This is a genomic window from Mycolicibacterium llatzerense (assembly GCF_000878195.1).
GTDB classification, from domain to species: domain Bacteria; phylum Actinomycetota; class Actinomycetes; order Mycobacteriales; family Mycobacteriaceae; genus Mycobacterium; species Mycobacterium llatzerense.
Genome location: NZ_JXST01000043.1, coordinates 1 through 52,621 on the forward strand (window position 1 = coordinate 1; position 52,621 = coordinate 52,621).

48 protein-coding genes and 1 tRNA gene are annotated in these 52,621 nt (G+C 66.2%); 22 read left to right on the forward strand and 27 right to left on the reverse strand.

The genetic code is table 11. From position 1 onward, the window contains the following. The first annotated feature begins 246 nt into the window (after positions 1 to 246). The 6 genes from TL10_RS24045 (at position 247) to TL10_RS24070 (ending at position 8,315) form a co-directional block, all read left to right on the forward strand. Positions 247 to 762 (forward strand): 2-oxo-4-hydroxy-4-carboxy-5-ureidoimidazoline decarboxylase, encoded by a 516-nt coding sequence (locus tag TL10_RS24045; RefSeq protein WP_043397343.1) that lies wholly within the window; start codon positions 247 to 249, stop codon positions 760 to 762. Positions 763 to 824: 62 nt separating this feature from the next. After that, on the forward strand, positions 825 to 4,709 hold the full coding sequence (locus TL10_RS24050; RefSeq protein WP_043987660.1) for a Pls/PosA family non-ribosomal peptide synthetase: 3,885 nt from the start codon (positions 825 to 827) through the stop codon (positions 4,707 to 4,709). Then, positions 4,706 to 6,040: a M1 family metallopeptidase gene (locus tag TL10_RS24055; protein ID WP_043397337.1), complete on the forward strand. Its 1,335-nt coding sequence runs from the start codon at positions 4,706 to 4,708 to the stop codon at positions 6,038 to 6,040. The genes TL10_RS24050 and TL10_RS24055 overlap by 4 nt, the downstream gene beginning before the upstream one ends. Then, on the forward strand, positions 6,007 to 7,245 hold the full coding sequence (locus tag TL10_RS24060) for a polysaccharide biosynthesis protein (RefSeq protein ID WP_043397469.1): 1,239 nt from the start codon (positions 6,007 to 6,009) through the stop codon (positions 7,243 to 7,245). Before TL10_RS24055 ends, TL10_RS24060 begins: the two co-directional genes overlap by 34 nt. A gap of 21 nt (positions 7,246 to 7,266) precedes the next feature. Further along, positions 7,267 to 7,959, forward strand: coding sequence for a polyprenyl-phospho-N-acetylgalactosaminyl synthase PpgS (locus TL10_RS24065; protein ID WP_043397334.1), 693 nt, complete (start codon positions 7,267 to 7,269; stop codon positions 7,957 to 7,959). Beyond that, on the forward strand, positions 7,956 to 8,315 hold the full coding sequence (locus tag TL10_RS24070) for a DUF2304 domain-containing protein (protein ID WP_043397331.1): 360 nt from the start codon (positions 7,956 to 7,958) through the stop codon (positions 8,313 to 8,315). The genes TL10_RS24065 and TL10_RS24070 overlap by 4 nt, the downstream gene beginning before the upstream one ends. Here TL10_RS24070 and TL10_RS24075 read toward each other — a convergent pair. From TL10_RS24075 to TL10_RS24085, 3 genes are read right to left on the reverse strand one after another with little or no spacing between them, the layout of a single operon-like run. After that, positions 8,306 to 8,902 (reverse strand): TetR/AcrR family transcriptional regulator, encoded by a 597-nt coding sequence (locus TL10_RS24075; protein WP_043397329.1) that lies wholly within the window; start codon positions 8,900 to 8,902, stop codon positions 8,306 to 8,308. The two genes, TL10_RS24070 and TL10_RS24075, sit on opposite strands and share 10 nt — an antisense overlap. Position 8,903: 1 nt before the next feature. Further along, positions 8,904 to 10,688 carry an N-acyl-D-amino-acid deacylase family protein gene (locus TL10_RS24080; RefSeq protein WP_043397328.1) on the reverse strand — a complete coding sequence of 595 codons (1,785 nt, stop codon included), beginning with the start codon at positions 10,686 to 10,688 and terminating at the stop codon, positions 8,904 to 8,906. A 57-nt stretch (positions 10,689 to 10,745) separates the two neighbouring features. After that, positions 10,746 to 11,678, reverse strand: a complete 933-nt coding sequence (locus tag TL10_RS24085; protein ID WP_192830297.1) for an NAD-dependent epimerase/dehydratase family protein — start codon at positions 11,676 to 11,678, stop codon at positions 10,746 to 10,748. Here TL10_RS24085 and TL10_RS24090 point away from each other — a divergent pair. The 3 genes from TL10_RS24090 to TL10_RS24100 all read left to right on the forward strand — a co-directional run bounded on the left by TL10_RS24090 (position 11,644) and on the right by TL10_RS24100 (position 14,354). Beyond that, a complete protein-coding gene (locus tag TL10_RS24090; protein WP_082068070.1) occupies positions 11,644 to 13,476 on the forward strand; it encodes a hypothetical protein in 1,833 nt (610 codons plus the stop codon). The genes TL10_RS24085 and TL10_RS24090 overlap by 35 nt on opposite strands. 113 nt (positions 13,477 to 13,589) lie before the next feature. Further along, positions 13,590 to 13,931 (forward strand): hypothetical protein, encoded by a 342-nt coding sequence (locus TL10_RS24095; RefSeq protein WP_043987663.1) that lies wholly within the window; start codon positions 13,590 to 13,592, stop codon positions 13,929 to 13,931. Between the two features lie 51 nt (positions 13,932 to 13,982). After that, positions 13,983 to 14,354 carry a hypothetical protein gene (locus TL10_RS24100; RefSeq protein WP_043987664.1) on the forward strand — a complete coding sequence of 124 codons (372 nt, stop codon included), beginning with the start codon at positions 13,983 to 13,985 and terminating at the stop codon, positions 14,352 to 14,354. Between the two features lie 10 nt (positions 14,355 to 14,364). Here TL10_RS24100 and TL10_RS24105 read toward each other — a convergent pair. Continuing rightward, a tRNA-Thr gene (locus TL10_RS24105) sits at positions 14,365 to 14,440 on the reverse strand. Between the two features lie 57 nt (positions 14,441 to 14,497). Beyond that, a complete protein-coding gene (locus TL10_RS24110) occupies positions 14,498 to 15,730 on the reverse strand; it encodes a DNA polymerase III subunit delta' (protein ID WP_043987665.1) in 1,233 nt (410 codons plus the stop codon). Between the two features lie 83 nt (positions 15,731 to 15,813). On the opposite strand from TL10_RS24110, the gene TL10_RS24115 reads away from it, so the two are divergent. After that, entirely contained in the window at positions 15,814 to 17,409 is a 1,596-nt protein-coding gene (locus TL10_RS24115) for an adenylate/guanylate cyclase domain-containing protein (protein WP_043397311.1), read from the forward strand. A gap of 3 nt (positions 17,410 to 17,412) precedes the next feature. Here TL10_RS24115 and topA read toward each other — a convergent pair whose 3' ends face one another. The 3 genes from topA to TL10_RS24130 form a co-directional block, all read right to left on the reverse strand. After that, positions 17,413 to 20,238 (reverse strand): type I DNA topoisomerase, encoded by a 2,826-nt coding sequence (topA, locus tag TL10_RS24120; protein WP_043987666.1) that lies wholly within the window; start codon positions 20,236 to 20,238, stop codon positions 17,413 to 17,415. Positions 20,239 to 20,383: 145 nt separating this feature from the next. Further along, complete coding sequence (locus TL10_RS24125; RefSeq protein ID WP_043987667.1) at positions 20,384 to 20,977, reverse strand: hypothetical protein; 594 nt, start codon at positions 20,975 to 20,977, stop codon at positions 20,384 to 20,386. A gap of 128 nt (positions 20,978 to 21,105) precedes the next feature. Next, positions 21,106 to 21,309: a cold-shock protein gene (locus TL10_RS24130; protein WP_043397302.1), complete on the reverse strand. Its 204-nt coding sequence runs from the start codon at positions 21,307 to 21,309 to the stop codon at positions 21,106 to 21,108. Positions 21,310 to 21,533: 224 nt separating this feature from the next. Between TL10_RS24130 and TL10_RS24135 the strand changes: the two genes are divergently transcribed. Then, positions 21,534 to 23,897, forward strand: a complete 2,364-nt coding sequence (locus TL10_RS24135) for a DNA 3'-5' helicase SftH (protein ID WP_043987668.1) — start codon at positions 21,534 to 21,536, stop codon at positions 23,895 to 23,897. 55 nt (positions 23,898 to 23,952) lie between these two features. After that, on the forward strand, positions 23,953 to 24,996 hold the full coding sequence (locus tag TL10_RS24140) for a PAS domain-containing protein (protein WP_043987669.1): 1,044 nt from the start codon (positions 23,953 to 23,955) through the stop codon (positions 24,994 to 24,996). Between the two features lie 27 nt (positions 24,997 to 25,023). Here the strand turns inward: TL10_RS24140 and soxR are convergent, their stop codons facing one another. From soxR to TL10_RS24160, 4 genes are all read right to left on the reverse strand, one after another. Further along, complete coding sequence (gene soxR / locus TL10_RS24145) at positions 25,024 to 25,497, reverse strand: redox-sensitive transcriptional activator SoxR (RefSeq protein WP_081936734.1); 474 nt, start codon at positions 25,495 to 25,497, stop codon at positions 25,024 to 25,026. Between the two features lie 119 nt (positions 25,498 to 25,616). After that, positions 25,617 to 26,003: an Rv3654c family TadE-like protein gene (locus TL10_RS24150; protein ID WP_276525133.1), complete on the reverse strand. Its 387-nt coding sequence runs from the start codon at positions 26,001 to 26,003 to the stop codon at positions 25,617 to 25,619. Further along, complete coding sequence (locus TL10_RS24155) at positions 25,951 to 26,292, reverse strand: TadE family type IV pilus minor pilin (RefSeq protein ID WP_043987671.1); 342 nt, start codon at positions 26,290 to 26,292, stop codon at positions 25,951 to 25,953. The genes TL10_RS24150 and TL10_RS24155 overlap by 53 nt, the downstream gene beginning before the upstream one ends. Then, the gene (locus TL10_RS24160) at positions 26,270 to 26,452 is read right to left on the reverse strand and encodes a DUF4244 domain-containing protein (RefSeq protein ID WP_043987672.1); all 183 of its coding nucleotides are present in this window, start codon (positions 26,450 to 26,452) and stop codon (positions 26,270 to 26,272) included. The genes TL10_RS24155 and TL10_RS24160 overlap by 23 nt, the downstream gene beginning before the upstream one ends. Before the next feature lie 99 nt (positions 26,453 to 26,551). Here TL10_RS24160 and TL10_RS30735 point away from each other — a divergent pair, with 99 nt between their 5' ends. From TL10_RS30735 to TL10_RS24175, 3 genes are all read left to right on the forward strand, one after another. Then, positions 26,552 to 27,943, forward strand: a complete 1,392-nt coding sequence (locus tag TL10_RS30735; RefSeq protein ID WP_131630800.1) for a tyrosine-type recombinase/integrase — start codon at positions 26,552 to 26,554, stop codon at positions 27,941 to 27,943. Further along, complete coding sequence (locus TL10_RS30740; RefSeq protein ID WP_043987673.1) at positions 27,943 to 29,676, forward strand: hypothetical protein; 1,734 nt, start codon at positions 27,943 to 27,945, stop codon at positions 29,674 to 29,676. The genes TL10_RS30735 and TL10_RS30740 overlap by 1 nt, the downstream gene beginning before the upstream one ends. A 64-nt stretch (positions 29,677 to 29,740) precedes the next feature. After that, entirely contained in the window at positions 29,741 to 31,084 is a 1,344-nt protein-coding gene (locus TL10_RS24175) for an IS256 family transposase (RefSeq protein WP_074328301.1), read from the forward strand. 24 nt (positions 31,085 to 31,108) lie between these two features. On the opposite strand, the gene TL10_RS24180 is transcribed toward TL10_RS24175, so the two are convergent. Beyond that, entirely contained in the window at positions 31,109 to 31,594 is a 486-nt protein-coding gene (locus tag TL10_RS24180; RefSeq protein WP_043370462.1) for a DUF6933 domain-containing protein, read from the reverse strand. An 81-nt stretch (positions 31,595 to 31,675) separates the two neighbouring features. On the opposite strand from TL10_RS24180, the gene TL10_RS24185 reads away from it, so the two are divergent. The 5 genes from TL10_RS24185 to TL10_RS32125 all read left to right on the forward strand — a co-directional run bounded on the left by TL10_RS24185 (position 31,676) and on the right by TL10_RS32125 (position 35,879). Beyond that, the gene (locus TL10_RS24185; RefSeq protein WP_043370464.1) at positions 31,676 to 32,260 is read left to right on the forward strand and encodes a hypothetical protein; all 585 of its coding nucleotides are present in this window, start codon (positions 31,676 to 31,678) and stop codon (positions 32,258 to 32,260) included. Positions 32,261 to 32,482: 222 nt separating this feature from the next. Continuing rightward, complete coding sequence (locus TL10_RS24190; protein WP_043987675.1) at positions 32,483 to 34,666, forward strand: site-specific integrase; 2,184 nt, start codon at positions 32,483 to 32,485, stop codon at positions 34,664 to 34,666. Further along, complete coding sequence (locus tag TL10_RS24195) at positions 34,666 to 35,109, forward strand: hypothetical protein (RefSeq protein ID WP_043987676.1); 444 nt, start codon at positions 34,666 to 34,668, stop codon at positions 35,107 to 35,109. The genes TL10_RS24190 and TL10_RS24195 overlap by 1 nt, the downstream gene beginning before the upstream one ends. Positions 35,110 to 35,313: 204 nt before the next feature. After that, positions 35,314 to 35,736, forward strand: a complete 423-nt coding sequence (locus TL10_RS24200; RefSeq protein WP_423136075.1) for a DUF305 domain-containing protein — start codon at positions 35,314 to 35,316, stop codon at positions 35,734 to 35,736. Then, positions 35,622 to 35,879 carry a DUF305 domain-containing protein gene (locus TL10_RS32125; protein ID WP_423136074.1) on the forward strand — a complete coding sequence of 86 codons (258 nt, stop codon included), beginning with the start codon at positions 35,622 to 35,624 and terminating at the stop codon, positions 35,877 to 35,879. The genes TL10_RS24200 and TL10_RS32125 overlap by 115 nt, the downstream gene beginning before the upstream one ends. A gap of 36 nt (positions 35,880 to 35,915) precedes the next feature. On the opposite strand, the gene TL10_RS24205 is transcribed toward TL10_RS32125, so the two are convergent. From TL10_RS24205 to TL10_RS24230, 6 genes are all read right to left on the reverse strand, one after another. Next, positions 35,916 to 36,944: a cytochrome c oxidase assembly protein gene (locus TL10_RS24205; protein ID WP_082068065.1), complete on the reverse strand. Its 1,029-nt coding sequence runs from the start codon at positions 36,942 to 36,944 to the stop codon at positions 35,916 to 35,918. A 55-nt stretch (positions 36,945 to 36,999) separates the two neighbouring features. Next, positions 37,000 to 37,236, reverse strand: coding sequence for a hypothetical protein (locus TL10_RS32130; protein ID WP_043987677.1), 237 nt, complete (start codon positions 37,234 to 37,236; stop codon positions 37,000 to 37,002). A 158-nt stretch (positions 37,237 to 37,394) separates the two neighbouring features. Further along, on the reverse strand, positions 37,395 to 38,453 hold the full coding sequence (locus tag TL10_RS24215) for a cation diffusion facilitator family transporter (RefSeq protein ID WP_043987678.1): 1,059 nt from the start codon (positions 38,451 to 38,453) through the stop codon (positions 37,395 to 37,397). A 194-nt stretch (positions 38,454 to 38,647) separates the two neighbouring features. Further along, positions 38,648 to 38,971 (reverse strand): TFIIB-type zinc ribbon-containing protein, encoded by a 324-nt coding sequence (locus TL10_RS24220; protein WP_082068066.1) that lies wholly within the window; start codon positions 38,969 to 38,971, stop codon positions 38,648 to 38,650. Between the two features lie 588 nt (positions 38,972 to 39,559). Further along, positions 39,560 to 41,785, reverse strand: a complete 2,226-nt coding sequence (locus TL10_RS24225) for a heavy metal translocating P-type ATPase (RefSeq protein ID WP_082068067.1) — start codon at positions 41,783 to 41,785, stop codon at positions 39,560 to 39,562. Continuing rightward, entirely contained in the window at positions 41,778 to 42,155 is a 378-nt protein-coding gene (locus TL10_RS24230; RefSeq protein WP_043987679.1) for an ArsR/SmtB family transcription factor, read from the reverse strand. Before TL10_RS24230 ends, TL10_RS24225 begins: the two co-directional genes overlap by 8 nt. A 46-nt stretch (positions 42,156 to 42,201) precedes the next feature. Between TL10_RS24230 and TL10_RS24235 the strand changes: the two genes are divergently transcribed. Both TL10_RS24235 and TL10_RS24240 read left to right on the forward strand, forming a co-directional pair. Then, on the forward strand, positions 42,202 to 42,864 hold the full coding sequence (locus tag TL10_RS24235) for a DsbA family protein (RefSeq protein WP_043987680.1): 663 nt from the start codon (positions 42,202 to 42,204) through the stop codon (positions 42,862 to 42,864). A gap of 75 nt (positions 42,865 to 42,939) precedes the next feature. Beyond that, complete coding sequence (locus TL10_RS24240) at positions 42,940 to 43,566, forward strand: methyltransferase family protein (RefSeq protein WP_043987681.1); 627 nt, start codon at positions 42,940 to 42,942, stop codon at positions 43,564 to 43,566. 413 nt (positions 43,567 to 43,979) lie between these two features. On the opposite strand, the gene TL10_RS24245 is transcribed toward TL10_RS24240, so the two are convergent. The 8 genes from TL10_RS24245 to TL10_RS24280 all read right to left on the reverse strand — a co-directional run bounded on the left by TL10_RS24245 (position 43,980) and on the right by TL10_RS24280 (position 52,368). Then, positions 43,980 to 46,160 (reverse strand): hypothetical protein, encoded by a 2,181-nt coding sequence (locus TL10_RS24245; RefSeq protein WP_043987682.1) that lies wholly within the window; start codon positions 46,158 to 46,160, stop codon positions 43,980 to 43,982. 181 nt (positions 46,161 to 46,341) lie between these two features. Next, positions 46,342 to 47,058, reverse strand: a complete 717-nt coding sequence (locus TL10_RS24250; RefSeq protein ID WP_234711531.1) for a primase 1D-like protein — start codon at positions 47,056 to 47,058, stop codon at positions 46,342 to 46,344. Positions 47,059 to 47,222: 164 nt separating this feature from the next. Further along, complete coding sequence (locus TL10_RS24255) at positions 47,223 to 47,813, reverse strand: ComF family protein (RefSeq protein ID WP_043987684.1); 591 nt, start codon at positions 47,811 to 47,813, stop codon at positions 47,223 to 47,225. 164 nt (positions 47,814 to 47,977) lie between these two features. Continuing rightward, positions 47,978 to 48,853, reverse strand: a complete 876-nt coding sequence (locus TL10_RS24260; RefSeq protein WP_043987685.1) for a DNA processing protein DprA — start codon at positions 48,851 to 48,853, stop codon at positions 47,978 to 47,980. 66 nt (positions 48,854 to 48,919) lie between these two features. Continuing rightward, complete coding sequence (locus TL10_RS24265) at positions 48,920 to 50,335, reverse strand: SIR2 family protein (RefSeq protein ID WP_234711532.1); 1,416 nt, start codon at positions 50,333 to 50,335, stop codon at positions 48,920 to 48,922. A 347-nt stretch (positions 50,336 to 50,682) separates the two neighbouring features. Further along, on the reverse strand, positions 50,683 to 51,021 hold the full coding sequence (locus TL10_RS24270) for a hypothetical protein (RefSeq protein ID WP_131630801.1): 339 nt from the start codon (positions 51,019 to 51,021) through the stop codon (positions 50,683 to 50,685). A 10-nt stretch (positions 51,022 to 51,031) separates the two neighbouring features. After that, positions 51,032 to 51,973 carry a M56 family metallopeptidase gene (locus TL10_RS24275; RefSeq protein ID WP_043987687.1) on the reverse strand — a complete coding sequence of 314 codons (942 nt, stop codon included), beginning with the start codon at positions 51,971 to 51,973 and terminating at the stop codon, positions 51,032 to 51,034. After that, positions 51,970 to 52,368 carry a BlaI/MecI/CopY family transcriptional regulator gene (locus tag TL10_RS24280; RefSeq protein ID WP_043987688.1) on the reverse strand — a complete coding sequence of 133 codons (399 nt, stop codon included), beginning with the start codon at positions 52,366 to 52,368 and terminating at the stop codon, positions 51,970 to 51,972. Before TL10_RS24280 ends, TL10_RS24275 begins: the two co-directional genes overlap by 4 nt. Positions 52,369 to 52,621: the final 253 nt, after the last annotated feature.

A 52,621-nucleotide genomic window follows, 5' to 3' on the forward strand; every position in this document is an offset into this window, starting at 1 on the left:
CGCTTCATCGGGAAACCAGCTCCGAAACTCCTGGAACGTGCGCGGATAGTCGACCCCGCCGACCGGCCCACCCTCTGCAGTACCCATGCTGACCAGCATAGGTCCAATTAAGCAGATAAGCAGTACACATGTTCGATGTTACGCCATACTTGTGATGCACGCCAGACCACCGATACACGAATTTGCCCCGCTGTAACACAAGGAAATCTGCACGTACCCTGCACATTCGATGATGTCCATGTGTTGATGCATCAGGGCATTGGTCTCGACGCGTTCAACGCCATGCCAAAGCAGCGGGCGGTGCACGCACTGTACGAATGCTGCTACAGCGTGCCCCTGGCCGGCAGCCTGGCCGACGGACGCGCGTACGACGACCACGACCATCTGTACCGGCGGGCCGACGATCTGCTGTTCGCGTTGGGTGACACCTCGGTGGACGCGATCCTTCAGGCCTATCCGCAGCTGGGTCGTCGACCGGGCAGCGCCCGCTCGCAGTTCGAGCAGTGCGCCGTCTGCGACCGTGACCCCGGACTGATGGCGACGCTGCAGACCAACGCATCGACCTACCGGGACCACTTCGGGTTCGATTTCGTGATGTTCGTCGGCGCCATGAGCGCTGACGAAGTACTGACCCACATGGCCGACCGGATGCACAACGACCACGAGACCGAGCGCAAGGTGGTCCGTAACGAGCTGGCCCGGATCAATCGGACCCGGCTGGAGCGCATGCTGGGACCCGAGGGCGGCTACAACAACTGGTAACGAAGCTGCCACGGCAAGCCCGCCGCCAGGAACCGTTCGCCAAGCCTTAGTAGTTTGTACCCGTGCATCAGGAGATCCCCCCGCAGTACGTGCGTTCAGCGAACGCACCGCAGGCCCGGACACTCATCGACATCCTCTACGCCACGGCCGCTCAATATCCCGATGCGCCGGCCATCGACGACGGCACCGTCCAGCTCACCTACGCCGAGCTGATCGCCGACGTCGAGGAAAGCGTGGCCTGGCTGGCCGCACGGGGCATCGGCCGCGGTGATCGCATCGGCATCCGCATGCCGTCGGGCAGCTACGCGCTGTACGTGTCGATTCTGGCGACGCTGGCCACCGGCGCCGCGTACGTCCCGGTCGACGCCGACGATCCCGAGGAGCGCGCCGCGCTGGTCTTCGGCGAGGCCGGCGTCGTCGGCATCATCACCGAGGCCGGCCTGGTCCGCGGGCCCGGTTCGACGCGGGGCTGGCTGGCAGGCCAGCCGCTGACCCGCGATGACGCCTGGATCATCTTCACCTCCGGTTCCACCGGGACCCCGAAAGGCGTTGCGGTGACCCACCGTAACGCCGCGGCGTTCGTCGACGCCGAGGCCGAGATCTTCCTGCGGGACAATCCGCTGGGCCCGGGCGACCGGGTGCTGGCCGGACTGTCGGTGGCATTCGACGCATCCTGCGAGGAGATGTGGCTGGCCTGGCGCTACGGCGCCTGCCTCGTCCCGGCGCCGCGCTCGCTGGTGCGCAGCGGCATGGACCTGGGTCCCTGGCTGGTGTCCCGTGACATCACCGTCGTCTCGACGGTCCCGACGCTCGCCTCGCTGTGGCCGGCCGAGGCCCTCGAAGCCGTACGCCTGCTGATCTTCGGCGGTGAAGCCTGCCCGCCGGAGCTCGCCGAACGCCTCGCCGTCGAGGGCCGCGAGGTGTGGAACACCTATGGACCCACCGAAGCCACCGTCGTCGCGTGCCTCGCGCCGCTCGGCAGCGGACCGGTCAGCATCGGCCTGCCCCTGCCCGGCTGGGACCTGGCCGTTGTCGACAAGGACGGCCTGCAGGTCGGCTACGGCGACGTCGGCGAACTGGTGATCGGCGGCGTCGGCCTGGCCCGCTATCTCGACCCCGAGAAGGACGCCGAGAAGTACGCCCCGATGGAGACACTCGGCTGGGGCCGCGCCTACCGCAGCGGTGACCTGGTCCGGCTCGAGCCGGACGGCCTCTACTTCCAGGGCCGCGCCGACGATCAGGTCAAGGTCGGTGGCCGGCGCATCGAACTCGGCGAGGTCGACGCCGCACTGGTCAACCTGCCCGGCGTCAGCGGCGGCGCCGCCGCGGTCCGCAAGACGGCCACCGGCACTCCCCTGCTGGTCGGTTACATCGCCAGCGCCGACCCCGAATTCGATATCACCAAGGCTCGCAAGGCACTTGCTCAGTCGTTGCCGGCCGCGCTGGTGCCAAGGCTCGTCCTGGTCGACGAATTGCCCACGCGCACATCGGGAAAGGTCGACCGCAACGCGCTGCCCTGGCCCGTCGACTCGGCGGGCGACGACAGCCCCGACCTCGACGGCACCATGGGCTGGCTCGCCGGGCTGTGGCGTGACGTGCTGGCGTCCCCCATCGACGGCCCCGGCGCCGACTTCTTCGCCCTCGGCGGCGGCTCGTTGTCCGCGGCGCAGCTGGTCTCGCTGCTGCGCGAGAAGTACCCGCAGGTCACCGTCGCCGACCTCTACGACCACCCGCGGCTGGGCTCACTGGCCGGCTACCTGGACGAACTCGACCCGCCGCCGGCGGTCGAAACCCGAAGCGTCACGCCGGTTCCGCTGACGACCCAGCTGATCCAGTCGCTCGTCGCGATCCCGCTCGCGACCCTGGCGGGCATGCAATGGGTCGTGTGGCTGGCGCTGCTGAACAACATCGCCGCCGCCCTGCACCTGCTGCCCTGGGCCCACACCGTGAACTGGTGGGTGATCCTGGTCGGGTTCCTGGTGTTCGTCACCCCGATCGGCCGGATGGGTATCGCGGTGTTCAGCGCGCGGGCCCTGTTGTCCGGTCTGGAACCGGGCACCTACAAGCGCGGCGGCTCCGAACACCTGCGGGTCTGGCTCGCCGAACGCCTCGGCGAGGCCAGTGGCGCCGAAAACCAGGCCGGCGCACCATGGTTGGTCTACTACGCCCGCGCCTTGGGCAACCAGGTCGGCAACGGCGTCGACCTGCACTCCGCCCCGCCGGTCACCGGCATGCTCTCCCTCGGGGACCACTGCTCGGTCGAACCGGAAGTCGACCTCAGCGGGCACTGGATCGACGGCGACCTGTTCCACGTCGGCCCGATCAGCATCGGCAACGACGCCACCATCGGCGCCCGTACGACACTGCTGCCGGGTGCGGTGGTCGGCAAGAACGCCGACGTCGCACCGGGTTCCGGCGTAATCGGCAAGGTCAAGGCCGGGCAGTACTGGAAGGGCTCACCGGCGGTGAAGTCCGGCAAGGCGCACCACCCGTGGCCCGACGAACGGCCGGGCCGCGCCCCGCAGTGGATCGCGATGTACGGGCTGACGTCGGTCCTGTTGGGTGGGTTGCCGATCCTGGCCCTCGCCGCGGGACTGGCGGTGCTGATTCTGCCGGTGCGCCACACCCATTCGCTGCCGGAGGCGGTCCTGCCGGTCGCGTTGTGGACGCCTGTCGCCGCAGTGGTCGCCATGGCGGTGTACGCGGCACTGACGGTGATCGGGGTACGCCTGCTGGCCCTCCGACTGACCGAGGGCTACCACCCGGTGCGCAGCCGCGTGGGCTGGCAACTGTGGGCCACCGAGCGGTTGATGGACGCCGCCCGCAACTATCTGTTTCCCATCTACGCGAGCCTGCTGACGCCGTGGTGGCTGCGGATCCTCGGCGCGAAAGTCGGCAAGGACACCGAGATTTCAACGGCCCTGCTGACGCCCAAGTTCACCGAGGTGCTCGACGGCGCCTTCCTGGCCGACGACACCATGGTGGCGTCGTACGAACTCGGCGGCGGCTGGATCCACGTGGCCAAGGCCACCGTCGGCCGGCGCGCATTCCTGGGCAACTCCGGTATCACGCAGCCTGGCCGCCGCGTCCCCGACGATGGACTCGTCGCCGTGCTGTCGGCAACGCCGCACAAGGCCAAGGCCGGGTCCTCGTGGCTGGGCAGCCCACCGATCCGGTTGCGCCGCCAGCCAACTGAAGCGGACAAGCTGCGCACCTTCCACCCGTCCCTGCGGCTGAAGATCATGCGATCGACGGTCGAGACCCTGCGCATCATCCCGGTGATGGTGACGTTCGGCATCGGCGTGGCGGTCCTCGGCGTCCTGCAGGCGCTGGCCGGCGAATTCGGTTGGCTGTGGGCGTCATTGGGCGCCGGACTGGTGCTGCTGAACGCGGGTGCGGTCGCCGGGGCCATCGCCGTGGTGGCGAAATGGTTGATGGTCGGGCGCATTCGGAAGGTCGAGCACCCACTGTGGTCACCGTTCGTGTGGTGGAACGAGGTATCCGACACGTTCGTCGAAACGGTCGCGGCGCCGTGGTTCGCCCGCGCCGCCAGCGGCACCCCCGTGATGAACCTGTGGCTGCGAGCCCTCGGTGCGGCGATCGGCCGGGGAGTATGGTGCGAAACCTATTGGCTACCAGAGGCCGACCTGGTGACGCTGGGCCGGGGCGCGACGGTGAACCGGGGCTGCGTCGTGCAGACCCACCTGTTCCACGACCGCATCATGCAGCTGGACACCGTGGTGCTGGAGCCGGGCGCGACGCTCGGTACCCACTGCGTGGCACTGCCCGCGGCCAGTATCGGTGCCGGCGCGACGGTCGGCCCCGCCTCACTGGTGATGCGCGGCGACGCGGTGCCGGCGTCGACTCGCTGGCAGGGCAATCCGATCGCCCCGTGGGTGGGCAAGAAGCGCAAGTCCGGCGGCCGAAATAAGGCGCAGGCCGCATGACCCGGACGAACAAGAAGGACCGCAAAGGCGTTGCGCCGGTTATTGATCCGTACCTGCCGAACAACGGCAACTTCGGCTTCCGGGTATCCCGCTACGAACTCAGCCTCGAATACCGGGTGGAGAGCAACCGGCTGACCGGCATCGCCACCATCACCGCGGTCACCCTGGCGTCGCTGCACTGGTTCACCCTGGATCTGTCCGACGCATTGTCGGTGGCCAAGGTCGAGGTGAACGGCCGTCGCCCCGCCAAATACCGCACCGTCAACGGCAAGCTGCACATCACGTTGCCCAGCGCGTTGCCCGCCGGGGCCGCGATGACGATCACGGTGCGCTACGGCGGCAACCCGCGCCCCATCAAATCCATCTGGGGCACAGTCGGTTTCGAGGAGCTGACGGAGGGCGCCCTGGTCGCCGGGCAGCCCAACGGTGCCGCGTCCTGGTTCCCATGTGACGACCACCCGAGCAGCAAGGCCAGCTACCGCATCGCGGTCAGCACCGACAGCCCATACCGGGTCATCGCCAACGGCGAGCTGGTGAGCCGCAAAACCCGTGCGGCACAGACCATGTGGGTGTACGAACTGGCCGAGCCGACGTCGACCTACCTGATCACCCTGCAGATCGGCCGGTACGAGTCGCTGCGGCTGTCGAAGTCTCCGGTGCCGATGTCCGCGGCCCTGCCGCAGCGGCTGATCCGCAATTTCGAATACGACTTCGGCCGGCAGCCGCAGATGATGCAGCTGTTCACCCGGTTGTTCGGGCCGTACCCATTGTCGAGCGGGTACAGCGTCGTGGTCACCGACGACGAGCTGGAAATTCCGCTTGAAGCGCAAGGTGTTTCGATTTTCGGCGCCAACCACTGCGACGGCCGCCGCAGCGCCGAGCGGCTGATCGCGCACGAGATGGCCCACCAGTGGTTCGGCAACTCGGTGACGGTGCGGCGGTGGCGGGACATCTGGCTACATGAGGGATTCGCCTGTTACGCCGAGTGGCTGTGGGCCGAGGAGTCGGGCTGGCGGACCGCCGACCAACTGGCCGCGCACAACCTGCAGAAGCTGCGGGGCTTGCCGCAGAATCTGCTGCTGGCCGACCCCGGACCCGAGGACATGTTCGACGACCGCGTCTACAAGCGCGGCGCCCTCACCCTGCACGCCCTTCGGCGCACCATCGGCGATGCGAATTTCTTTGCACTACTGCGGGATTGGACGACCCGCTACCGGCACTCGACCGCGGTGACCGACGACTTCACCGGCCTGGCCGCGAACTACACCGACCAGTCCCTGCGCGGACTGTGGAACGCGTGGCTCTACACGGTGGAACTGCCGGCACTGTGAATCCCAGCAGTGTGGCACGGGTCGCAGTCGCGACGGTGCTCAGCGCGCTGTGCGGCTACGCGATCCTGTACCTCGCCGCGCGCGACCTGGCCCCCGCTGGATTCTCGGTGTTCAGCGTCTTCTGGGGTGCGTTCGGCTTGTTCACCGGAGCGGCCAACGGCCTGCTGCAGGAAGCCACCCGCGAAGTCCGCATCGCACACACCGCCGAGCCCCAGCCGGGGCCGCACCTGCAGCCCATCCGGGTGGCCGCGCTGGTGGCCGTCGCCGCGGGGCTGCTGATCGCCGGCACCGCCCCACTGTGGGCCGGCCACGTTTTCGTCGAATCCACCCCGCTGAGCGTGGCGCTGCTGAGCGTCGGCCTGGCGGGCTTCTGCCTGCACGCCACCCTGCTGGGCGTCCTTGCCGGGGCGGACGGCTGGACCCAGTACGGCACGCTGATGGTGACCGACGCGGGCATCCGGGTCGCCGTCGCCGTCGCCGCGTTCGTCCTCGGCTGGGGGCTGGACGGTTACCTGTGGGCCACCGTCGCCGGCTCGATGTCCTGGCTGATCCTGCTGCTGGCCTCCCGCGTGGCCCGGTCCGCGGCCGCAATCCACACCCCCGGCACGCCCCGGACCTTCCTGACCGGGTCGGCGCATTCGATCGCCGCCGCCGGCGCCAGCGCCGTCCTGGTGATGGGCTTCCCGGTGCTGCTGCAGGCCACGTCCCGGGACCTGGGCGCCACCGGCGGCGTCATCATCCTGGCGGTGACGCTGACCCGCGCCCCGCTGCTGGTGCCGCTGACCGCGATGCAGGGCAACCTGATCGCGCATTTCGTCGACAACCGGCGACTGCGAGCCCTGCTCACCCCGGCCCTGGTGCTCGCCGGGCTGGGTGCACTGGCGGTGCTGGCCGCCGGGCTGGTCGGGCCGTGGCTGCTGCGCACGCTGTTCGGTCCCGAGTACGCCGCGAGCGGTGCGCTGCTGGCCTGGCTGACGGCCGGGGCCGTCGCCATCGCCTTCCTGACCCTGACCGGGGCCGCGACAGTCGCCGCCGCGCTGCACCGGGCCTACGCGGTGGGTTGGGTGAGTGCCACGGTGGCCGCGGCACTGTTGTTGTTGCTGCCTTTGGACCTGCAGACCCGCACCATTGTCGCGTTGATGTGCGGGCCGCTGGTCGGCATCGTCGTCCACCTGGCCGCGCTTGGCGCGATCAGGCGCCGCTGAGCGTGTATTTTCGGCATCAACATGTCCTTGTATCGCGACGTCTGGATCGTCATCCCCGCCTACAACGAGGCGAGCGTCATTGCCGACGTCGTCGCTGATGTGCGGGCCGTCTTCCCCAATGTCGTCTGCGTCGACGACGGCGGCCGTGACGACACCGGCGACCGGGCCTTCGCCGCCGGCGCCCACGTGGTGCGGCACCCGGTGAACCTCGGTCAGGGAGCGGCCATCCAGACCGGCGTCGAGTACGCCCGATCCCGGCCCGGGGCAGAGGTTTTCGCCACGTTCGACGCCGACGGCCAGCACCGGGTCAAGGATGTCGTGCGGATGATCGAGCGGCTGCGGACCGAGGAGCTGGACATCGTGATCGGCACCCGGTTCGCCGACCAACCGCCCGAACGCATGCCGATCCTCAAGCGGCTGCTGTTGCCGATCGTCGCCAAGCTCAGCCGGTCCAGTCGCAAGCTGCACCTGACCGACGCCCACAACGGCTTGCGGGTGTTCAACAAGACGGTGGCCGACGGGCTGAACCTGACCATGAACGGCATGAGCCACGCCAGCGAGTTCGTCTCCCTCATCGTGGAGAACCGCTGGCGGGTCGCCGAACAGTCGGTGCAAATCCTGTACACCGACTATTCGATGTCGAAGGGTCAGCCGCTGGTCAACGGCGTCAACATCGTCGTCGACGGGCTGCTCCGCGGAAGGTTGCGCCGATGATCTGGACCAAGGCATTGCTGATCGGCGCGGTGGTCCTGCTGCTGGCCTACCTGTTCAGTTCGCGGCGCAACGCACAGTCGCGGGCGTGGGTGAAGGTCGGCTACGTGCTGTTCGTGGTCGGCGCCATCTACGCGATCCTGCGCCCCAACGACACCACGGTGGTGGCGCACTGGCTCGGCATCGGCCGCGGCGCCGACCTGCTGTTGTACGCGCTGGTCATCGCGTTTCTGTTCACGACGATCAGCGCATACATGCGGTTCAAGGACCTCGAACTGCGTTACGCCCAACTGGCCCGGGCGGTGGCGCTGGAAGGTGCGCGCGTCCCCGAGCCCGATCCGCCGACCCGTCAGGTCTGAACGCCCAGAGTCCCCAACATGGTGGCCAGCAGCTGGATGCGGCCGTCTTCGAGTTCGGGCTGCGGTAGCACGGCACGGATCAGCGCCGCACCGTCGAAGGTGTTGACCATCACGGCGACGATCAGCATCAGCAGTTCCGGCGGCAACTGATCCGCGCCGGGCATCTCCTGCGCGGTCTCGTAGATGTTGCGGCCGTACTCGACGAGGGCGCCCTGCAGCGTCGCCCGCAGCTTCTCGTCGGTGCGCGCCGCGACCATCAGCTCGTACATCACCGCGTTGGTGGCGTTGCCGCTGATGTCCCGCAGCGCGATCAACGCGCCTTCCAGAGCCGGCCGGTCCGAAGGGATTTCGGCGACCTGCTTGCTGAACTGCTCGAGCTGTCTACGCATGACCTCGAGCGCCGTCGCGGCCATGAAGTCGCCCATGGTGGCGAAGTGTTTGAACAGCGCACCGTCGGAGACCTCGGCCCGACGCGCGATCACCGCCGCCGAGGCGCGGGCGTAGCCGACCTCGACGATGGTCTCGATCGCGGCGTCGAGGAGCCGAGCCCGCGTCTCTTCCCTGCGTTGCTGTTGCGTTCTGGCCATGTCAGACCGGCTGCGCCACCGGCAGTTTCGCCCCGCGCGCCGGCAGGTAGTGGCCGGACTTCACGGTCTGGCCGTAGCCGTCGCGGAACTCACCGTCGCGGAACACCACCTGGCCACCCACACCGGTCGCCACGACGGCGGCGTCGCTGCGGTTGACCATGCGGCTCAGGCCGCCGTAGAACTCGACCGAATCCTCGTGGTACGCCTCGAGTTCGGCGTTGAGCCCAGCCGGGTCGATCACCACGAAGTCGGCGCGCTCGCCCTGCCGCAGGGTGCCGGCCTCCAGGCCGAACCAGTCGGCGACCTCACCGGTCAGCCGGTGCACGGCATGCTCGGTGGTCATGAACGGACGGCCACTCTTGTCGGCGTCCTGCACCCGGCGCAGCATCCGCAGCGCGTAGTTGTAGAACGCCATATTGCGAAGGTGCGCACCGGCATCCGAGAAGCCCATGTGGACCGACGGCTCCGTGGCCAGCTTGTCGAGCTGCTTGGGGCGGTGGTTGGCCACGATGGTGGTCCAGCGGGTGTTGCGCTCACCGTGCTCCACCAGGACGTCGAGGAAGGCGTCGAGCGGGTGACTGCCGCGCTCGTCGGCGATCTGCCCAAAGCTCTTGCCGATCAACGACTTATCGGGGCACTCGACGATGGTCGAGTCGTGGAAGTCACGGTGCCACAGGGTCGGGCCCAGCACCTTCTTGTCGAACGACTTACGGAACCGGCGCCGGTACTCCGGGTCGGCCATCAGCTTGTTGCGCTCCAGCTGATCCTTCAGGTGCAGCGCTGCGGTACCCGCACCGAACTCCTCGAAAACCGGGAGATCGATTCCGTCCGAATACAATTCGAACGGCACCGGCAGATGCTGGAAGCGCACCTTCGAGTTCAGGACCTTGTTGGCCAGGCGGGTCACCGGGCCCAGCAGGTACACGGCGCCGGGCGAGGACTTGGCATCGGCGGCCACCAGCAGGCTCATCCGCACGCCGGCACGACGGCCGAACCAGCCGCTGCTCTCGAGGAAGAAGTTCAGTGCCTCTTGCAGTTTGGCGACGTTGGGCGCGCTCTGCAGGATGCGGCCGCGCTTGCGCAGCACCTTGATCAGGCGGCGGCGTTCCCGCCAGGTGGCGAAGGTCGACGGCAGCGCACGGGACCGGAAGCGGTCACCGTCGAGCTTGTCGATCGCGGCGTCCATGCCGGACATGCCGAGCATGCCCGCGTCCAGGGCCGCCTCGAGCCGCGACGCCATGGTCTCCAGCTCGGCGTTGGTCGGGGTGACGTTCGGGGTCGTCGCGCGGTCCAGGCCCAGCACCGAGGTGCGCAGGTCCGAGTGGCCCAGCAGCGAGCTGACGTTGGGGCCGAGCGGCAGGGCTTCGAGCGCCTGCACGTACTCGGCGGGTCCGGACCATGAACGGCTCTGCTCGAGCGCGCCGACGACGAACTTGCGCGGCACCGCCTCGACGCGGCTGAACAGATCGGCGGCGTCGTCGTTCTCGGCGTAGACGGTCGAGAGCGAACACATGCCCAACAGCACCGTCGTCACGCCGTGCCGGACCGACTCACGCAGGCCCGGGTCGAGCAGTACCTCGGCGTCGTAGTGCGTGTGGACATCGATGAAGCCCGGCGTCACCCACTTGCCCTTGGCATCGATGACGTCGGGGCAGCCCGTCTCATCGAGCGGCTGCGCCGACACCGTCGCGACGACGCCGTCGCGGATACCCAGATTGCGCAGTTGCGGCGTGCGGCCGGTGCCGTCGAACCACAGGCCGTCTTTGACGATCACGTCGTAGGTCATGACCTGAGGTTAGGGCAGAAAGTGAGTACTTACAATCTTTTTCTGCATATTGGCAGGTCAGGGGCGGAAAAAGTCCACCGTCCGGGCCACGCCCTCGGCCAGCGTCACCTCGGGGCTCCAACCCAACACGGCGCCGGCCCGGCTGATGTCCAGGCAGGATTTGCGCAGGTCGCCGAGGCGCGGCGGGTGGAACTCGGGCGCGTCGGGCACGCCGACGGCCGCGGCGATCGCGGTGTGCAGCTGCGCCACCGACGTCTCCACCCCGGTCCCGACGTTGAACCGCTGCCCGCCCCCGGCCTCCCCGCCGGCGCGGACGAAGGCGTCGACCACGTCGTCGACGAAGACATAGTCACGGGTGTCGCTGCCGTCACCGAAAATCTTGGTGGGCCGCCCGGCCAGCAGGGCCTGACTGAAGATCGCCACCACACCGGCTTCACCGTGCGGGTCCTGGCGCGGGCCGTAGACGTTGGCCGGCGCGATGTGCGAGCAGTCCAGCCCGTACAGATTGCGGAACATATTGAGGTAGACCTCGCCGCACACCTTGCTGGCGGCGTACGGGGACGACGGATCCACCGGCATGTCCTCGTTGGTCGGGTAGCCCGGCGGGACGCCGTAGATGGACCCGCCCGACGAGGTGTGGACCACCTTGCGCACGCCGTTGCTGCGAGCCGCCTCAGCCAGCCGCACGGTGCCGACGACGTTGACCCCGGCATCGAACGGCGCGTCGGTCACCGACCGCGCGACGGAGATCTGCGCGGCCAGATGGAAGATCACCTCAGGCTTGACCTCGGCGACGATGCCGTTCAGATCGGCGTCGACGATGTCGGCTTTGACGAACTCGAACTGCGCGTTGCCCTCGGCATCCGCGAGGTTGTCGACCTTGCCGCTGCTCAGGTCGTCGAGCCCGACAACATCGTGCCCTTCGGACAGGAGCCGGTCGACGAGCGTCGAACCGATGAACCCAGCAGCACCAGTGACAAGTGTTCGCACGGGGGCAACCATACCGACGGCCGCTGCCAGGCGGCCCGTACAGTCGACAAGAGTGAACTGGGTCGCCCGAACCACCGCCGCACTGGTGGTGCTGCAGCTGATACTGCGGGCGGTTCTCGCATTCGGCGGCTATTTCTACTGGGACGACCTGATCCTGATCGGCCAGGCCGGCACCCATTCCCTGCTGTCGCCCGACTTCCTGTTCAACGACCACGACGGGCACGTCATGCCTGCCGGGTTCCTGTTGGCCGGAGCGCTGACGCGCCTGGCACCGCTGAATTGGTTCTGGCCGGCGCTGAGCCTGGTGCTGCTGCAACTGGTCGCCTCGGTGGCGCTCGTGCGCGCCCTGCGGGCGATCCTCGGCTGGCGTCCGGTGCTGCTGGTGCCGCTGGCGTTCGCGCTGTTCACGCCCCTGGGCGTGCCGGCCTTCGCCTGGTGGTCGGCCGGGCTCAACGCGCTGCCGATGGCGGCGGCCATGGCCTGGGTCTGCGCCGACGCCATCCTGTTGGTGCGCACCGGCAATCCGCGGTACGTCTGGACCGGCTGCGTCGCCTATCTCGGCGGGCTGCTGTTCTTCGAGAAGTCCGCGGTGATCCCGTTCACCGCATTCGCGGTGTGCTGGCTATTGATGCACGTGACCGGGACCCGTGTCTCCGTGTGGCGCACGGGTCTGAGGCTGTGGCTGGGGTTGCTCACCATCACGATCGGGTGGGTCGGGGTCTACCTGCTGGTGGTCAATCAGAAGCGCTGGACCTTGGACCTGCCGATGACGTGGGAGCTGCTGGCGCGGTCCGTCACGCACGGCCTGGTGCCTACGCTGGCCGGCGGGCCGTGGGACTGGCAGCGCTGGGCTCCCGCGTCACCGTGGGCGACGCCCGGCGCGGTCGTGATGGCGTTGGGTTGGCTGGTGCTGGCCGTCGTGGTTGCGGTGTCGCTGCTGCGAAAGCGGCGACTGGGACCCGTCTGGCTGTCGGCGGTGGGATACGTGGTGGCGTGCCAGGTGCCGATCTATCTGATGCGGTCGTCGAAGTTCACCGCCCTCGAGCTGGCGCAGACGTTGCGCTACCTCTCCGATCTGGTGGTGGTGCTGGCGCTGCTGGCCGCGGTCGCGTTCTGTGCGTCGAACCGCAGTACCCGGTTCGACGACTCCGTCCGCCGTCGTGTCGTGGTTGCTTGTGCGGCAACGCTATTCGTGGCCAGCAGCCTGTACTCGTGGGCGACCTTCCTGCCCAGCTGGCGCGACAACCCGACCCGCGCCTATCTCGTCAACGCCGAGGCATCCTTGGCCGCCGCACCCCGCGGCGTGCCGCTGCTCGATCAGGAAGTCGACCCGCTGGTGCTGCAACGCGTGGCGTTTCCAGAGAACCTGGCCAGTCACATGTTCGCGCTCCTGCGCGACCGGCCTGAATTCGCCTCCAGCACAACGTCTTTGCAGATGCTCACCGCGACCGGCCAACTGGTGCCGGCCAAGGTGACCTGGACCCGCACCATCGTCCCCGGCCCGGCACCGAACTGCGGCTACCTGGTGCAGACCGACGCACCGGTGACCATGCCGCTCGACGGACCGCTGCTGCCGGCCGACTGGACCGCCGAGCTCAACTACCTGGCCAACAGCGACGGGTCGCTGACCATGTCCCTGCCCGAGGGGCGCGAGGCACGGGTGCCGGTGCACCCCGGACTGAACCGGGTGTTCGTCCGGCTGCCCGGCGCCGGGGCTGCGATTCAGGTGAAGGCCAACACGTCGGCGCTGTCGGTGTGCGTCGCGTCCGGGCCGGTGGGCTTCCTGGCGCCGCGCTAGGCGTCTGCCCGAAAAGTTTTGCGAAAAAACTGTCCCCTTCCGGGACGGTGCCCACTCCTACCTGTGTCAGCAAGTCCAACTGGGCCTGCGACCACCGGAAAAGGAGAACGCCCATGACCATCACCGGCACCGCAAACGGCAAGCGCATCGCACTGGCTGCCCTCTTCGGCACCGCCGCGCTTTACATCGCCCCGTTGGCCCTGAGCACGCCGATGGCCAGCGCAGAGTCCCTGGCGACCCGCTGCGGAAAAGGCGGTGGCACCTTCGCCATTGGCACCCGGTCGAACGGGTCGATCATCGAGAGCTGCACGACGGTCGACAAAGAGGGCGTCAAAACACAGTGCACCGAGGTAGATCACAAACCTCAGGGCTGCATCACCGTGCCGAGGACGGCAGTGAAGGGCACCCACATCCCGACCGGTGACCTCGCCCCGGTTCAGGTCGATCGCTCCTGACGTCTCCCGCCCAGCCCGCCATCCACAGCCACCCGAAACGAAAGTCGATCCATGAACACCACCATCCGACCGAACTCCAAGATCAAGTCAGCGGCATTCGCCGGCCTGCTGAGCGCTGCCGCGCTCTATGCCGTACCGGTGATCCTGACCGCACCCAGCGCCAACGCCACCGTCGGCAGCGATTGCATGGGTTCGAACCAGACCTACGAAACCAAGGTCGGCAACGGACACCTGTACGAGGCTTGCACCACGACCGACAAGAACGGTGACAAGACCAAATGCTCGTACGTCGACGGAAAAGCTCAGGGCTGCATCGCAGTCCCGTTGCGTAAGCCGAAGTTCAACCTGGACCCGAGCGCTGTCACACCCGTTGACGTAACCCCGTCCGCGGGGCCGCACACGCTCCCCGACCAACGTCGGTAGCGAAAAATTGTGGAGCCACCCAGGGGAATCGAACCCCTGACCTATTCATTACGAGTGAATTGCTCTACCGACTGAGCTAGGGTGGCGTGCCCCACCGAGGCGGGGCGGGACGAGTCTACGGGACGCCCCGCACGCCGCCAAAGTCAGTTCCGTTGTCCAGCCCGCAAGGCCTGTCCCATGGTCGCCACCATGGCGTCGACGGCGAACTTCGGCTTGACGTTGGTGGCCAGCGCCTCGCGGCAGGCCAGCACCGCCTCGACGCAGCGCAACAGCTGGTCGGCAGGCACGTGGGCGGCCATCGCCGCCGCCTTGTCGCTCATGTCCGGATGGTTGGCCGCCGCCACGCCCGAGGCCCCGGACGAGATCACCAGTGCATCGCGGAAGTACGTGGCCAGGTCCATCAGCGCCCGGTCCAGGGCATCGCGCGACGCCCGGGTCTGCCGTGACTTCTGCCGCTTCTCCAGGTCCTTCAGCGCACCCGCGGCGCCCCTCAGCGCGCCCGCCGCACCCTTGCCGGTGCCACCGGCACCCAGCGCCGTCCTGAGCTCCTCGGTCTCGGTCTCGTTGCGGCCTGCCGTCAGCGCCACCGCCTCGGCCTCGGCAGAGGCGACGAGCTCCTCGACGGCCGCGTATGCCCGCGTCGGCGTCGCCGCGTCCCGGGCCAGGCCCAGAGCGCGTTCCCGGCGCGACCGGGCCTGCTCATCGGTGGCGAGCCGGCGGGCCCGGCCGACGTGGCCGCCACTGACCGACGCCGCCCAGCGCGCGTCGGACTCGGGCAGTCCGTCGTTGTCCATCAGCACCTGGGCGATGGCGTCGACCCGCGGCGTCGTCAACGCGACGTGCCGGCACCGCGACCGCAGCGTCACCGCGATGTCCTCGGGGTCCACCGACGGTGCGCACAGCAGGAACACCGTCGACGGCGGCGGTTCCTCGACGACCTTCAGCAGCGCGTTGGCCGCGCCTTCGGTGAGCCGGTCGGCATCTTCGACCACGACGATCTGCCAGCGTCCGGTGCCCGGCCGCCGGGATGCGGTCTGCACGATGGCGCGCATCTCGTCGACACCGATGGACAGCCCCTCGGGAATCACGCGGCGCACATCGGCGTGGGTGCCCGCCATGGTCGTCGTACAGGCCCGGCAGGCCCCGCAGCCCGGACCGCCCTCGGCGGCCTCCGCGGTGCACTGCAGCGCCGCAGCAAAGCACACAGCGGCGATGGACCGGCCCGAACCGGGCGGCCCGGTGATCAACCAGGCATGCGTCATGCTGCCGGTTGTGACGCCGCTGTGAGCCGAATCACCCCGGGCCGCTCGCGCTGCGGCCACCAACTCGGCTTCCACGGCATCCTGGCCGACCAAACGCGAGAAAACTCCGCTCATCGGGCCCCACAGTAACCGTCGCCGGCGACACGAACCTGCGCGCAGCGGCGATATCCGTCGCCCCGGCCGGATACGGTTAGCGGGTGGCCACCGATGTGAAGGACATCGGGCGAATCAGGGGGTTCGTCCGGTGGGTGGCGCGCACGCCGTGGCCTGTGTTCACGCTGAGCCTGCTGCAGGCCGACATCATCGGCGCGCTGTTCGTTCTGGGCTTCCTGCGGTTCGGTCTCCCGGCCGAAGACCGCATCCAGCTACAGGACCTGCCGGCGGTGAACCTGGCGGTGTTCCTCACCGTCCTGTTCGTCTCGTTCGTGGTGGCCGCGTGGCTGAGTCTGCGGCTGTTGATCCCGGTGATCCGCTGGCAAAGGCGGGACACCCTGCACGGCGACGCCACCGACGCGGCCTTCACCGAACTGGCCCGGACCCGGGCCCTCAAGATGCCGTACTACCGAACCCTGATCAGCGTCGGGAACTGGTTCCTGGGTTCGGTGGTGTTCATCATCGCGAGCTGGCCGGTGGCCAGCCGCTCGGCACCGTTCGTCGCGGTCGCCAGCGCGCTCGGCGCCACCGCCACCGCGATCATCGGTTATCTGCAGTCCGAGCGGGTGCTGCGGCCCGTCGCGGTCGCCGCGCTGCGCGACGGCGTGCCCGAGAACTTCAAGGCGCCCGGCGTCATCCAGCGCCAGGTGCTGACCTGGGTGCTGTCCACCGGCGTGCCGCTGCTGGCCATCATCGTGGCCCGGCTCGCCGGGCAGTACACGCCCTTCATCGCCCAGAACGAGCAGCTCAACACTCCGATCTTGCTGCTGGCGATCACCGCCCTGGCCGTCGGCCTGGCCGGCAACGTGCTGGTCGCCATGTCGATCGCCGACCCGCTGCGCCAGCTGCGGTGGGCCCTGGGCGAGGTGCAGCGCGGTAACTACAACGCGCACATGCAGATTTACGACGCGAGCGAGCTGGGACTGCTGCAGGCCGGGTTCAACGACATGGTGCGCGACCTGTCCGAGCGGCAACGGCTGCGCGATCTGTTCGGCCGCTACGTCGGCGAGGACGTCGCCCGCCGGGCCCTGGAGCGCGGCACCGAGCTGGGCGGCCAGGAACGTGATGTCGCGGTGCTGTTCATCGACCTGATCGGGTCGACGCAGCTGGCGTCCACCCGGCCCGCGGCCGAGGTCGTGTCGATCCTCAACGAGTTCTTCCGGATCATCGTGGACACCGTGAACCGGCACGGCGGGTTCGTGAACAAGTTCCAGGGTGACGCGGCGCTGGCCATCTTCGGCGCCCCCATCGAGCACCCGGACGCCTCGGGCGCGGCGCTGGCCGCTTCCCGCGAGCTGCACGACGAACTGGTGACGGTGCTGGGCACCACGGAATTCGGCATCGGCGTCTCCGCGGGCCGGGCCATCGCCGGCCACATCGGCGCACTGGCCCGCTTCGAGTACACCGTGATCGGCGACCCCGTGAACGAGGCCGCCCGCCTGACCGAGCTCGCGAAGCTCGAAGAGGGCCACGTGCTGGCCTCTGCGATCGCCGTCAGCGGCGCGCTGGACGCCGAGGCACTGTGCTGGGACGTCGGTGAGACCGTCGAGCTGCGTGGCCGGTCCGCGCCCACCCAGCTGGCGCGGCCGCTGTCGCTGGCCTCGCCGAGGCCGACTCCGGAAACCGAAGCCGCGAGTTAGGCCTCAGGCCTTCTTCGCGGCGGCTTTCTTCGCCGGCGCCTTCTTGGCGGCGGTCTTCTTGGCCGCCGTCTTCTTCGCCGGGGTCTTCTTGGCGGCCTTCTTCACCGGGCCACGAGCACGCCGGTCGGACAGCAGCTCCGAGGCCCGCTCGTCGGTGATCGACATGACGTCGTCGCCCTTGCGCAGGCTGGCGTTGGTCTCACCGTCGGTGACGTACGGACCGAAACGACCGTCCTTGATCACCATCGGCTTGTTCGACACCGGGTCGGTACCCAGCTCGCGCAGCGGCGGCGTCGCCGCACCTTGGCGCCCACGACGTTTCGGCTCGGCGTAGATCTTCAGCGCCTCTTCGAGCGTGACGGTGAACATCTGCTCTTCGGTGGCCAGCGAACGAGAGTCGGTGCCGCGCTTGAGGTACGGGCCGTAGCGGCCGTTCTGCGCGGTGATCTCCTCTTTGTTCTCCGGGTCGACGCCGACGACGCGCGGCAACGACAGCAGCTTCAGCGCGTCGTCGAGCGTCACCGTCTCCAAATCCATTGAGCGCAAAAGAGATCCGGTGCGCGGCTTGGGGCCGACGGGCTTCTTGGTCTTCTTCGCGCCGGCGCCGGCGTCCGGCTCCTCCGGCGGTGCGGGCAGCACCTCGGTGACGTACGGCCCGTAACGGCCGTCCTTGGCGACGATCTCGTGCCCGCTCTCCGGGTCGACACCCAGCACCCGGCCCTCTTGCGGTGTGGCGAAAAGCTTTTCGGCCAGCTCGAGGGTGAGCTCGTCGGGCGTCAGGTCGTCGTTGAGGTTGGCGCGCTGCGGTTTCAGCTCACCGGGGTTCTCCTCATCGGCGACCATCCGCTCCAGGTACGGCCCGTTGCGGCCGACCCGGACGTTGATGGCGCGGCCTTCGGCATCGTCAAACAGCTTGATGGAGTTGACTTCTCGCGCGTCGATGCCTTCGAGGTTGTTGCCGACCAGCTTCTTCAGGCCGCCCTCACGGGCCACCGAACCCTCGACGCCGTGCTCGCCGCCGAAGTAGAAGTTCGACAGCCAGTTGGTGCGCTGTTCGGTCCCGGCGGCGATGCCGTCGAGCTCGTCCTCCATCGCGGCGGTGAAGTCGTAGTCGACCAGACGCCCGAAGTGCTGTTCCAGCAGCCCGATGACGGCGAACGCCACCCAGGCCGGCACCAGGGCGCTGCCCTTCTTGTAGATGTAGCCGCGGTCCTGGATGGTCTTGATGATCGACGAGTACGTCGACGGACGACCGATGCCCAGATCTTCCAGCGCCTTGATCAGCGAGGCCTCGGTGTACCGGGCCGGCGGGTTGGTGGTGTGCCCGTCCGCGGTGAGCTCGGCGGCATCCACCCGCTGGCCCTGCGTCAGGTTCGGCAGGCGGCTCTCGGCGTCGTCGGCCTCGCCGCCGGCCTGCTCGTCGAGGCTCTCGACGTAGGCCTTCAGGAAGCCGGCGAAGGTGATGGTGCGGCCGGAGGCGCTGAACACGACCTGCTCGCCCGTGCGGGCGGTGCCGGAGATGCGCAGCGACAGCGTCGTGCCGCGGGCATCGGCCATCTGGGAGGCGACGGTGCGCTGCCAGATCAGCTCGTAGAGCCGGAACTCGTCGGTGTCCAGGGCGCCGTGCAGCTGGCCAGGGGTCTGGAAGACGTCACCGGCGGGGCGGATGGCCTCGTGTGCCTCTTGCGCGTTCTTGACCTTGCGGGTGTACTGCCGCGGAGTCGGGTGGACGTACTCCTGGCCGTAGAGCTGCCCGGCCTGGGTACGCGCGGCGTTGATCGCCGACTCCGACAGCGTCGTGGAGTCGGTACGCATGTACGTGATGTAGCCGTTCTCGTACAGCCGCTGCGCGATGCTCATGGTGCGCTCGGAGGAGAACCGCAGCTTGCGGCCGGCCTCCTGCTGCAGCGTCGAGGTCATGAACGGCGCGTACGGCTTGCGCGTGTACGGCTTCTGCTCCACCGAGCTGACGGTCAGCGACTCGCCGCGCAGACCGGCGGCCAGGGCACCCGCGCCGGCCTCGTCGAGCACCAGCACCTCGTCGGGCTTCTTGACCGCACCGAGGGAGTCGAAATCGCGGCCGCTGGCGACCCGTCGGCCGTCGACGGAGTTGAGCTTGGCGGTGAACTTGGGCGGTGACGCGGTCGCGTCGGACACGCTGGCGTCCAGCTCGGCGGTGACGTCCCAGTAGCCGGCGCTGCGGAACGCCATGCGTTCGCGCTCGCGCTGCACGATGATCCGGGTCGCGACGGACTGCACGCGGCCGGCCGACAGCTTCGGCGCGACCTTCTTCCACAGCACCGGACTGACCTCGTAGCCGTAGAGACGGTCGAGGATGCGGCGGGTCTCCTGCGCGTCGACCAGGGCGATGTCCAGGTCACGCGGGTTCTCGGCGGCCGCCAGGATCGCGGGCTCGGTGATCTCGTGGAACACCATGCGCCGGACCGGCACCTTGGGTTTCAGCGTCTCCAGCAGGTGCCACGCGATGGCTTCACCCTCGCGGTCACCGTCCGTCGCGAGGTAGAGCTCGTCGACGCCCTTTAGCAGGTCCTTGAGCTCGGTGACCGTGGCCTTCTTGTCCGGGCTCACGATGTACAGCGGCTCGAAGTTGTCGTCGACGTTCACGCCGAGGCGGGCCCAGGCCTCACCTTTATATTTGGCCGGCACGTCCGCGGCGTTCCGCGGGAGGTCACGTATATGTCCGCGCGACGATTCAACGACATAGTTGGCGCCGAGGTAACCGGCAATTTTGCGCGCCTTGGTAGGCGACTCGACTATGACGAGTCGCCGGACCCGGCTGCCGCTACCGGCACCATCGAGGTCAGCCACCGTATCTATCCGCTCCACTTCTTGGTCTGCGTTACGACACCGAATGAATGCCTAACGGTCATCCGGTCCCAAGGCAAGTCACAATTTGACACTCCGCGCGAGCCTACGCAAACCGGTTGCGGCCAAAATATACGGCGTGCACCCACTAAGTCCGGGGCCATTGGAGAAACGCCTCGGTGAACCCGGGTGGCTCCCCCACGTTCTCTACCAGGCGTAACAGCCTCCGCCGGCCGCTGATCCGCAGGGCCGGATGATGGCCTCGGGTCCCGATCAAGGTTGGCGCAATACCGACTCGCATAAGTGCCGACGCCAACGCCGAATGAGTATCTGGTGCGTGGGGATCCAAACCCAACAAGTAGCCGTTCGGTTCCGCCATGCCCGCGGCCAGCACCCAGGCGCGCAGCTCCCGGGGGCCCGGCAACCACCCTTCGGGGACGGTTTTGACGGCTCCGCGAGTCCAGTCCTCCGCCATGGGCGCCAGCCTGGCGTCAGCTTCGGTGCGCACCAACGGGGTCTTCTCGTCGGTGTGGGTGATCTCCGGCTTCAAGCCCGTTTCGGCGATCATCTCGGCCAGCGCCTCGGCCCGCCACAACGCGTCGACGACGACGGACAAGCGGACTTTTCGGCCGTCCGCCGCATCGCCGGCCTGGACCAGCTGTCCCGGCGCAGCGAGCAACCCGGTCAGGTCGGCCACCTCGGGCGGCACCGACTCGGCCGAGAAGAAGGACAGCTGGCTCACCCTGCCGACAGTAGGCCAGCCCACAAAGAAAGGTGTGGAGGCAAAGCCGCGCGGCGATCAGGCCACGCTATGCGAAACGCCCCCACTTCGTCACAGACGATGCGGGGGCGTTTGTCAGTCTCTTGGCCTCAGATGGGGCGGACGTTGAGAGCCTGCGGGCCCTTGGCGCCCTGCTCGACCTCGAAGTCGACCTTCTGATTCTCTTCCAGGGTGCGGAACCCGTTGGACTGAATCTGCTTGTAGTGGACGAAGACGTCGCCGCCGCCGCCTTCCTGCTCAATGAAGCCGTAACCCTTCTCCGGGTTGAACCACTTCACAGTCCCCTGTGGCATTTGTCGTTCATTTCCTTCTGTTACTGCGGGTGCGATCCACCGAGTCTTCCGATGTACCGGGAGCGCAACGACGTTCGCGGGTGTTGACACACGAATACAGCAGCTGCGACCGAGTTCAGTCAACCATGTCGGGCGCTGTCGCAACAGTCGCACGACGATGTGTGGTGAACAATTCATCTTGGCCCGCTGCAACGGGCGGCAGCCATGGCCGAGAAGGGATCACAGTGACACACGCGGAGTCCGATGACGCTGCAGCGCAGCCGAACTTCGGGCGTGAACTGTTGTCCTCCGCACTCGACGGCACCCCGGCCGACGAGCAGCCGCTGCGGCACGTCGCCGACCTGGCCCCACGACAGGCTCGCCGAATGCCCTGGCCCACTTGGGTCGGCGACGACGTGGTGCGCGCTTTCACCGATCGCGGTGTGGCGCAGCCGTGGTCGCATCAGGTATCCGCGGCCGAGTTGGCGCACGCCGGCCGGCACGTGGTGATCGCGACGGGCACCGCATCCGGCAAATCCCTGGCCTACCAACTGCCGATCCTGCACGCGATGCAAACCGATGTGCACGCCCGCGCCCTGTACCTGTCCCCGACCAAGGCACTGGGCCACGACCAGCTCCGTGCCGCCCAGTCGCTGTGCGCCTCGATTCCCGGTCTCGGCAACGTCGCCCCGTCCGCCTACGACGGTGACAGCTCAACCGAGGCAAGGCAATTCGCCCGGGAACGGTCCCGCTGGATCTTCTCCAATCCCGACATGGTGCACCTGTCCCTGCTGCGCAACCATTCCCGCTGGGCCGTGTTCCTGCGTCAGCTGAAGTTCGTGGTGATCGACGAATGCCATTACTACCGGGGCATTTTCGGCTCGAACGTGGCGATGGTGCTGCGCCGGCTGCTGCGCCTGTGCGACCGCTACGGGTCGGCACCCACGGTGGTGTTCGCCAGCGCCACCACCGCAGCCCCGGCGCAGACGGCGTCCGAGTTGCTCGGCCAGACGGTCACCGCGATCACCGAGGACGGGTCGCCGCACGGCGGCCGCACGGTGGCGCTGTGGGAGCCCGCGCTGCTCACCGATCTGGTCGGTGAGAACGGCGCCCCGGTCCGGCGGTCCGCCGGTACCGAGGCCTCACGGGTGATGGCCGACCTGATCGCCGAAGGCGCCCGCACCCTGACCTTCGTCCGATCGCGCATCGGCGCCGAGCTGACGGCGCTCGGCGCGCGGGCCCGGCTCGAGAACATCGCTCCCGACCTGGCCCCGCTGGTGGCGTCCTACCGTGCCGGGTACCTGGCCGAGGACCGTCGGGCCCTGGAACATGCCCTGACGGAAGGGGAATTGCGCGGCCTGGCCACCACGAACGCACTGGAGCTCGGCGTCGACATCGCCGGACTGGACGCGGTGGTGCTGGCCGGGTTCCCCGGCACGGTGGCCTCGTTCTGGCAGCAGGCCGGCCGAGCCGGGCGGCGCGGCCAGAGCGCGCTGATCGTGCTGATCGCCCGCGACGACCCGCTCGACACCTACCTGGTGCACCATCCCGCCGCGCTGCTGGACAAGCCCATCGAGCGGATCGTCATCGATCCCGGGAACCCGTTCGTGCTGTCGCCGCAATTGCTTTGTGCGGCAACCGAACTCCCGCTGACGCCGGCCGAGGTGCGGATGTGGGACGCCGAGGCAGTCGCCGAAGCACTGGTCGACGACGGCCTGCTGCGCAAACGCCCCGCCGGCTACTTCCCGGCGCCCGGGGTGGATCCGCACCCCGCCGTGGACATCCGAGGTTCATCCGGCGGGCAGATCGCCATCCTGGAGTCCGGTACCGGACGCATGCTGGGCAGCACCGGTGCCGGGCAGGCGCCGGCCTCGGTGCACCCGGGCGCCGTCCACCTGCACCAGGGCGAGACCTTCCTGGTGGACGCCCTCGACTTCGAGGCCGGTGTCGCCTTCGTGCACGCCGAGGATCCCGGCTACACCACATCGGCCCGGGAGGTCACGGACATCAGCGTGAGAGGGACCGGTGAGATTCACCGGTTCGGGCCGGTGGCCATCGGCCTGGTCCCGGTGTCGGTGTCCAACACCGTGGTGGGGTTCCTGCGCCGCGCCATGGACGGCACTGTGCTCGATTTCGTCGACCTCGATATGCCGACCCGCACCCTGGACACCATGGCGGTCATGTGCACGATGACCCCGGAAGTGTTGCTCGACAACGGGATTGACCCACTACGGGTGCCCGGTTCGCTGCACGCCGCCGAGCACGCCGCGATCGGCCTGCTGCCGCTGGTGGCCAGTTGCGACCGGGGTGACATCGGCGGTGTGTCCACCGCATCCGGACCCGCACCCGGCGATTTATCCGGTCTGCCAACGATTTTCGTGTACGACGGCTATCCGGGCGGCGCCGGGTTCGCCGACCGCGGGTTCCGGCAGCTGTCCACCTGGTGGTCCGCCACGGCCGCGGCGATCGAAGCATGTGAGTGCCGTCACGGTTGCCCCTCCTGTGTGCAATCGCCCAAGTGCGGCAATGCGAACGATCCGCTGGACAAAGCCGGTGCTGTCCAGGTACTTCGCCTGGTTGCCCGCACTTTGGCGGCCCACGGAAAGTAGGCCGCCGCCCGACATCGGGCAGAGCAAAGCGCGCCGAAACGGATAAACTACGGCCATGACGGACGACTGGCTCCTCGTCGAGACCCTCGGCGCCGAACCTGCCGTCGTCGCGCAGGGGCAGCAAACCGTAGACATGGTGCCCATCAGCGCTTTCCTGCGGCGCAACTCCAGTCTGATGGCGATCCAGTCGGCGATCGGGGAAACCGTGCGCGCCGGCCTGCCGCTGACGAGCATCACCCCCAAGAGCGACCGGGTGATCCGGACCGAAGTGGTGCAGATGACCGACGGCCGCATCCATGGCGTCCACGTGTGGGTCGGCACGCCCGACGCCGATCCACCGGACCGGATCATCCCGGGCCCGCTGAAGTGGGACCTGACCAACGGCATCGCGACCGACACCATGGAGTCGCTGGCCAACAGCGGCCTCAACCCGGCCGCCGAGGCCACCCACGGCCGTGCTTTCGCCGACGACCTGCAGACCCGCAAGCTCAAGCCGAACGAGGCGCGGGTCATCTCGGCCGTGATCAAGCCCGAGCCCGGCCAAACCTTCACCAGCACTTGGGAGATGACCGACTTCCGGGGGCGGCCGATCTCGGTCGGGTTCGCCGCGCGGGTACTGAACGAGCCCGACGAAGACGGAGAGGACCAGCTCATCTGCCGGGCCATGAACTGGCGGGCAGTCCGAGACAATTCGTCTGCCACGCCGCTCGACCGGGCACGCCAGATCATGAACGGCCCCGCGGTGCCCGGGGTCTACCGCGCCATGGTCGATCTGAACAGCTGGAAGTTGATCAAGTGGATCGACGAAACCTGTCCGCTGTTCGACTGGAGCGCCGACAACAAGCCCGAATTGGTGGTGCACCCGAACGAGCTGCCCGAAATGGCCGTCATGACAGTCGAGTTCGCCAGTGGGCCGACGTCACGGGTACTGCGACTGCGTGCGCACGACGGCGGCTGGGTGCCGATTCACGTCACCGCGCACCGACTCGAAGTCGCCGGCGACACCTTCGCCGGGCTGTTGTCGCTGCGATTGCCCACCTACGGCGAACTGATGGCCGCCGAAGACCGGCTGGCCGACGACGAGGTTCCCGAGTCCTGACGGTGTCGAAACCTGTTCGGCGCCTGCCTAGTTCGATTCGTCGATGGGCATCAATCGCCGCGCTCCCGGCCCTTCGGCGGCGAGCTCGTCCCCAGGGTTGATGACCAGGCAGTGGTTCAGCGAGATACACCCGCACCCGATGCACTGGTCCATCTCCGACTGAAGCCGCTCCAGCTCGAGCTGCCGCTCGCGCAGTTGCGCACGCCATCTCTTGTTGAGCCTGGTCCAGTCCCGCAGTGACGGCATCCTGTCATCAGGCAGCGTCCGGAAGTGCTCGGCGACCTCACTGAGGGGAATGCCGAGACGCTTGGCCACCTGGATGACGGCGATCCGACGCTCCAGGTGCCGTGGATAGAGTCGCGTCCCGCCGGAGGTGCGCTCGGGATGGATCAGCCCTTTTCGCTCGTAGAAATGCAGCGCCGACGCGGGGACCCCCGTCCGCTTCACGATCTCCCCGATGGTGAGCAGATCGGTCGGACCCATACGCTTGATCTCAACCATAGTTGAGATTCTACGGTGGTGACATGCGAAGTGACACAGCAGATCGGGCCGCGGTCAAACCCGGGTGGGGTGATGTGTTCTTCTGCGGCCTTCTGATCGTTGTGGCCACCGGACTGTCCTCAGCCTGGCCCGGCGCGGGCCCGTCCGTGCGCCTCGCCCAGGTGCCACCGGCCGAACCGCACCGGCACCTCCACGTCGACCACCACGTCCAGCCGCTGCACCGAGCAGTGATCAACCCGGCTGTCCATTACTTCGGCGACGGCGGCGGCCCGACGACAGGATTGGCCGGGTCCGGCCGCCAATGCGCCTGCGGCGGCCAGCGCGGCCAGATCGGCCGCTGACTGCGCGCGGTGCCGGCCGATCACCGCGGTGCCGACAGCGGCCGCCCCGATCAGGATCCCGACGAGCACCACGATCAGCGCGACCGCGAACACCGTCGCCGCGCCCCGGTCGTCAGGCGCCAGGTTCGGGCGCCGCCACGGCCTCCGCCCCCACCGTGACGCCAGGGAGCAGCGGGGCGGGCGCCCGGACCCGGGCCACGACCCGCCCGCCGTCGCGCCGCACCTCGACCGAGGCGCCGTCGGGTCCGGTACGCCGGGCCGTATCGACGGCGGCGCGGTCGTCGCCACGGGCCGCGAGCCGGGCCGCTTCCCTGGCCGCGTCGATACAGCGCACCTGCATCGAGACCGCCGCCAGCCCGCCGATACCGAGGACCGCGACCGCGATGAGGGCGGCAATCGCGAACGCCGCCTCCACCGTGACGCCGCCGCGGTCATCCCTTGGTAGTGAGAGCACGGGCGATGATGCCCGTCAGGGCGCTGACGATCGAGTCCCCGGTGACCACTGTGTACAGGATGGCGCCGAAAGCCGCGGCCGCGACGGTGCCGATGGCGTACTCGACGGTTATCGCGGCAATGTTGATGTGTCTCGATTGTTGCGCTGCCGTCTGCCGCATCTCGATTTTTGGCGTCGCAGTGCACGACCACCGCGATAGATTCCAGCCGTGCTCATATTTCGGTACAGGTCAGAAGGCTGGGAGACCTGGGACCTTGCGATGAAGCCGCTCATTGCTGAACACATGCCCATATTGATTGACGATGACCTCTTGTTCGAGGACGAAGGAACGTTTCGCCAGACGGTGACGGTGAATCGCTGGCTTCGAGAGCTGCCGGTCTCGGGTGCGCCGTCACCACGGACTTGGGATGTTTATGCGCGGGTGTTGAAGTCGTGGTTGGAGTTCTTAGACAGCTACGGGGTCGGCCTATTGGACTCTGCGGACCTACTTCGCGGTGCGCTCAGCGCGATGGCCGAATACCGAATGTCAGGCCCCCTCGATGCGCGATGGGACGCGGCCACATGGAACTTGCATGTCAGTGTCCTGTCGCGGTTCTACCAGTGGGCCATGGCGGAAGGCCTCACGGCCGCAGAACCATTCACTTATTCGTGGGGCCGACGATTCGTCGGACCACAGCTGGTGGCGGTTCGCCGCAACAACGCCAGACGTCGAACTGCTAAGCCGCACAGTCTGATTAAGTATTTGGAACGAGATTTTGCAGATCTGTTCTTGAACGTAGTTGGCGGATTGCAGCCCGATGGATCGGCCGACGATACGTGCCGGGGGCGCGAGGTTGGTCGCAACTCGGCAATGGCACGGGCGGTGATGTCATCGGGGCTCCGGCGCCAAGAGTTTACCTATCTGTTGACTTACGAGGTTCCGCCCCTGCCGGACCGTCGAACCATTGTCCCAGTTCAGTTTCCGCTTGGCCGCGGCGTTACGAAAGGGGCTAAGCCGAGGACGACGTGGATTGACTATGACGCCCTCGCTGAGCTGCACCAGTACATCGCATTAGAGCGCGCGGCTGCTAGTGCCGAGTCCACTTGGCGCCCTCCAGCGCGACTCGGGCCAAGGCTGCAGGTTGAGGCTCCCGACTGGCAGGGCGCACTTATTGACGGCGTCAGACGGCGATGGTCCAGTCTCGTGCCCGACGAACGTCTACGCCTCGTTGCTCCAGATGGCTCTTCATGCGTTGTAGGGCTGCAGTCATCCGGTTCGCCATTCACCGATTGGCCCACGGTCTTTCGCCGAACTTCTGAACGTATCCAGACGACTTTTGAACCGCGATTTCCGACGGTGTCGCCGCACCGACTCCGCCACACGTTCGCGATGCGAACGTTGGAGTGGCTCGTCGATGGGCATTACCAGCGCGCGGCGGCACTTGCACTTCAAACTGACGCCGATGCCGGGTTGGCGTTGTATCTGCTTAAAGCCGATCCCCTTTGCGTTCTCCGAGACCTGCTCGGGCATGCCTCAGTGACGACCACCGAGATCTATTTGCGTCGTCTCGACGTGATGCGCATATTCCATGACGCGAGCACCAAGGTGGACTTGCACCCGAAGGTCCTGTTCGCGACACCGATTCCCTCACACGCGACCGAGGAGAAGTAGTGCCGGCCAAGGTCATTCAAGAGCCGCTGGCGGTGGAGTTCGCGTTTCCCAATGGAACGAGTTGCACGATTGACTTCGCTCGGCTTCCGAATCAGCAGCTCGCCCACGACCTCGCGCGAGGTCTAGCGACGCTCGTTCACCCGCACGGAAGAATCTCCCGCCGCGCGACTGCGCAAGACTACGCGGGCTCGGTGCGACGACTGGTCACCGTGCTAGCCGATGGCAACTTCTCGGGCGGTGCGAGCGACCTCACTGCCGCTCAGCTGTTGGCCTTCTGGATGGCCCATTCGCACCATCACGAACGACGGACTCGTCTCATGCTGCTCGGAATCGAGCCGACAATCGCGACGCTCGATCCAACCCTTCGAGCACATCTGAACGGCCGCCTTCGCAAGCAGACGCCGAAAGGGTTGCCTTATCGGCCGTACACCAGTACCGAATGGCAACGCCTGACAGAGTGTTGCACCGACATCATTGATTCAGCATGGCAGCGACATCACGACATGCTCGTAATCGCCAAGAAAGGCCGCAGCCCGCGGTCCTCGCCCGTGTCAGTGAAGTCGTTGGGATGGCTGATGCTTCGACGTGGACCCATGAGTCGCGAAGACGTCGAGCGATTCATTGGTCGCCAGCTTCGACCCAGAGCCGCCGGCGTCAACTACGAGGGTCAATGGGTCCGGCAGGTGCGGGAATCGTTGTTTCCGACTTTGGAGGTCCAGATCGCCTACCGGCTCCTGTTCGGCATCCAGACTGGGATCGTTCCTGACGGAATCGATGATCTTGGTATCGACGACATCCATTGGGCTGGTGATTCCACCGTGCTGCTCAGTTATGTGAAGGGCAGAACGACGGGCGAGGGCTTGAATCTCACTAAGGGGGCGGTTCGACTGCTGAAGCAGTGGCTGGATCATTCCGACACTCTGCGCAGGACGGCGAGCCAGCATTATCGTGGAAGCCTTTGGCTAGCAATCAATTCCGTCCACACCTCGTCCCGGGTTATGGATGCTAGGTACACCCCTGGGAGCCTTGGAAGATTCAGTCGGCGGCATGAACTCGTCGACGATTCAGGCGAGCCACTGCATATCCATCGCGGCCGCATTCGCGCGACCTTCCTCAATATGCTGGCGATGCGCGGGTGGACGGGACGAACGACCATCGACCCGAACCACAGTGCTGCCGTCGAAGGTGACCACTATCTGACCGCTGCAACCCCCGCACAACGAAACGCTCTGGAGTCGGTCATCGAAGAAGGGCAAGCCGACCTCGTGCGCCGGGCGCTCCCGGCCACCGTGTTCACGGGTGACGAGGTGGCCCAACTCGTGGCTCGCTTACCGGCGATCGTGGCTGAGTTAGTACCCGACGCACCAACGATCGCTGACCTGGTTGGCGGAAAACAGGATGTGTTCGTCGCCGCCTGCGCCGACCAACTCTCGGGGCTGTGGGGCCCCAAAGGCCAGCCTTGCCCGTCTAGGCCGTGGGTATGTCTCATGTGTCCCCTCGCGGTCTTCCTCCCCCGTCACGCACCAAACTTGTTGCGCCTCAAGTCCTTCTTTGCACGCCAGTTCAGACGGATGCCGACAGATCAGTATCTGCGCGTGTTCGGCCCCTACGCCGACCGACTCGATTCGGACATTCTGCCGCAGTTTTCATCCAATGTGCTGGCGTCGGCGGCCGCGGCTGTCAACGACCTGGATAGCGAAATCCCCTTGGGTCGTGTCCGGGACGCGGTGTAAATACGGAGCACGGGCGTAGGTTCCGCTTCACGACCTGCAAGTCTGCGAAGAAGGAGTCACGCCCGTGCCTGTTCGAGTATCAGCCGTCGATCGCATCCGCACCAGAATCGATGCCCTATTTGCCGAGGATCGGGAGCTTTCGGAGATCCTTGAAGAGGTTGCCCGGCTGGGCGCTCAACTGTTGATGCAGGCGGCCCTGGAGGCTGAGGTCACCGAGTTCCTCGGTCGCGAACGCTACCAACGCGCTGCTGCCTGTCCCGACGCTAACGGCGGCTCGCGCAACGGGTATCGACAGGTGACGGTGAAAACCACCACTGGGCCGGTTACGTTGGAGCGGCCGAAGCTGCGTGGCACCACCGCAGCGTTTGCGTCGCGGTTGTTCGGCAAGCACGTGACGAGAACCAACGCCTTGGAGACGCTGGTGATTGCCTCGTTCGTACGCGGGTTATCGGTGCGCGACGTGCAGGCCACCCTCGCCGAAACACTTGGCGACCAGGCCGCGATCTCCAAATCCACGGTCTCGGAAGTGTGCAAGGCGATCCGAGCCGAATACCAGGCGTGGGCGCGTCGTCGACTTGACGAGATCACGCTGGATTACCTGTTCTTGGATGCCAGCTTCTTTCGGATGCATCCGGGGTCGCCGGCCGAGCCGGTGCTGGCCGCCTGGGGCATCACCACCGAGGGCAAGCCGGTGTTCGTCGGGTTGGCGCCCGGGACCGGCGAGTCGACCGACGCATGGGCCGACTTCCTGACTGATCTGGGCGATCGCGGCCTGGGTTGTCCACTGTTGGTTGTCTCTGACGGCGCCAAGGGCCTGATCGCAGCCATCGAACAAATTTTCCCAAAAGCGTTGCGGCAGAGATGTCTTATTCATCGACTCCGCAACGTGCTCGCGAAGATTCCCGCCGGGATGCAAGCCGAGGTCCGCGACGGCTACTGGGCCATCTTCGATACCGCCGATCTGACGGTTGAACCGGGGCCTGGGCTCGTTGAGATCATCGACAAGCGGATCGAGGCGTTCGCCGCCAAATACTTCGACCTCTATCCGGCGGCGATGCGCATTCTGCTCACCGACAAAGCTGGGTTGACTGCCTATCTGCGGTTCCCGGTCGAACACCATGGGCGCGTTCGACATTCGAATTTTATTGAGCGCTCCTTTGGGGAGACCAAGCGTCGGACCAAGGTCATCGGCCGATTCCCCGGCGAGACCAGCGCCGTTAGCCTGGTATGGGCGGTGCTCGACCGGGCCTCGGCCGGTTGGCGCGGGCTGTCCATGACACCGGTCGGTACCCGATTGCTGCACGACCTACGTCGATCGCTGCTGGACCCACCCCGTGAACTGCGGCTGACACCGTCCACCACGAGTAACGGCACCAACCCCGCAGATCCCATCTCGGCCACCGCGTAACAACTCCGTGTCGCTTTGGCAGGCTCAGTTTCGGTGACGGCTGGCGGTGACCAGGTCGATCGGTGGGATGTAGCCGGTGATGCTGTTGATGGTGCGATGCAGGCCGTGGTGCAGCGCGTCGATGTCGCAGCGGGCCAGGCCGCCAGCGGTGGCGATGACGTGTTCGGTGGTGAACGCCAGGTCGTTGATCGTGCCCAGGATGCGGCGGTCGGCGGTCTTGGCCACGGCCACCTGCTGGGGATCAAGATCGCCGAGCGTATCGGCGGGCAGACCCTCGACGTGCAACGCGGCCTGGATCGCCGAGACGACCGGCGGGCCGATCGGGCGCAACCCGGCGGCGGTGACGTTCGGCATGAACACCGAGAACAAGGTCCCGGCGTGGGTCACCAGCAGGCATTTGCGTCGGTCGATCCAGACCAGGTGGGCATACCAGTCGGTCGCGCAGGCTTGGCCGATGGCCGGCTCAGGCGCCCTCAGCAGCGCCAACACCTTGGCGGTACATCGCAGCATCACGACCCATGATCGTAGGCAGCGTCCCCGAGGATCGGTACCCAAGAACACCGCGACGTGGCGCCGGTACAGTGTGGCGACGTGTTGGTCGCCGATCTGCATCACTTCCTCGACATGCCGCACGACGCTTCCGGTCCCGCGCGCCGCCTGGCACAACACCTGGGCGACATTGTCCGGGCGGGCACCGCCGGCCAGGTCGGTGATCGGTGGGTATCGGCATTGCCGTGTCGGCGCCGCCCCGCCCACAGGCGCTGCCCCGGGCGGATGACCATCGCTATCGCCTCGGCCGAGACGGCGGCGCCGATCCGATGGTCGTGCAGCGTCTGCGACGACGAGGGGGTGATCAGCAACTGGGCAGACTCCCCATACGACCTGCGCCGCCGCCGCTCCAGCGTTGCCGGCGACCTCAAGGAGGTCATCGTCAGCGACACGACCGCCGCCGTGTTACGCGACCTGATGCTGCTTGACCCCGACTGTGAGCGACTGGTGTACGGCATGCGCGCCCACCCAAACGGCGCTGCCTTACTGACCAATGCCGACGACCTCGAAGAGCTTATCGGGTTCGTAGCCGCCGAAGCCAACCACGAACCCAACCGCCGCCGCCAAGACCGCCTCGACGCCGCGTTCAACGCACTGACCGACGCCGCCCAAACCCTCTCCAGCTGAGCATCTCTCGGCCCTACGCATCAGCCCTGGGCGCGCCAAAGCATCCGCAGCAAGCTACCGAACCCGCTCGCCGTTATCCCCAACACCACCAGCTCAAGCTGCAAGAGCCTGTCACTTGAGTTCCCCAGCCCGTATGCTCACCCACGAAGCTGCGAACCGACCGGTGCTTTTACACCCACTTTCGGACGCGACCATCCCCTTGCGCCCAGAAGAGTTGACTCGATGAACGCGCGCACCGAACAGGCTGGGACGATGTCGGTGTTCTCCGGCGTCGATGTCTGTGACACAGCGGGATTGCGGCTAGTGGCCGGAGCTACGCGGCCACGGTACGACGATGACGTTTGGGACCTCTCCGGGGTGGCCGATCTCTCACGTCAAACGAAACCGTTCGCGCGCAACTGGGACTTCAGCTTGATTGCGAATGTCGACTGGCGCTTTGTCGCCAAAGACATCGCGTTGGCCTTCTTGGCTCCTGCCGACCCTCACGTCATCTGCCTGCCTTCGGCGTTTCGGGTGCCACGCAACCCGGCTACCGTTTTCATGTATTTGAAAGAGTGGATTACGTGGCTTAATTGGTTGACGTCCAACGGAATTCAATCGCTCGGCGCCGTCACCGGCGAGCACTGCGATGCCTACCTCGCGCACCGTTCGTGGAGTCAACCTCGACAAGGTTCGCCGGCTCGCCGGCTGGAACCCAACACCGTCAAAAATTTCGTGAAGCCCGTTCAAGCGATCGCGTTCTACGGAATGCTGTTCCGTCACGATCGCTACGCCCCAACATTCATTCCATGGGACGGGCGACCGGCGTATCAGGTAGCCGGCTATTCCGCGCACGGAGAAAACACCACACAGCCCGTTCCCGATGTGCTCCTTCGACCACTGCTGGCCAACGCCCTCTACCACGTTGATGTGATCGGCCCACACGTGGCTGACTTGCTCGCCGAAGTACAGGCCGATCCGTTGCGGTGGACGCAGAATCTGCCATGGGTTCAGAGGTTTGACGGTGATCTCCTCGCATCATTCGAAGCTCTTGTCGAGCGCTACACGGCATCCAGCGTTCCACTGCCCCAGCTTGACCACCGCTACATCGGTGAGCGGGTCGCTCGTGGATGGGATGCTAACGACCCATTACTGGCCGTCCACATTGGGCGACTCCTGCGCGAAATTGGCGTGTGCACCCGCCTGAACGTAAGCACGGACGTACCTCATCCGGTGCGAAGCGTTCTTGAGACAGCACTCCCCACTGTCGGACTGGCCGGGGTGTGGGCGCGTGATGCCGGCCTCGTTGGCCATGCGATCACCGGCGACGCAATCCCGTGGACGGAGCCACTCGGCGCAACGGAAGTCTATCGAGCCGTGTCCTATACCTTCAGCGCCGCAACAATCGTCACAGCTGCACTGACCGGGATGCGGCACAGCGAACTACTGGAAATTCCGGTCGGCTCGGTTCGTCTCAGCGAGATCGTGCCAGGGCAGTTCCGCTATCGCATTGCCTCGAAACTCATTAAGGGCCAGCCGTTAGGCGGCGTTCACGACGAATGGATCGTCGTGGAGGAGGTGTACCGAGCGATCACATTGGCCGAGCGTCTCGTATCAGCCCAGCACGCGGAACCGCTATTTGGCGGAGTGTCATTGAGCTCACTTGTTGACAACTTCCGACAGTGGTGTTCGGACCCTCTCGCTCAGCGACTCGGACTCTCCGAAATCCCTGACGGACCGGTCAACGGGCGGATGCTCCGGCGGACGCTGGCAATCGCGATCGCGACCAGACCAAACGGGTTGCTAGCAGCGAAGATCCATCTCAAACACGCATCAGTTGCCACGACAGAAGGTTATGCCGCTCGCCCTGGCGGCTCCCAAGCGCTATTTCGTGCCGAGATCGAGCAGGAAGAACACAACCACCATCTCGAGCTCACCAAGGTCGCGTTTGAGCAGTACCGTGCGGGCACTATGCCTTCCGGACCAGGTGCGCGCGAACTGATTGCCGCGTTCGCACACGTGGACTCGCAAGTGCAGTCAACACCGGTCGGCGCTGCGGTGATCGATAGCGAAAGGCGAATCGAGAACCTCCTCCGCCGACGCGCCAAGACGCTTCACGTTGGATTGGCTAACTTCTGCTGGTTCACCGACCCGGCAAAGGCGCTGTGCCTGCGGCTCGCCGGGGTGACGGACGCCGATCGCCCGATCGTCGGAATGTGCGACTCGAGTCGCTGCCCGCAAGCCACTCATCACCAAGAGCACCGTGCGGTGTGGCTCGACTCTGCCAGCACCATCAAGGCATTTCTCGGTAACCCCCGTGTGCCCAAGGCCGAGAAGCCGCGTTTGCGTGCCGAGTACGACCGCTCGATGCGGGTGATCGATGCGATAGACCAATCCGCCGCAGTTCCGGCGAAGGAACTGCCCTGATGCGCCTCAGCGAGCAACAACGCCGTCACATCGAAGATCGCATCCGCGCTGCCGCCGACCGACTGTTGCGCGGCGACATTCCACCGGGGCGCCACTGCGACGTAAAGACGCTAGCGTTCGAGGCAGGCGTCTCGCGGGCAGCGCTGTACGGCACCTATCGACATCTCAAGGAGGATTTCGAACGCAGGCGCGCGAGTCTCACAACCGCCGGAGAACTGCCCGATCAGCGACTAGTGCAGATCGCGAATCTCAAACGAGATGTGGCCAAACTGCGGGCACGAATCGTCAAACAGCAAGAGACAATCACCGAACTCGAGAATTTCCGCGGCGCGGCGGTATCGCGCCTGGCCGCACAACACGACGAGATCGCCAGACTCACAAGGGCAATCAACCTCCAGAACAATGTCCGCGACATCGCATCCGCGGAACACGGTCGCCGTTAACCGGTGTGCAGCGGGGCCCGACACTCATCCGTGGAACAGTGAGTTGGAAGAGTGGATGACCAGCGGTGATACCGTCGCGGTCACGTCCGTAACGGGGCGTTAGCTCAACGGTAGAACGGGGGCTCGATGACGCGCATAGCGTGCAGAGGTTCTTCCACCGGTGGCCACCCGTTCCGTTTGGTAACGGTGCCGTTCAGCGTTCTGATGATCAGCGTGCTTGCCGGATGTACGGGTATCGAAGGTTCATCGGCGCGTCCCGGCGTCCCGGTCGCTGTCGGCCACGAGGCGCACACCCGCGTCGACGTCCTATTCGCGCGCGACATCATCGAACACAGCGCACAAGCTGTCGGACTCAGCAGTCAGATCACTGGCATGAATGCCATCGCCCCCGAGGTCATTGCCATCGCCTACCGAATCATCGCCAGCAGCACCAACCGCACCAACGAGCTGCAGTCACTGCTGCTGGACTGGGGATTCGCCCCCATGACCCCCGGACCCTGCCTGCGGCGGCGATGCCCAGCGTCGCGGTGCAACCGGGTGAGCATCCCCTATTTTCCGATGTCGACGTGCGCCGCCTGGCGGGCGCTGCCGGCGGCCCACAGGCGGCGGCGGTGTATGTCGACCTGATGATCAGGTCGCACACATTCACGATCTCGGCGGCGCGTGATGAACTGCAGTCCGGATTGCATCCCGGGGCGTTGACGACGGCGCGCGCGCTAATTGATGGCCAGCAGGCTGAGATCTCGGCTCTGGAGGCTCTGAAGCGCTGACGGCCGCTGCCAGTGAGCTCACCTTGGGCGGTGAATTCACTTGTCGTGCGGGCGATCCCGACACGGTCCCGGCGCGGATGGATCAGGCGTGTCCGGCGCCGGCACGCTCGGTGCGTCGATACGACGCACCGGCGGTTGATGCAGCTCGCGCATGAACGCGTTGTATGCAGCGAGTTCGGCATCGCCGCGCTCGACGTCAGCCTCCCTGATCGCCGACTCGACCTCTTCATCACGACGCCATCGGATCGCGAAGATCAACGTGGTCAGCAGGGCAATGGGCTCGCCGTAGGACCACGCCAAACCACCGGCGACCGCCTGATCGGCAACCGGGTCAACGTTCCAGCTCGGCGGCGGCTGAGCGAACGTTTCGGTCAGCGGTCGCGGTGCCATCATCAGAATCACACCGATGAACACGTGCAGCGGCATTTCAACGAAGATGTCGAAGAGTCGACCCAGGTTGCTCTGCCGAACGGGCAGCGGGCCGGTCGACAAGATGGGCACCACGAACAGTAGACCGCTGACGAGGAAGAACACCTGCAGGCCGACATGGCCGGTGACGCTGGCCGCCGCAGCGTCAAAGAGGTTGGACAGATAAAGACCGTAGTAGCTGAGCAGGAAGACGGGGATCGTGAAGCCGGAATGCAACACGATCCGGCTTGCCCGGCAGCGCAAGCCGCCCAGTGCACCGATCAAGACGTAGCGTCCGACGCCCCGGTGAGGTGTCGACCTGAGCAACAGCCGACCGGGCGCGCCCAGCACCAGCAATGGGGGAACCAGGATCGACAAGGTGAGGTGCTGAAACATGAAGGCGCTGAACAAGCGATAGCCGTATCCGTCGATCGCCAGTCCGGTTACCGCCGCCAGAGCGACGCATCCCGCGAGGAAACTCGCTGTCCGGGTCACGGGCCAGTGGCGGCCGTGCGACGTGACGATCCGAACGGCACACAGGTACCAGACCGCCAAACCGACGGCCACCACGGGCAATAGCGGAACCGGCGGCGGAAACCATGCCAGCATCGCCGCCGCCGACGGCGGCTCGATGGGTAGCGCGACCTGACCGATCATGTTTCCTCGCAGCGACGAGACAGGGTCCACCTGAACTCGACCAAAGAAACCGACCCTAGCGCAGGTGAAGTTCGTCGCGGTGGACCGGACCGTGAGCATCGGCGCAGTGCACAAGGGCCAGCGGGAGCACCGTGCGCGACGCGTAGATGTCGACCGCGGCAACCAACATGAACCCCACGATCAACCACAGCGCAAGGGGCAGCCACCACCGATTGGCATCAACGGACACGCCATGCGAATGATCAGTGCGGCCATGCCCGTGATTGCTGCCGTGGTCGTGGTCGGCCTTCACAACCGGTATCTCCTTCGTCCTGCCGAGTCGTCAACAAATGTGTGATCAGGTGGATCGGCGCGCAGCAACCATGCCCTGGCCGCGCAGCGCGGCGCCTCTGCAGACAGCCCGAACGGTGCTGCCGAGGCCAGATGCGATGGCTTCGCTGGCGTCATCCGCTAGTGCTCGTGAGGTTCGTCGCGGTGGACCGGGCCGTGTGCGTCGTCGCAGTGTGCATGGTCCAGCGGCACGGTCAGGCCCGGTGCGGCAGCGTCGTCGATGTCACCGGGTGTCGGCGTGTGGTCGACCTGCAAGGTGGTGTGGGTGATTCCGTGGTCTTGGCGCAGGAACTGCTCGATCTGGCGGCGCAGACCGTGACAATCGCGTCCTAGTTCGACGAGCACGTGTGCCGACAGCGCGGTCTGGCCTGAGGTGATCGTCCAGATGTGCAGGTCGTGGACTTCGTCGACGCCGGCGAGGGTGACGATCTTGTCGCCGATCTGGTCAGGATCAGTTCCTGCGGGCGCCGCCTCCAGGAAGATCCGCGCCGAATCACGCACCAGTCCGGCTCCAGCTCGGACCATGAGGACGACCACGACCAGCGAGGCGATCGCATCAGCGCGGGCAAATCCGGTGGTCAGCACGACGAGTCCGGCGATGGCAGTGGCGATAAATCCGTACAGGTCGGTAAGGATGTGTTGGAACGCGCCCTCCACGTTGAGGCTGGTGCGGTTGGCCTTGCTGATCGCCCACCCGGCAGCGATGTTGACCACGATCCCCACCAGTGCCGTCACCAACACCAATCCACCGGTCACCTCCGGAGGGGACACCAATCGCTGGACCGCTTCGACGGTCAGCCACAACGACAGCACCAACAGGGTGACACCGTTGGCCATCGCCGAGAGGATTTCCGCGCGCTTGAACCCGAAGGTGTACACACCACGTGCCGGGCGGGCTGCCAGGCGGATCGCGGTCAGCGCCAGCACGATCGATGCCGCATCGGTGAGCATATGCGCGGCGTCGGACAGCAAAGCCAGTGAATGCGCAACAACACCGATGGTGACCTCGACCAACATGAACCCGACGATCAACCCGAGCGCGAGGGTCAGCCACCGTCGATCCGCATCAGCCGACACGCCATGGGAATGACCGGCGTGGCCATGCCCGTGATCGTCGTGGTCGTGGTCTTGCTCGCTGTCGTGATCGTGGTCGTGGTCGTGGGCGTGGTCGGCGCTCATAACGGTGTCTCCTTCGTCCTGCCGAGTCTTCAACGGATGGTCTAGTCAGGGGATCGGCGCGCTTCCCGTACAGCTCTGTATGGCTCTCGGCCGATGCCCGATGGTGTTGCCGGGTCTGGCGCCCGGTTCAGCTCCCTGTCCCGCTCAACTCGAGGTGGACCTGAACGCAGGCGCTGTGCGCTCGTTGGGAGTGATCAGTGATGTCCACCTCGGCGGCCGCCGTGGTGGCCTCCGCTGTACTGGCCATGACCGGGCGCGAACAAGCCGGTGAGAAATCCGCCGCGCGATCGGTCGCCTTCGGCCGGAGCGGCGGGCATCGCTGGGCGCTGAGGCGGGCTCCCGGGCTGGCCGGCGTAGAAGTTCGCTTCCGCGGCGGCCAGCTGTTCGAGTTCACCACGGTCAAGAAAAATGCCCCCACAACCGGTGCACTGATCGATCTCCACGCCGAATCGCGCAACGGGAAGCATTTGCGCCGCGCACCGTGGGCACTGAATCGGCACCGACGACGCCTGCGTCATGACCGGTGTCCCCAGGCGCGCCCGAAGCCGTCAATACATAAACACATGCGCATAAGCATATATGGGCTGGCGTCGGGTCCTCAAGCCCCAAGGTCACGCGGTGAAAGTACGACGCCTGGGTGTCGTGATGCCATCGCCACGGTGAACGGTCAGTCGTCGAATGCTCTTGCATCGCAGACAATTACCGGGTGCACACTCATCTTCTGTGGGGCACATCAGTGATCACGAGTCGGCGGAGTTGCGGGCGAGGTTGTGGCGATTGACCCAACACGCGGCCGCCACAGTGAGCACACGGTGGTGTGTCCGATCGGCTACAGCCTCGCGGCGCTGCTAGCTGAGCCGTCGGTGCAGCGCGGCGTACGGCGGTGGACAGGCCGCTCGGCTCGCGGTGACGCCGCGGCCCGCCGCGATCCTCAGCGCAGTCGGGGCTGCGGGCGTCGGTTCCGCCGTGGCCGCGTTGGTGGGTAGTGCGCGAAATGAGCCTGTCGCGCAGGTTCGCCGGCAGGCGGGGAAGATGTTGCGGGGTCAGCGGCGCACGGCCGACGACGAGGATGTCGTCGTGAGCGTTCGCGAGGGTCGCCGCCGGGATTAGCGGACGGTAGTGCGCCGGCAGTGAACATCCGCACGCTTCTTGCCGTCGCGGCGTGCCGAATCATCATTCGGTTGCGGGCCAAGCATCGAAGGGACGCTGGGTCCGATGGGGCGCAGGCGCGTTGGCCCCTCGAACGCTTGGACGCGTGTGTCGTGGCAGCAGTCGCAGCCACCGGCATCGTTGGGTTGGTCCCCGACGGTGTCCAGGGTCAGCAGTTGGGCCGCTGGCCGGGGCCCGGTGGGGCCGCCGCAGCATGCATCGGTCGCAGGTGGTGGGGCGCCGATGTCGAGGTGGTGTGTCGTCGTGCGCGTCACTGGCGAGACTGTCAGGCCGGGTAAGGGTTTGGTGCGTGCGGCGCGGATGGCGTTGAGGATGACCAGGACTTCGGCGGATTCGTGGATGAACACCACAGTGGCCAGCCCGAGCACCCCGAAGGCTGCCAGTGGGATCAAGATGCCGATGATGGCGAGGGAGAATCCGATGTTTTGCACCATGATCCGGTGTGCGTGCCGAGAATGGGCCAGGACTTGGGGCAGGTGGCGCAGGTCCTCGCCCATGAGTGCGACGTCGGCGGTTTCGATGGCGACGTCGGTTCCCATGGCGCCCATCGCGATTCCGATGTCGGCGGTGGCCAGCGCGGGTGCGTCGTTGACGCCGTCGCCGACCATGGCGATTGGCTTGCCGGCCGCCAGCTCCGGCAACAGCCGGGCCTTGTCTTCGGGTAACAGTTCGGCGTGCACGGCGGTGATGCCGGCCTGGGCGGCCAGCGCCTCGGCGGTGCGCTGATTGTCACCGGTGAGCATCGCCACCCGGATCCCGATCCGGTCCAACAGTTCGACGGCTTCGGCGGCTTCGGGGCGCAGTTCGTCGCGCACGGCGATGGCGGCGACGACACGTCCGCCGCGTTCGAGGACGACGACGGTGGCGCCATCACCCTGCAGGCGTGCGACGTCATCGGTGAGCGCGCCCGGTGGGATCCAGGTGGGCTTGCCGAGGCGGATAGCGGAGCCGTCGAGGCGGCCCCGGATTCCGTGACCGGGGATCGCGGTCACCTCGCTGGCGGGGTTCGCATCGGCGGCGGCGGCCAGGATCGCTTGTGCGAGTGGATGTTCGCTGCGTGCCTCCAACGCGGCCGCGGTGCTCAGCGCCTCCGTCTCGGTGATGCCGTCCACGACTACGGTTGCTATGACTTGGGGTTTGTTGCGGGTCAGAGTGCCGGTTTTGTCCAGGGCGATGACCTTGATGCGGCCGAGTTCTTCGACCGCGGCACCGCCTTTGACCAGTGCACCTTGGCGGCTGGCGGCGCCGATCGCGGCGACCACAGTCAACGGCACCGCGATGGCCAGGGCGCACGGGGAGGCCGCCACCAGGACCACCAGGGCGCGTTGCAGCCACAGCATCGGCTCCCCGAGTAGCGGACCGAGGCCGGCGATCGCCGCGGCGAGCACCATGATCGCCGGGACCAGCGGCTTGGCGATCCGATCGGCCAGGCGTTGGCCGGCGCCTTTGCGTTCCTGGGCTTGTTCGACGATATGCACGATGCGGGCCAGTGAGCTGTCGACCGCCAGTGCACTGACCATGACCTCGATGGCCCCGCCGCCGTTGATCGCTCCGGCGTGCACGTCGCTGCCGGGTCCGGCCTCGACCGGAACGGATTCGCCGGTGATCGCTGACAGGTCCAAGCTGGTGCGGCCCGAGGCGACGGTGCCGTCGGTGGCGGCACGTTCCCCGGGCCGCAGCACCATCACATCGCCGATCACCAAATCCTGTGGGGACAAGGTGATTTCACGGCCGTCGCGGATGATGGTGGCCTTGGGCGGGACCAGCGACAGCAGGGCCCGTAGGCCTCGGCGGGTGCGGGTGACCGCGTAGTGTTCGAGCCCCTCGGCGATCGAGAACAGGATGCCCAGCAATGCGGCTTCAGCGACCTGGCCGAGCGTGACCGCCCCGATCGCGGCGATCGTCATCAGCGTACCGACACCGATGCGGCCGTGCCTCAGGTTGCGCAGCGCATCAGGAACGAACGTGGTCGCGGCGACCAGGACGGCGACCAGTTCCATTGCCAGCGCAAACGATTCGTGCCCGGCTCGCCCGATCAGCCACCCGCCGAGCAGCAGAGCGGCCGCCAGCGCGGCGAGTTGCAGTTCGCGGACCTGCCACAGTTTCCCGGGCCCGGAATGCGACTCGGTGTCGTCCTGGAGTCCGCAGCAGGCATCAGACATGGTCGGCCTCGATTCGAGCCGATGTTCCGAGCACCGCGGCGGTCAGGGCACGGCCCCGCTCCGTGAGCCGGTACATCACCAGACGTCCGCTGCGGCGCGCGATCACCATATCGGCGAACTTGAGTTGTCGCAGGTGATGGGACACCAGATTCTGCGGCGCCCCGACCACCCACGCCATATCGCACACGCACATCTCCTCACCGTCATGCAGAGCCGCGGCGATCGTCAGACGTGTCGGGTCACCCAGGGCGCGGGCTGCCGCCGCCGCCGGCTCGACGTGCCCCAGATCGGGCAGGGCCGCTCGGATCGCCTCAGCGTGCGGCAGGTCCAGGCACAGTAGGTCGCACGCATCTACCGATTGCTCGTCCATACCAATATCCTAATGTATGTTGATATAAGAATAGAAGGAGGCAGGGATGGCCCGCTCCCGTCGTATATTGCTCACCGCATTGGTGATCGCCGCCCTGGCGATCGGAATGCTGGTCTACCTGTCGGTACGTGACCGCGGCCCGGCCACGGCGCAGATGCCGACCACCAGCGAGGTCATCGGGCAGGTGGTGCGCGAGAACAGTCGCCGGCTGAACACGGCCGCGGGCAGTGACGTGACGTTGGTCGAGTTTCTCGACTTCGAATGCGAAGGCTGCCGCGCGCTCTATCCCGTCATCGAACAGGTGCGGGCCGAGTACGGGGACCGGGTGAATTTCGTCATCCGATACTTCCCGCTCCAAGCGCACGTCAACTCCGAGCGGGCAGCGCGGGCGGTGGAAGCGGCGGCCCAGCAAGGCCGCCTGGAGGCGATGTACAAGAAGATGTACGACACCCAGGCGCAGTGGGGTGAGAAACGAACCTCGGCAGACGATGTTTTCCGCGGGTTTGCCGCCGAACTCGGCTTGAACATGGCGGCCTTTGACGTTGCCTACGCCGACCCCGCCACGGTGGAGCGTGTGCGGCTCGATGTGGCCGACGGTCGCGCGTTGGGAGTGCAGGGCACCCCGACCGTTTTCCTCAACGGCGCCCGTATCCAGCCCCGAAGCTACCCGGACCTGGCCACAGAACTCGACAAGGCGCTCGACCACTAGTGGCCGCCCACCGCAACCTGGGTCATGCGCACCCGTACAGATCAAATCCACCCTCGGACAGGAGGATTCACCCCCATGACTGTCGCCGCGCTCACCGGATACCTGATCTTCGGCCTGTTGGGATTTGGCTGGCGCAGCTGGCTTCAGTACCGCCGCACCGGGTCGACAGGATTCCGCGGGATCTCCGGAGCCCCCGGCTCCCTGGAATGGTTCGCCGGCGCCGGGTTCATCGTCGCGATCCTCGCCGGACTGGCCGCACCGCTGCTGCAGCTGCTCGGTGTTCTCAGCCCCGTCGCACTGCTGCAGGCGTGGTGGATCCAGGCGAGCGGAACCGCGCTAGCAGTCGTCGGGATCGGGGCCACCGTCTACGCCCAGCGCGACATGGGCAAGTCCTGGCGTATCGGCGTCGACCCGGGTGAGACCACACCATTGGTACGCCATGGCATGTTCAACCTGGTGCGCAATCCCATCTTCGCCGCCATGCTGACCTTCGCCGCCGGCATCACCCTCATGGCCCCCAGCGCACTTGCCTTCGCCGCATTCGCAGTGCTGGCGGTGACGATCGAACTGCAGGTCCGCGTGGTCGAAGAGCCTTACCTGATGGCCACCCACGGCAAGGCCTACCGCGACTACTGCAAGGCTGTTGGCCGGTTCGTTCCCCACATCGGACGCACCCAGTTGTCCGAATCAGGCATTGTCTGAATCCGACGGGAGGTGAACCGTGGGGCCATCTCGAGTGATCGCACGCCCGGTAGAACGCGGGGACAAGAAACCCCGCACCGATGAACCGTGAGAGTGCGGTCTTCGACCGACACCCTGTAACAGGCTGGCACCCACCACCTGCCGTTCGATGACGTCACCGTCGACACAGTGCACCTTCGGGTTGTGCGCCATTTCCGTCTACACACAAGCGCACACCGAAATGACCACGGTTTTGAGGACTAGCATCCATTTCTGCTTTGTCGATGTGAGCCCGACCATCACTACCGATGGGGTCGTCGGCTGTTGTCCGCGGGTTCGCATTGACGGGCGCTGAGCATGGTCCCCTGCGACCGCGCGGGTTCACGGCGGTGGTGGTCGAAGGCGGTGCGGCCGACGGTGGGAGTGTTGGGTGCTCAGTGATGTTTGACCCAGTAGTCGGGCGCGTCGTTGGTCTCGTTCGGTAGCGGTGGAAACAGCTGGTTCGGATCCGGAGGTGCGTTGTCTCCGTCAACCCAGTCTGATTTCTCAGGGGGAGGTTCGTAATTGCGCCACCCCACGAAGTGGGTGATCCACTGCGCCGTTGTGGTGAGCAGGGCGGCCCACAAGCCGGTGTCCTGCAGAAGATTTGATGTAGCGCGGCGGGTGACCGTGGCACGGCTGGGATAGCCCAGAGATGCCAGTCCGATGGGAAGTCCATTGTCCGCGGCAGCGAGGTCGACATCGACCGACCCACCGAAATGGTACGGCGCCGGCAGGTTCAGGTTGACCCCAAAAACTGTTGACGCGTCATATCCGGTCTCAGTGTTCTCGACGTCGACGAACAGTATCCATGCCGCGTCGGCGTACCGGCAGGCAAACGTGGCTGAGTGATAGACCAACGCTCCGTCGTCGCTGAATCCGGATAGCTGTGTGCGAGGTCCGGGCATGGTGAAAAGCATCTCGCCCCGAAGTACTCCGTATCGGTGCTGTTCGTCGTCTTCTGTCGAGTCGTAGCAGAGCTCTTGCAGAGCCCAGACCGTGTCACGTTCGGTGAGCCTGCGAACAAGTGGCACAACAGGATCGGCGGCGGTGACATCGCGCTGCCCCAGGATTTCCGGGGTTTCGCGCTCGTCAGTGACGGCCAGCACGGTGACGTGGGCCCCCGAGACGGCGTTGGTGGGGGCTACCGAAGCCATTCCCGCTATCAGGGGGTCTCGGAGTTCTACGGGGTGCAGCGGCGGGTGGGCCTCGGTGTTGTAACTGGGGCTGTCTTGTTGCAGGCCGCCGCAGGATAGTTGGCGGGCCCAGACTGTTTGTGGCTCAGTGAGGTACGGAAAGACGCCGACGGTGACCAGGTCCCGGTCGGCGCGGGTTCGTGCCGAGATTTGCGCAGGACCTGATCCGGAGTCAGCCCATATCTCGATGAACGTGCCGGCGCGGGTTTTCACCGATACGGCCCGTCCGCACCTGTACAGCGGGACCGCCAGGTCCGGGTTGGGCGGCGGCGCGTCGTCGATCACGCGTGCCGTCGTGGAGGTTTGAAAGCTGCACACCGATTCGGTGACTTGAACGGTGCCGCCGGACGGCAACGCTGGCACCGGGATGTCCCAACTGGTCCGTCCCGGAGGTGTCATGTAGGCCAACGACTCAACAGAGATGGTGGGGACGGTGATAGTGACGGTCAGGGCTGCGCCGCCACGCAGCGATTCCACGTGCAGCAGCGTTGAACCTGCGCAGGACGGTGCGATAGAGACCGGCGGCGGGGCCGCTGCGGGAGCGATGTCAGCTTCGGCGGGTTTGGATGGCTCCAGGTCGTGCTGTCGGCACTCGGGTAGGAATTGGGTGACGGCGACGTGGTCGCCCTCAGCGGGGAAGGGCTTGTCCAGGAGGAACCATTCTTCGTCGACTTCGAACGTCGCCGTCCAGGCGGCGCCATCGGAACTGCGGGTGACGGTGACTTGGGCTCCGTCGATGACGTCGCCGACCAGCAGTTGGCTCTCGCAGCCCAGTGGCATCGGATCGCGCAAGGTGGGTGGGGGCAGCGGACCTTCTGGGAGTGGTCGGGTCCGTGCGCTGGTGATCGCCAGGGCTCCCGCCAGGGCAGGGAATCCAGCGGGGGCTGCCTGGGTCGCTTCGATGAGGGTGCCGGCTGCGGGAAGTGAGGCGGTCAGCGCTATGCGGGCGTCGCCCAGGGCGTCCGCGCGGGCTGTTCCGATAGTTGTTCCGCCGTTGGTGACGGTCACTGCGGCGCCAGGAGCCGCGCCGGAAAGCCATGCTGCGCGGCCGCATTCGAATAGTCGGCTCCGGAACGACATCGGCGGTAATTGGTTGTGGTTGGTGGGTGATGCGCTGACCGTGACGGCGAGTTCGTCGGGTGTGGGCGCGCTGGTGTCGGCGTTGAGTTGCTGGGTGGCGACGAGGCGCTGGCCGGCAGCCAGTGGTGCTCCGGCGGGCAGCGGGACGAGGTCGGATCCGCCGCCGCTCACCGCGTTGGCCACGGGTTGCCCGCCGGTGGTGGCGATGGTGATCGTGGCACCGGGTAGGCATCCTTCGACGAGGACCGTGGAGGCCCATTCGGTGATTGGTCCGACGACGGACGGAATTCCTAGTGCCATGACAAACCCCCGCATTTGCCTATGCTGACGTCAATAACCTACTCGGTCCCGCGGGACTCTTGTAGGTCCCTTGGAAAACTCTTGTAGGTCCCTTGGAAAGTTGTCGACGTTGCCGACGGCACGAACAAGGTCCCCTTGGCGCGGTCGAAATCGGTTCCCAAATGGCCCAAATGGTCAGTACTCACCGTTTCCCGGCCTCGAGGCGTGTGGATGCGATCAGCGTGTGGGTGATGGGGTGTCGTGCGTCGTCGGTGGAGATACGCAGTGCGCAGTGGCGGTCGATGAGTTGGTGCGCAGCCCATCGGTGGTCGATGAGCGGGCTGAGAAGCTGAGCTCGTGCCAGCAGGTCGGTTGATTCGTCCCAGGTAAGGAGGTAGTCGCCCAGCAGGTGGTACGAGGTGCCCGACCTTAGGAGGTAGCCGCCAGCGATACCGAGTGTGGTGGCGACCTCTATGGCGGTGTCGTCGGCGCTGGCGCTGTGCGGTACCGAAAAGTCCAGCATCGGAAGGTGCCCGGAGCCGTTGGGGGTTGTGATCCGTGAACTTAGCGACACCATTTCCCGGGCCGCCAGACCGAGGTAGGCGCCTTGCCGCAGTGCGGCGGTGAACTCCTCGACGGGCACTGCCGTGGGTGGGGCGGCGTTGTGCTGGGTGGCGCGCAACAGGAGTGCGCGTCGGGTTGGTTCGTCGGCGGATGCCGCGGTGGTGAGCAAGCTGTCCCAGAATCCGTACCCTCGGTCGCGGTACTCGACGCGTGCGCCACGGATCAATTCGTCAGCAGCCGGGGTGAGGTCACCGGTGTGCAGCGACGGTGGTCGCTGCAAGGCGATCAATTCCACGCCAAGTGCCCCAACGCTTTCCAACAGGTCCGGCAGGACAGTGACAAGGTCGATGGGCACGTCTGCGTGATGCCAAGTGCTCGGCTGGTGTGCGGGTGAATTCACGACTTGGGAGCCTCTTCTCGGAGTTCGTTGACGCCGGCGTCCGCTGACTGCACGAGCATGGCGCGCTTCACTACCGGGATTGTGCGATCCGGCGTCGGACTCGACGATTCTCGGTGGTGTCAGCTGACGATAGGCCCGGTCGACCAGGCGAATCCGGTCGCGGTCTGCTGGTCCCACAGTGCCTGGGCATCGGGGTGGAATTCAGTCCTCACGCGCCGGGCGATCACGGCGGCACCGGTGACGGTGTGTCCGCCCTTCCTCAGGGCTGTCGCCGCGCTGTTGATGTGTGCTCCGGTGGTGTAGACGTCATCGACCAGCAGCACGCGTTGGGGCGACTGGTGCGAGGCCAATTCGTATCCGTCTGCCGCAGGCTTGTTGAAGTCGAGTTCGCCGGGACCACGGACGAGCATCGTGCGCACTGGTGCGGGCAAATCGATTGTGGCTAAGGCCTTTTCCAGTGGGTGTGGAGGTTCACGGTGGGTCGACGGGACCACGACGAGGCAGTCGAGCCCGCCACTTCGCGATGTGAGTCGTTGAGCGTGGTCGTGGAAGAACTGCCAGAGCAGCGCTCGAATGTTGTGCTCGTACTCCGGAATATAGGGATCGCTGTCATCAAGACGTCCCTTGTAGGAGGTGAGCCAGTCGCGCAGGGGCGAGGGTTTGCGGTACAGCGTGATGACGTCGAGTGTCAGCGCGGTTGCCGCGAGCACTTCTTCAACGAGCGTGCAGTTGCTGCACACCGCGTGGTCTGGTTGGTCGTTCCATGTCCGGCACCTCGGACAGATTCCAGGGCCCGGGTGTGGTGGCGGCACGAGCTCGGCAACCAGGGATTGAGCGTGTCGCTGCAGGTCCCCGGGTGATGGCCACGTCGCGGTCAGGTCGGGACTCCCATCTGGGCGAGCACTTCGGCGGCTGAACTGACAAACATCGCGCGCCCTGTGTCGGCGAGCTCTTGTGCCCAGGTCTGGGATGCCAGGATCGGCTCCCAGAGAAGCGCTGGACGGCCGTACCCCACGGCCTGTTCAATCTCGTGCCGGCTGCCGCTGCGGTAGCGCCCATCGATGACGACGCTGACGTCCGAGAGCCCCGCGATCACGTGGTTGCGCCGCAGGAAGGTCGTTCCCGTGCGCGGTGCGTCGGGAGCGAATTGCGAGATGAGGACGCCGTCACGCCGTATCTCGTCGCTCAAGGGTCCGTTGTCGGCGGGAAAGATGCGACGGATGCCAGTTCCGAGAACAGCAAGGGTGACGCCGCCGGCGGCGAGAGCACCTATGTGTGCCTGGGTGTCGACGCCGGCGGCGAGTCCGGACACTACTGCCACGTCGTGCTGGGCCAGTGTGTAGCCGAGTTCGTGCGCGTCGGCCAGAGCTTGATCATCAGCGTCGCGGCTGCCGATGATCGCTATCGCGGGCATATCCAGGATGGCATTGGTGGTGAACAGGACCGGTGGCGCGTCCCAGCATCGAGCCAATCGGATGGGGTACTCCGGGGTGCCGGCGAGGACGGGACGTGCGGTGTTCGACTCGATTATCTCCGACAGTGCCTTGAACCACCACTCGCGTCGGCCCAGGTCGATGTGCTCGCAGAGGTAGCTGACGAGGTCGTTGGACGGTGCGTGATGGTTGAGGCTAAGCAGCGCCTCGCGTTCTGCGCTGTTCCGCAGAATCTGAGTCAGATCGCTCGGGCTGGCGGGCAGTAATTCCTGGACAGACATGACCGTAGCCACTGCCATGAGGGCGTCGGTATCCATGGCTTCGACTGTAGGTCAGGGGTCCGACATCTCCCTGGATTCACCGCAGAATTGCCTGCACAACGTCTATTTCGGAGGTGTATACATCGCTTGTTTCAACAGTGCGTGCGCGGCTCGGGCTACGACGGCATGTTGGTCGCAGTTGAGGTTCTGCCAGGTTTGCTGGTTGACCGGCTGGCCGCCGAGTGTTGGAGGTGTAGCGGTGTGCGCAGCCCAGTAGTCCAGTGCAGTGCCGCCGGAGGCAGCGATCGGGATGATCCCTACGCCGCGGGCTTCGGCCGCGGCGATTTCCTCCGCGGTTCGTGTGCCTCCCCGGATCACGACCATCGCGCGGCATTCGTCGAGGAGCTGCCCCACGAGTTGTGCACGGGGAAGGTCGGTGTACACGGCGGTACCCAGGCGCATATCCATCGGCGGTGGCGGCTCGTCTTTGGCCCTGAAGTGGAACGTCAGGGCGTCGGGGTCGTATGTGCCCTCGGCGCGGCGGGCTTGTGCGACGCCACTGGTGACATCCCATCCGGCGTGACCACCCAATGAGGTCAGCTCCCATCCCGTTTCACCGATGAGCTCGTTGGCCATCGCACTGGACCAGGGCACGACGATGTTGCGGTCAGGCTCACCGCCGTCGACGCCCGGTCCTTGACTGCCCGAGATGAAGATTCGGGGCGGGCGAGTCCGGCGGACAAGGTCATTGAGCAGCGGGACGATCTCGCGGTATTCATCGATTTCGAGCACCTGAACCCCACTGGATTCCAGGTCTTTGACGCGCAGCTCGTGGAGTCGTCGCTGCGTGGAGTCCTCGGCTGCCGGTCGCCGCAGGACCGTCATATGCCGGTCGTGCACGTTGGTTCCGAGTGTTCGCGCCAGGCGCAGCAGAATCTCGATGTTGGGGTCGGTGAAGCTGAAACCAAGGAACAAGAAGGTGCGGCTGAGATAGGTGGCACGAAGCAACGACCAGGTGCGTGGGCGGTTGATCTCGTAAGCCTCGTAGTCGCCGCGGGTGATCACCGGCGCTTTGGCCCAGCGCCGCTGGGCGGTTTCCACGCTGCCGTGCATCTTGATGATCGTGGCCTTGGCGCTGCCGATCGACCGGATGTCTTCTTCTTGAATGGCGACCGCCGCATTGGGCACGGCCTGTTCGATCAGCTCGTCGTAGTTCGTGGTCCAGATTTCTTTGACCCGCAACTTCGGGATCAAGTGATGGCTCTCAGCTGGGGTGGGGTTGGCGGTGACGATCCGGTCCAGGATGTGGTGTTCGAGGCGGTCGCGGCCGCCGTCACGGACGTCGGAGGTGATGTACTCGGCGACCAGCGGTAGGTCGGTGAGCTCGTCGGGTACATCGCATTTGCTGCGGAGTGGGTTCAGCAGATCTGACCAGCCAGGCAGCCCGGCGTCGAGCGACAAACCCGCGCCGACGAACAATGCCGCATTGCCCTCCAACACTGCCGCACCGAAGGTGTCGATCAGCTCGAGCCTATTCACCACGAACCCCCATCTAGCTGTCTGAACCCGATCGCAAACGGTAGCAATGCCGGTCTCCACCTGGCAGCACAACGCCATTGCGGCTGCAACGCGGTGGGATCGCCAACCGCCGGCGTCATCGGCACTCAGTGTTGCCGCCTTTCGGGACACTGTGATCGCGCGTCGGTCCATCACCCCGACATCAGCGATAACTCCCATCGCACCCAGTCGATCGCCGCAACGACTTGTGGGTCGTCGGGATCGAGTCCTTCGGCTATCAGCGCGGCACGTTCATCTGCATCCACATCTTGTTTAGACGCACACGGTGGCCGGTCGGTTCCATCGCTGGCATTTCAACATCGACGGGCTCAGTCGAGATCGCTGGCGCCCAGAGGTGGATCGTCATACGGGTACGGGCGGATGAGGTCGTTCTTCGCCGAATCCGACAGCAGCAGGACCCTCGCCGTGTCCAGCGCGTTGGCCAGATCGGCGAGCAGTCGCGAATTCTCATCGGCGATGACCATCCTGATGGAGGCAACCCAGCGGTACACATCTGCGATGGCGACCCCATCACCGGTGGACGCGGCGACGCGTTTGTCCGGATCGACGAGGCCGAGCATCAACGGCGCGAGCACAGTGTGCAGGGCAGAGCAACGCACCGACATCACGGCCGTCCGATTGCTGACCGCCGACGCCGCACGTCTCACGGCACATTGTCTAGGCAGCGCAGGGAAGCATCCCTGCGCACGCCAATACACCGACACTGAGCGGCGCCGCTGTCAGCGCACAGGCCGTGGTGACCAACGCCAGGTAGGTAGGCAAGCATCGGAGTGCGTCGTGATCGTCGGTGAGGCGTTGCGCACGTGTGAGGACAGCGATGCTCGCCGCACCCAGCGCGTGAGAGGGATGAGCGCGGCTCAGGACCAGCAGACCACTCAGCAGCGTCCGGCGTCCATGTCGACGCGCGGCAACGTCATCGGCGCACATTTCGAGCAGTGCGGTGATGCGCGCCGCACCTTCGGTGAACAGGGCGAAGTACGGCAGGATCGTGGCCAGACTGCGCAGCGAAGCGACGATGTACGCGTGGCGGCCATCCAGGTGCGCGCGTTCATGAGCCAGTACTGCAGCCAGTTGCCTGCTGTCGAGGGCAGTCAATACCGCCGTGGTGATGACGATGGCCGGCGGGCGTCCGGCGACGCAGTACGCGGCAGCTTCCTTGGTGTCGACGACGACAATGTTGTCTGTGGTGGATCGGCCCACCAGCCGGACCGCCTCGGCATGGGCGAACGTGCGATCCCGCGCCCGGAGCAACGACCGCGCGATCCGCACACTCGTCCATACCAGGATGCCCAACGCAGCGGCCACCGCTACGGAGGTGATTGCTTGGGGGATCTGGCCGCCGTGGCCCAGCAGAATGGCGGTCAGGCGCTCCAGGCACGATGTGAGCAGTTCATCCGGCCTGCCCCAGTGGCCTGCTGCTTCGACGATCATCACACAAACTGCGGCGGTGAAAGACCCCAGAACGCTCGCAATCGCGGTGAGCCATGCGGTGATGGCCAGACGGGGTGCGACACCGTTGGCGGTGAGCTGCAGAAGCAGCGCAGGCCCCGCGACCAGAACGACGACGGCATAGAGCAACAGTCCTGCCGCAGCATTCATCGCGGACCCGATTTTCGGGCATTGCGGCGTGCCAGCCGGCGCAGCGCAGCCCGCAGATCAGCCGACTCATCCGAATCGATCTGCTCGACGAAGTGACTCAAAATCATGTCGGGCCGTCCACCGCCGGTCAGCGCTTCTCGCATCAAATGGGCGCTGTGCTCTTCTCGGGTCAGGGCAGGCCGGTACTGGTAGGCCTTTCCGTTGCGAGAGCGCGTCAACCAGCCTTTTCCGTGCAAGTTGTCCATCGTGGACATCACCGTGGTGTACGCGATATTGCGCTCGGTGCAGAGCTCTTCAAAGATCTCCCGGACGGAGGTCCCATCGGCGGACTCTCGATTCCAGAGACGATCCATCACTGTCGCTTCCAGTTCACCGAAGCCCCGCACGCGCGCCATGCCCGCCCTCCCGGTTGTATACCTAGATAGCCTAGTCGGCGACAGGCCAGCCACGCCTTCGGATCAAACACGTTGACGCCGTTCATATGGACTTCGACGCGCGGGCGCTGACCTATTGAGTTGCCTCCTAGGGCGTGTCTCCCGAATGTGAGGGTGTTATCGGCGACGATTGATCGGTGACACGGATGGATGTGATTTCTGACGAGTTCTGGGCTGTCGTGGAACCCTTGATGCCCTCGCATGAAGGCAAGCG

What these genes read in the sequence shown, in the direction of transcription:
- TL10_RS24090 (WP_082068070.1), top strand. Translation starts at nt 11,644, where the DNA reads ATGAACCCAGCAGCACCAGTGACAAGTGTTCGCACGGGGGCAACCATA.
- TL10_RS24110 (WP_043987665.1), bottom strand. Translation starts at nt 15,730, where the DNA reads ATGAGCGGAGTTTTCTCGCGTTTGGTCGGCCAGGATGCCGTGGAAGCC.
- TL10_RS30735 (WP_131630800.1), top strand. Translation starts at nt 26,552, where the DNA reads ATGAAGCCGCTCATTGCTGAACACATGCCCATATTGATTGACGATGAC.
- TL10_RS24215 (WP_043987678.1), bottom strand. Translation starts at nt 38,453, where the DNA reads ATGAGCGCCGACCACGCCCACGACCACGACCACGATCACGACAGCGAG.
- TL10_RS24200 (WP_423136075.1), top strand. Translation starts at nt 35,314, where the DNA reads ATGATCAGCGTGCTTGCCGGATGTACGGGTATCGAAGGTTCATCGGCG.
- TL10_RS24235 (WP_043987680.1), top strand. Translation starts at nt 42,202, where the DNA reads ATGGCCCGCTCCCGTCGTATATTGCTCACCGCATTGGTGATCGCCGCC.
- TL10_RS24140 (WP_043987669.1), top strand. Translation starts at nt 23,953, where the DNA reads ATGACGGACGACTGGCTCCTCGTCGAGACCCTCGGCGCCGAACCTGCC.
- TL10_RS24195 (WP_043987676.1), top strand. Translation starts at nt 34,666, where the DNA reads ATGCGCCTCAGCGAGCAACAACGCCGTCACATCGAAGATCGCATCCGC.
- TL10_RS24045 (WP_043397343.1), top strand. Translation starts at nt 247, where the DNA reads ATGCATCAGGGCATTGGTCTCGACGCGTTCAACGCCATGCCAAAGCAG.
- TL10_RS24190 (WP_043987675.1), top strand. Translation starts at nt 32,483, where the DNA reads ATGAACGCGCGCACCGAACAGGCTGGGACGATGTCGGTGTTCTCCGGC.
- TL10_RS24245 (WP_043987682.1), bottom strand. Translation starts at nt 46,160, where the DNA reads ATGGCACTAGGAATTCCGTCCGTCGTCGGACCAATCACCGAATGGGCC.
- TL10_RS24260 (WP_043987685.1), bottom strand. Translation starts at nt 48,853, where the DNA reads ATGGATACCGACGCCCTCATGGCAGTGGCTACGGTCATGTCTGTCCAG.
- TL10_RS24065 (WP_043397334.1), top strand. Translation starts at nt 7,267, where the DNA reads ATGTCCTTGTATCGCGACGTCTGGATCGTCATCCCCGCCTACAACGAG.
- TL10_RS24080 (WP_043397328.1), bottom strand. Translation starts at nt 10,688, where the DNA reads ATGACCTACGACGTGATCGTCAAAGACGGCCTGTGGTTCGACGGCACC.
- TL10_RS24205 (WP_082068065.1), bottom strand. Translation starts at nt 36,944, where the DNA reads ATGATCGGTCAGGTCGCGCTACCCATCGAGCCGCCGTCGGCGGCGGCG.
- TL10_RS24095 (WP_043987663.1), top strand. Translation starts at nt 13,590, where the DNA reads ATGACCATCACCGGCACCGCAAACGGCAAGCGCATCGCACTGGCTGCC.
- TL10_RS24220 (WP_082068066.1), bottom strand. Translation starts at nt 38,971, where the DNA reads ATGACGCAGGCGTCGTCGGTGCCGATTCAGTGCCCACGGTGCGCGGCG.
- TL10_RS24280 (WP_043987688.1), bottom strand. Translation starts at nt 52,368, where the DNA reads ATGGCGCGCGTGCGGGGCTTCGGTGAACTGGAAGCGACAGTGATGGAT.
- TL10_RS32125 (WP_423136074.1), top strand. Translation starts at nt 35,622, where the DNA reads ATGCCCAGCGTCGCGGTGCAACCGGGTGAGCATCCCCTATTTTCCGAT.
- TL10_RS24230 (WP_043987679.1), bottom strand. Translation starts at nt 42,155, where the DNA reads ATGGACGAGCAATCGGTAGATGCGTGCGACCTACTGTGCCTGGACCTG.
- TL10_RS24180 (WP_043370462.1), bottom strand. Translation starts at nt 31,594, where the DNA reads ATGCTGCGATGTACCGCCAAGGTGTTGGCGCTGCTGAGGGCGCCTGAG.
- TL10_RS24070 (WP_043397331.1), top strand. Translation starts at nt 7,956, where the DNA reads ATGATCTGGACCAAGGCATTGCTGATCGGCGCGGTGGTCCTGCTGCTG.
- TL10_RS24160 (WP_043987672.1), bottom strand. Translation starts at nt 26,452, where the DNA reads ATGCGGCAGACGGCAGCGCAACAATCGAGACACATCAACATTGCCGCG.
- TL10_RS24055 (WP_043397337.1), top strand. Translation starts at nt 4,706, where the DNA reads ATGACCCGGACGAACAAGAAGGACCGCAAAGGCGTTGCGCCGGTTATT.
- TL10_RS24240 (WP_043987681.1), top strand. Translation starts at nt 42,940, where the DNA reads ATGACTGTCGCCGCGCTCACCGGATACCTGATCTTCGGCCTGTTGGGA.
- TL10_RS24225 (WP_082068067.1), bottom strand. Translation starts at nt 41,785, where the DNA reads ATGTCTGATGCCTGCTGCGGACTCCAGGACGACACCGAGTCGCATTCC.
- TL10_RS24100 (WP_043987664.1), top strand. Translation starts at nt 13,983, where the DNA reads ATGAACACCACCATCCGACCGAACTCCAAGATCAAGTCAGCGGCATTC.
- TL10_RS24275 (WP_043987687.1), bottom strand. Translation starts at nt 51,973, where the DNA reads ATGAATGCTGCGGCAGGACTGTTGCTCTATGCCGTCGTCGTTCTGGTC.
- TL10_RS24130 (WP_043397302.1), bottom strand. Translation starts at nt 21,309, where the DNA reads ATGCCACAGGGGACTGTGAAGTGGTTCAACCCGGAGAAGGGTTACGGC.
- soxR (WP_081936734.1), bottom strand. Translation starts at nt 25,497, where the DNA reads ATGGTTGAGATCAAGCGTATGGGTCCGACCGATCTGCTCACCATCGGG.
- TL10_RS24075 (WP_043397329.1), bottom strand. Translation starts at nt 8,902, where the DNA reads ATGGCCAGAACGCAACAGCAACGCAGGGAAGAGACGCGGGCTCGGCTC.